This window comes from Natronobacterium haloterrestre, assembly GCF_900112205.1.
GTDB classification, from domain to species: Archaea; Halobacteriota; Halobacteria; order Halobacteriales; family Natrialbaceae; genus Natronobacterium; species Natronobacterium haloterrestre.
The window spans coordinates 169,705-225,350 of the sequence record NZ_FOKW01000004.1; the positions used below are offsets into that span (position 1 = coordinate 169,705).

Annotated in this window: 56 protein-coding genes and 5 pseudogenes (2 of these 61 only partly in view); 20 read left to right on the plus strand and 41 right to left on the minus strand. The window is 65.6% G+C overall.

Annotated features, from left to right (window positions below):
- From BM113_RS09770 to BM113_RS09785, 4 genes are all read right to left on the minus strand, one after another.
- Window positions 1-247: the 5' end (the start) of an OsmC family protein gene (locus BM113_RS09770; RefSeq protein ID WP_089787526.1), read on the minus strand. It extends 359 nt beyond the left edge of the window; the window shows 247 of its 606 coding nt (coding positions 1-247); it begins with the start codon at window positions 245-247; its stop codon lies beyond the left edge, outside the window.
- 3 nt (window positions 248-250) lie between these two features.
- Entirely contained in the window at window positions 251-424 is a 174-nt protein-coding gene (locus BM113_RS09775) for a DUF1059 domain-containing protein (RefSeq protein WP_089787528.1), read from the minus strand.
- Between the two features lie 234 nt (window positions 425-658).
- A complete protein-coding gene (locus BM113_RS09780) occupies window positions 659-1,465 on the minus strand; it encodes a helix-turn-helix transcriptional regulator (RefSeq protein WP_089787530.1) in 807 nt (268 codons plus the stop codon).
- Window positions 1,466-1,662: 197 nt separating this feature from the next.
- Window positions 1,663-2,034 (minus strand): winged helix-turn-helix transcriptional regulator, encoded by a 372-nt coding sequence (locus tag BM113_RS09785; protein ID WP_089787532.1) that lies wholly within the window; start codon window positions 2,032-2,034, stop codon window positions 1,663-1,665.
- 195 nt (window positions 2,035-2,229) lie between these two features.
- Here BM113_RS09785 and BM113_RS09790 point away from each other — a divergent pair, with 195 nt between their 5' ends.
- The 6 genes from BM113_RS09790 to BM113_RS09815 all read left to right on the plus strand — a co-directional run bounded on the left by BM113_RS09790 (window position 2,230) and on the right by BM113_RS09815 (window position 6,747).
- On the plus strand, window positions 2,230-2,604 hold the full coding sequence (locus tag BM113_RS09790) for a DUF6069 family protein (protein ID WP_394327716.1): 375 nt from the start codon (window positions 2,230-2,232) through the stop codon (window positions 2,602-2,604).
- Window positions 2,601-3,485 (plus strand): SDR family oxidoreductase, encoded by an 885-nt coding sequence (locus BM113_RS09795; protein WP_089787534.1) that lies wholly within the window; start codon window positions 2,601-2,603, stop codon window positions 3,483-3,485. Before BM113_RS09790 ends, BM113_RS09795 begins: the two co-directional genes overlap by 4 nt.
- 27 nt (window positions 3,486-3,512) lie before the next feature.
- Window positions 3,513-4,043, plus strand: a complete 531-nt coding sequence (locus BM113_RS09800; RefSeq protein ID WP_177209141.1) for a nitroreductase/quinone reductase family protein — start codon at window positions 3,513-3,515, stop codon at window positions 4,041-4,043.
- Window positions 4,044-4,586: 543 nt separating this feature from the next.
- The gene (locus BM113_RS09805; protein ID WP_089787536.1) at window positions 4,587-5,729 is read left to right on the plus strand and encodes a DUF1214 domain-containing protein; all 1,143 of its coding nucleotides are present in this window, start codon (window positions 4,587-4,589) and stop codon (window positions 5,727-5,729) included.
- A gap of 392 nt (window positions 5,730-6,121) precedes the next feature.
- Window positions 6,122-6,367 carry a hypothetical protein gene (locus BM113_RS09810; protein WP_089787538.1) on the plus strand — a complete coding sequence of 82 codons (246 nt, stop codon included), beginning with the start codon at window positions 6,122-6,124 and terminating at the stop codon, window positions 6,365-6,367.
- Window positions 6,364-6,747 (plus strand): PIN domain-containing protein, encoded by a 384-nt coding sequence (locus BM113_RS09815; protein WP_089787540.1) that lies wholly within the window; start codon window positions 6,364-6,366, stop codon window positions 6,745-6,747. Before BM113_RS09810 ends, BM113_RS09815 begins: the two co-directional genes overlap by 4 nt.
- Before the next feature lie 23 nt (window positions 6,748-6,770).
- Here the strand turns inward: BM113_RS09815 and BM113_RS09820 are convergent, their stop codons facing one another.
- Window positions 6,771-7,100, minus strand: a complete 330-nt coding sequence (locus tag BM113_RS09820) for a chorismate mutase (RefSeq protein ID WP_089787542.1) — start codon at window positions 7,098-7,100, stop codon at window positions 6,771-6,773.
- A gap of 16 nt (window positions 7,101-7,116) precedes the next feature.
- Window positions 7,117-8,004 (minus strand): shikimate kinase, encoded by an 888-nt coding sequence (locus tag BM113_RS09825; RefSeq protein ID WP_089787544.1) that lies wholly within the window; start codon window positions 8,002-8,004, stop codon window positions 7,117-7,119.
- 154 nt (window positions 8,005-8,158) lie between these two features.
- Here BM113_RS09825 and BM113_RS09830 point away from each other — a divergent pair, with 154 nt between their 5' ends.
- Together BM113_RS09830 and BM113_RS09835 are read left to right on the plus strand one after the other, a co-directional pair.
- Complete coding sequence (locus tag BM113_RS09830) at window positions 8,159-8,650, plus strand: DUF5796 family protein (RefSeq protein WP_089787547.1); 492 nt, start codon at window positions 8,159-8,161, stop codon at window positions 8,648-8,650.
- Window positions 8,651-8,652: 2 nt separating this feature from the next.
- Complete coding sequence (locus BM113_RS09835) at window positions 8,653-8,898, plus strand: DUF7508 domain-containing protein (protein ID WP_089787870.1); 246 nt, start codon at window positions 8,653-8,655, stop codon at window positions 8,896-8,898.
- A gap of 99 nt (window positions 8,899-8,997) precedes the next feature.
- Here the strand turns inward: BM113_RS09835 and BM113_RS22865 are convergent, their stop codons facing one another.
- Window positions 8,998-9,132 carry a DUF7128 family protein gene (locus tag BM113_RS22865; protein WP_281244012.1) on the minus strand — a complete coding sequence of 45 codons (135 nt, stop codon included), beginning with the start codon at window positions 9,130-9,132 and terminating at the stop codon, window positions 8,998-9,000.
- A 141-nt stretch (window positions 9,133-9,273) separates the two neighbouring features.
- On the opposite strand from BM113_RS22865, the gene BM113_RS09840 reads away from it, so the two are divergent.
- The 3 genes from BM113_RS09840 (at window position 9,274) to BM113_RS09850 (ending at window position 13,459) form a co-directional block, all read left to right on the plus strand.
- Window positions 9,274-11,574, plus strand: a complete 2,301-nt coding sequence (locus BM113_RS09840) for an AAA family ATPase (protein ID WP_089787549.1) — start codon at window positions 9,274-9,276, stop codon at window positions 11,572-11,574.
- A 192-nt stretch (window positions 11,575-11,766) separates the two neighbouring features.
- On the plus strand, window positions 11,767-12,576 hold the full coding sequence (locus tag BM113_RS09845) for an ABC transporter ATP-binding protein (protein WP_089787550.1): 810 nt from the start codon (window positions 11,767-11,769) through the stop codon (window positions 12,574-12,576).
- Window positions 12,577-12,631: 55 nt separating this feature from the next.
- A complete protein-coding gene (locus BM113_RS09850) occupies window positions 12,632-13,459 on the plus strand; it encodes a hypothetical protein (RefSeq protein WP_089787552.1) in 828 nt (275 codons plus the stop codon).
- A 38-nt stretch (window positions 13,460-13,497) separates the two neighbouring features.
- Here the strand turns inward: BM113_RS09850 and BM113_RS22635 are convergent.
- A pseudogene (locus BM113_RS22635) lies at window positions 13,498-13,608 on the minus strand (cupin domain-containing protein); the annotation flags it as partial.
- Between the two features lie 233 nt (window positions 13,609-13,841).
- On the opposite strand from BM113_RS22635, the gene BM113_RS09860 reads away from it, so the two are divergent.
- From BM113_RS09860 to BM113_RS09870, 3 genes and pseudogenes are all read left to right on the plus strand, one after another.
- A complete protein-coding gene (locus BM113_RS09860) occupies window positions 13,842-14,099 on the plus strand; it encodes a toxin-antitoxin system TumE family protein (protein WP_089787554.1) in 258 nt (85 codons plus the stop codon).
- 101 nt (window positions 14,100-14,200) lie between these two features.
- Window positions 14,201-14,599 carry an HVO_A0114 family putative DNA-binding protein gene (locus tag BM113_RS09865; protein WP_089787556.1) on the plus strand — a complete coding sequence of 133 codons (399 nt, stop codon included), beginning with the start codon at window positions 14,201-14,203 and terminating at the stop codon, window positions 14,597-14,599.
- Between the two features lie 398 nt (window positions 14,600-14,997).
- Window positions 14,998-15,523, plus strand: a pseudogene (locus BM113_RS09870) (transposase); the annotation flags it as partial.
- 354 nt (window positions 15,524-15,877) lie between these two features.
- Here BM113_RS09870 and BM113_RS21825 read toward each other — a convergent pair.
- Window positions 15,878-16,891 (minus strand): hypothetical protein, encoded by a 1,014-nt coding sequence (locus BM113_RS21825; protein WP_143095818.1) that lies wholly within the window; start codon window positions 16,889-16,891, stop codon window positions 15,878-15,880.
- A gap of 377 nt (window positions 16,892-17,268) precedes the next feature.
- Window positions 17,269-17,448 (minus strand): annotated as a pseudogene (locus BM113_RS09875) (cupin domain-containing protein); the annotation flags it as partial.
- Window positions 17,449-17,675: 227 nt separating this feature from the next.
- Between BM113_RS09875 and folP the strand changes: the two are divergent.
- Entirely contained in the window at window positions 17,676-20,204 is a 2,529-nt protein-coding gene (folP, locus tag BM113_RS09880) for a dihydropteroate synthase (RefSeq protein WP_089787558.1), read from the plus strand.
- Between the two features lie 26 nt (window positions 20,205-20,230).
- Here folP and BM113_RS09885 read toward each other — a convergent pair whose 3' ends face one another.
- From BM113_RS09885 to BM113_RS09895, 3 genes are all read right to left on the minus strand, one after another.
- Window positions 20,231-21,307, minus strand: a complete 1,077-nt coding sequence (locus BM113_RS09885; protein WP_089787560.1) for a DUF8108 domain-containing protein — start codon at window positions 21,305-21,307, stop codon at window positions 20,231-20,233.
- A gap of 181 nt (window positions 21,308-21,488) precedes the next feature.
- A complete protein-coding gene (locus BM113_RS09890; RefSeq protein ID WP_089787562.1) occupies window positions 21,489-22,424 on the minus strand; it encodes a thiamine pyrophosphate-dependent enzyme in 936 nt (311 codons plus the stop codon).
- Between the two features lie 3 nt (window positions 22,425-22,427).
- Window positions 22,428-24,332, minus strand: a complete 1,905-nt coding sequence (locus BM113_RS09895) for a 2-oxoacid:acceptor oxidoreductase subunit alpha (RefSeq protein ID WP_089787565.1) — start codon at window positions 24,330-24,332, stop codon at window positions 22,428-22,430.
- Between the two features lie 259 nt (window positions 24,333-24,591).
- Here BM113_RS09895 and BM113_RS09900 point away from each other — a divergent pair, with 259 nt between their 5' ends.
- Window positions 24,592-26,463, plus strand: a complete 1,872-nt coding sequence (locus BM113_RS09900; protein WP_089787567.1) for a 2-oxo acid dehydrogenase subunit E2 — start codon at window positions 24,592-24,594, stop codon at window positions 26,461-26,463.
- 15 nt (window positions 26,464-26,478) lie between these two features.
- Here the strand turns inward: BM113_RS09900 and BM113_RS09905 are convergent, their stop codons facing one another.
- From BM113_RS09905 to BM113_RS09950, 10 genes are all read right to left on the minus strand, one after another.
- Window positions 26,479-26,712 carry a UPF0058 family protein gene (locus BM113_RS09905; protein ID WP_089787569.1) on the minus strand — a complete coding sequence of 78 codons (234 nt, stop codon included), beginning with the start codon at window positions 26,710-26,712 and terminating at the stop codon, window positions 26,479-26,481.
- A 67-nt stretch (window positions 26,713-26,779) separates the two neighbouring features.
- Window positions 26,780-27,844 carry an NAD(+)/NADH kinase gene (locus BM113_RS09910; RefSeq protein ID WP_089787571.1) on the minus strand — a complete coding sequence of 355 codons (1,065 nt, stop codon included), beginning with the start codon at window positions 27,842-27,844 and terminating at the stop codon, window positions 26,780-26,782.
- Between the two features lies 1 nt (window position 27,845).
- Window positions 27,846-28,853 (minus strand): alpha-ketoacid dehydrogenase subunit beta, encoded by a 1,008-nt coding sequence (locus BM113_RS09915; protein WP_089787573.1) that lies wholly within the window; start codon window positions 28,851-28,853, stop codon window positions 27,846-27,848.
- Window positions 28,850-29,896, minus strand: a complete 1,047-nt coding sequence (locus tag BM113_RS09920; RefSeq protein ID WP_089787575.1) for a thiamine pyrophosphate-dependent dehydrogenase E1 component subunit alpha — start codon at window positions 29,894-29,896, stop codon at window positions 28,850-28,852. The genes BM113_RS09915 and BM113_RS09920 overlap by 4 nt, the downstream gene beginning before the upstream one ends.
- Window positions 29,897-30,137: 241 nt before the next feature.
- Entirely contained in the window at window positions 30,138-30,845 is a 708-nt protein-coding gene (locus tag BM113_RS09925; protein ID WP_089787577.1) for an HAD family hydrolase, read from the minus strand.
- A 30-nt stretch (window positions 30,846-30,875) separates the two neighbouring features.
- The gene (locus BM113_RS09930) at window positions 30,876-31,652 is read right to left on the minus strand and encodes a PHP domain-containing protein (protein ID WP_007140801.1); all 777 of its coding nucleotides are present in this window, start codon (window positions 31,650-31,652) and stop codon (window positions 30,876-30,878) included.
- A 68-nt stretch (window positions 31,653-31,720) separates the two neighbouring features.
- Complete coding sequence (locus BM113_RS09935; protein ID WP_238593315.1) at window positions 31,721-32,506, minus strand: DUF7847 domain-containing protein; 786 nt, start codon at window positions 32,504-32,506, stop codon at window positions 31,721-31,723.
- 85 nt (window positions 32,507-32,591) lie between these two features.
- Window positions 32,592-33,743, minus strand: coding sequence for a chorismate synthase (gene aroC, locus BM113_RS09940; RefSeq protein ID WP_089787579.1), 1,152 nt, complete (start codon window positions 33,741-33,743; stop codon window positions 32,592-32,594).
- 419 nt (window positions 33,744-34,162) lie between these two features.
- Complete coding sequence (locus tag BM113_RS09945; RefSeq protein WP_089787582.1) at window positions 34,163-34,654, minus strand: universal stress protein; 492 nt, start codon at window positions 34,652-34,654, stop codon at window positions 34,163-34,165.
- Between the two features lie 71 nt (window positions 34,655-34,725).
- Window positions 34,726-35,508 (minus strand): sugar phosphate isomerase/epimerase family protein, encoded by a 783-nt coding sequence (locus BM113_RS09950; RefSeq protein ID WP_089787872.1) that lies wholly within the window; start codon window positions 35,506-35,508, stop codon window positions 34,726-34,728.
- A 282-nt stretch (window positions 35,509-35,790) separates the two neighbouring features.
- Between BM113_RS09950 and BM113_RS09955 the strand changes: the two genes are divergently transcribed.
- The gene (locus tag BM113_RS09955) at window positions 35,791-36,234 is read left to right on the plus strand and encodes a pyridoxamine 5'-phosphate oxidase family protein (RefSeq protein WP_089787583.1); all 444 of its coding nucleotides are present in this window, start codon (window positions 35,791-35,793) and stop codon (window positions 36,232-36,234) included.
- 105 nt (window positions 36,235-36,339) lie between these two features.
- Window positions 36,340-36,873 carry a cupredoxin domain-containing protein gene (locus BM113_RS09960; protein ID WP_089787585.1) on the plus strand — a complete coding sequence of 178 codons (534 nt, stop codon included), beginning with the start codon at window positions 36,340-36,342 and terminating at the stop codon, window positions 36,871-36,873.
- Between the two features lie 92 nt (window positions 36,874-36,965).
- On the opposite strand, the gene BM113_RS09965 is transcribed toward BM113_RS09960, so the two are convergent.
- From BM113_RS09965 to BM113_RS09985, 5 genes are all read right to left on the minus strand, one after another.
- Window positions 36,966-37,268 (minus strand): hypothetical protein, encoded by a 303-nt coding sequence (locus BM113_RS09965; RefSeq protein WP_245758017.1) that lies wholly within the window; start codon window positions 37,266-37,268, stop codon window positions 36,966-36,968.
- 275 nt (window positions 37,269-37,543) lie between these two features.
- On the minus strand, window positions 37,544-38,584 hold the full coding sequence (locus BM113_RS09970; RefSeq protein WP_089787587.1) for an NAD(P)/FAD-dependent oxidoreductase: 1,041 nt from the start codon (window positions 38,582-38,584) through the stop codon (window positions 37,544-37,546).
- Window positions 38,581-38,940, minus strand: coding sequence for a thioredoxin (gene trxA / locus BM113_RS09975; protein ID WP_089787589.1), 360 nt, complete (start codon window positions 38,938-38,940; stop codon window positions 38,581-38,583). Before trxA ends, BM113_RS09970 begins: the two co-directional genes overlap by 4 nt.
- An 86-nt stretch (window positions 38,941-39,026) precedes the next feature.
- Window positions 39,027-39,377 carry a hypothetical protein gene (locus BM113_RS09980; RefSeq protein ID WP_089787591.1) on the minus strand — a complete coding sequence of 117 codons (351 nt, stop codon included), beginning with the start codon at window positions 39,375-39,377 and terminating at the stop codon, window positions 39,027-39,029.
- Window positions 39,378-39,573: 196 nt separating this feature from the next.
- Window positions 39,574-40,452, minus strand: a complete 879-nt coding sequence (locus BM113_RS09985) for a CPBP family intramembrane glutamic endopeptidase (RefSeq protein WP_089787593.1) — start codon at window positions 40,450-40,452, stop codon at window positions 39,574-39,576.
- A gap of 210 nt (window positions 40,453-40,662) precedes the next feature.
- Between BM113_RS09985 and BM113_RS09990 the strand changes: the two genes are divergently transcribed.
- Window positions 40,663-41,517 (plus strand): CPBP family intramembrane glutamic endopeptidase, encoded by an 855-nt coding sequence (locus BM113_RS09990; protein ID WP_089787595.1) that lies wholly within the window; start codon window positions 40,663-40,665, stop codon window positions 41,515-41,517.
- Window positions 41,518-41,558: 41 nt separating this feature from the next.
- Here BM113_RS09990 and BM113_RS09995 read toward each other — a convergent pair whose 3' ends face one another.
- The 5 genes from BM113_RS09995 to BM113_RS10015 all read right to left on the minus strand — a co-directional run bounded on the left by BM113_RS09995 (window position 41,559) and on the right by BM113_RS10015 (window position 46,135).
- A complete protein-coding gene (locus BM113_RS09995; protein ID WP_089787597.1) occupies window positions 41,559-42,368 on the minus strand; it encodes an alpha/beta fold hydrolase in 810 nt (269 codons plus the stop codon).
- A 123-nt stretch (window positions 42,369-42,491) separates the two neighbouring features.
- Window positions 42,492-43,382 (minus strand): hypothetical protein, encoded by an 891-nt coding sequence (locus BM113_RS10000; RefSeq protein ID WP_089787599.1) that lies wholly within the window; start codon window positions 43,380-43,382, stop codon window positions 42,492-42,494.
- Window positions 43,383-43,532: 150 nt separating this feature from the next.
- Window positions 43,533-43,982, minus strand: coding sequence for a DUF8147 domain-containing protein (locus BM113_RS10005; protein ID WP_089787601.1), 450 nt, complete (start codon window positions 43,980-43,982; stop codon window positions 43,533-43,535).
- A gap of 125 nt (window positions 43,983-44,107) precedes the next feature.
- Window positions 44,108-44,968, minus strand: coding sequence for a hypothetical protein (locus tag BM113_RS10010; RefSeq protein WP_089787603.1), 861 nt, complete (start codon window positions 44,966-44,968; stop codon window positions 44,108-44,110).
- 267 nt (window positions 44,969-45,235) lie between these two features.
- Complete coding sequence (locus tag BM113_RS10015) at window positions 45,236-46,135, minus strand: CPBP family intramembrane glutamic endopeptidase (RefSeq protein WP_245758018.1); 900 nt, start codon at window positions 46,133-46,135, stop codon at window positions 45,236-45,238.
- Between the two features lie 270 nt (window positions 46,136-46,405).
- Between BM113_RS10015 and BM113_RS10020 the strand changes: the two genes are divergently transcribed.
- Window positions 46,406-47,257 carry a CPBP family intramembrane glutamic endopeptidase gene (locus BM113_RS10020; protein WP_007140785.1) on the plus strand — a complete coding sequence of 284 codons (852 nt, stop codon included), beginning with the start codon at window positions 46,406-46,408 and terminating at the stop codon, window positions 47,255-47,257.
- Window positions 47,258-47,313: 56 nt separating this feature from the next.
- On the opposite strand, the gene BM113_RS10025 is transcribed toward BM113_RS10020, so the two are convergent.
- From BM113_RS10025 to BM113_RS10060, 8 genes and pseudogenes are all read right to left on the minus strand, one after another.
- A complete protein-coding gene (locus BM113_RS10025) occupies window positions 47,314-48,792 on the minus strand; it encodes a serine hydrolase domain-containing protein (protein ID WP_089787607.1) in 1,479 nt (492 codons plus the stop codon).
- 1 nt (window position 48,793) lies between these two features.
- Window positions 48,794-49,924 (minus strand): DUF8173 domain-containing protein, encoded by a 1,131-nt coding sequence (locus tag BM113_RS10030; RefSeq protein WP_089787609.1) that lies wholly within the window; start codon window positions 49,922-49,924, stop codon window positions 48,794-48,796.
- A gap of 68 nt (window positions 49,925-49,992) precedes the next feature.
- Window positions 49,993-51,531: a dihydrolipoyl dehydrogenase gene (locus BM113_RS10035; protein WP_089787611.1), complete on the minus strand. Its 1,539-nt coding sequence runs from the start codon at window positions 51,529-51,531 to the stop codon at window positions 49,993-49,995.
- Between the two features lie 56 nt (window positions 51,532-51,587).
- A complete protein-coding gene (locus BM113_RS10040) occupies window positions 51,588-52,832 on the minus strand; it encodes a M20 family metallopeptidase (protein WP_089787613.1) in 1,245 nt (414 codons plus the stop codon).
- Window positions 52,833-52,948: 116 nt separating this feature from the next.
- Window positions 52,949-53,326, minus strand: a pseudogene (locus BM113_RS10045) (helix-turn-helix domain-containing protein); the annotation flags it as partial.
- 152 nt (window positions 53,327-53,478) lie between these two features.
- A complete protein-coding gene (locus tag BM113_RS10050) occupies window positions 53,479-53,859 on the minus strand; it encodes a DUF7575 domain-containing protein (protein WP_245758019.1) in 381 nt (126 codons plus the stop codon).
- Window positions 53,860-53,936: 77 nt separating this feature from the next.
- Window positions 53,937-54,959 (minus strand): annotated as a pseudogene (locus BM113_RS10055) (formate/nitrite transporter family protein); the annotation flags it as partial.
- A 258-nt stretch (window positions 54,960-55,217) separates the two neighbouring features.
- A protein-coding gene (locus BM113_RS10060; protein ID WP_089787619.1) for a DUF2243 domain-containing protein crosses the window boundary here: on the minus strand, window positions 55,218-55,646 show its 3' portion. It continues 105 nt past the right edge of the window; the window shows 429 of its 534 coding nt (coding positions 106-534); its start codon lies beyond the right edge, outside the window — the gene reads right to left on this strand; its stop codon occupies window positions 55,218-55,220.

The following is a 55,646-nucleotide window of genomic DNA, read 5'->3' on the forward strand; positions in this document are numbered from 1 at the left end:
CGCCGGCCTCGAGCACTTCCTTCCACCCGCCGTACGGGATCGTGTACGCCCGGGTACCGCGGTCGATCGTCTCGCCGCCGAGGACGTACGAGTCTATCGTCGCCAGACTGTGGGCGCACGTCCCTTCGTAGATCGATCGGGCACTCAGTCCGAGCTGGACGTCCTCGGGGTTTTCGGCGGCGTGTTCCGCGAACGCGTCGAGTTCCTCGGTATCGACGCCATGGGAGAGGTGTCGTTCGGTTCCCATAGATCAGACGACCTGGAGGTGAGCCTCCCGGAGTTCGTCGTCCGAGTAGTCCTGCCCGTGGTCCTCCTGCATGTGGTTCTTTGCCAGTTCGATCGCTTCGGTTTCGTTCTCCGACTGGATGATGAAGCGGCAATCGGCCGACTCCGATTCACAGTCGAGTTTGTATGCGTCTGCCATCGTGGTCTCCCTTGCCTTGCGGCAATGTATGGTAAAGAGTTGCAAGGACACATAACTAACCTGTGACATTTGGGCAGGAGGTACCGCTCTCCGCAGACTCCGCCGGAGTCTGCAGCCGCTGACGATCGCTCAGGTGCTGAAAACCCGCCGCCATAGCTATGAGGCCGAAAGTACGACCGTACACCGTCCACCCGCGCCCGCTGTCGATTCCGTCACCGACACCCGCTTGCCCCTTCACAGGTCGTTCTCGAGTGGGAGCGTCGGCGTCTTTCGTCTGTGGGCAGTGAAGGTCGATTCCGCCCACTCGCGTGGGTCGGTCCCGTCGGTGTCAACCAGAACCCGAACCGCAACACCCTCCGGATCGTACCCGATTATCGCGGTTCGGTCGTCGAACAGACCGACCCCGAACGGGGGTAAGTCGTCGTGTAGTCGGAGATCGAGATTGCCGCTCTCGAGCGCCTCGGAGAAGAGATCCGGACAGTCCGAGCGGATGTAATCCGCCACTCTCGGCGGGTTGATGAGTTCTGTTTCCATCCCTTCGACGATCCGCCGGCAGAGTTCGGTCTTACACGAGTCGAGCATGGCAACGTCGAGTCCGGTCACTCGCAACCGATCCGTCCCCTCGAAAAGCGCACAGAACCTGCTAATGGGACGGCTGGGCTCCTCGGGGTCGGCGACGGTCACGGTCGCGTCCGAACACATGTCGATGGTGAAACCTGTTTCTTCGTCCGGGAGCAATCGCCAGACGTCACGCAGTTGCCGCTCGGTTTCGATCCTGTCGATCGACTCTGCTATCGCCGAGGCAACGAAGGCACCCATCTGTGTCGCCTCGTACTGATATCCGTCCCTGTACACCCAGTTGCGCGCTTCGAATTCGCTCAGAGTCCGTCTGATCGTGGACTCCGATACGCCGGTCATTTCCCAGAGCTCGGATCGGCTACGCGGACGAACGCTGAGCGCGATAAGCGCTGGCGCCCGGTGTTCGGATCGCGTAAGGTACGCGATGTCGTCGATCGGTGAATCCGTGTTAGCATTCCCCATACGTGTCGCTACAGACGACGGATTGAAAAAACCACCCTACTCTTGACGCGGTCTACCTGTAACACGCAACTTCTCTCGTCCGAAGGAGCAAACGGTTCGGATTCCTGATACGCGCCAATCGGGTGCCGAGTTCGAACGGTAGTGCGACGTAAACGGTCTTTCGGATATTCCGTCGGTTACAGCGGGGCCCTTCGAGCCTACTGCTCCTCGTTTTCGAACGCCTCGTTTGCCTCCGGCCAGTGTCGTTCAGCCCACGCGTGAAGGTCCTTGAAGATCGGATTCAGTTCCTGGGCCTTCGTCGTCGCCTCGTATTCGACCCGCGGTGGAATCTCGTCGTAAGACCGCCGCGTGAGAAGGCCCGCGTCGGTCAACTCCTCGAGCCGGTTCGACAGCGTGTTCGGCGAGATGTCGAGTTCCGCTTCCAACTCGTTGAATCGCCACGGTCGCTGTTCCCGCCGCGTCACGTAGTACAGAATCGCCAGCGCGTGGGCCCGGCCGAGGAGATCCATCAGCTCTCGAGCGGGGTGTTCGCCGTCCGATAGCGGTGGTGATCGGCTCTCGTCGGCCATACCGTCGCTTCGAAATCCGTAGTGAAAGCAGTTCTGCCGTCCCGCCACAGCTGACGAGGTACAACGCCGCCTGGCTCGCTTCGAAGCCTGGTAGTGACTCCTATACTGCGAAGTTGAGAGTATATTACTTCAAAACTCGTATTATAGGGTGTGACCGAAAACATCACCACACGAAGGCGGCGTTACGGCCGATCTCTGCCGGTTCGCGGCGGACTCGCCGTCGTACTCGCCGTGCTCGCAAACGCGGCTCTGGTCGTCGGAGCCGAAACGTTCGATATCGCCCCCGGATTTCAGGCGTTGACGCTCCCGCCGGTCGCGTTCCTGTCGGCGCTCGGAGCCGTCGGTGCGACCGTCGTCTACGGCCTGATGGCCCGGTACGGAGCGGACGTCGACCGCACCTTCGTACGCGTCGCCGGAGGTGTGTTGGTCCTCTCGTTCGTTCCAGACGTCGCCTTGCTCGCCGTCGACCCGGCAGCCACCGTACTCGGCGTCGTCCTGCTCATGATCATGCACGTGGTCGTCGCCGCCGCGGCGGTCGGTACGCTCGTCTACTGGGGGCGTGAACGTTGACGGGGACGGTTCTCGTCACGGGAGCGACCGGAACGGTCGGACGACACGTCGTTGGCGCGCTTGCGGACCGTCCCGGTGACGTCCGAGTCGGCGTTCGCGATCCGGAAGCCGCGCAGTCGACGCTGCCGGACGCCGCCGACGCTGACGTCGTGGAGTTCGATTTCGAGAAACCCGAGACGTGGGGACCAGCGGTAGCCGGCGTCGACGGCCTCTTTCTCGTCCGGCCGCCCACGGTGGGCGACGGAGATGTGGCGGCGTTCGCCGAGGCGGCGGACCGCGCTGGGGTCGCCCACATCGCGTATCTTTCCACGCTGGGCGCGGAGAAGAACGTCCTCGTCCCGCATCACCGAATCGAGAAACGGGTCGTGGCGACCGACGCTGCCCACACGCTGCTCCGGGCTTCGTTTTTCATGCAGAACCTCCTCGAGGTTCACCGGACCGACGTCGTCGAACACGACGAGATATTCGTCCCCGCCGGCGACGGCAAAACGAGTTTCGTCGACGCACGGGACCTCGGAGAAATCGCGGCGATCGTACTGACCGAATCGGGCCACGAAAATCGAGCCTACGACCTCACCGGCCCCGAAGCGTTGGACTATCACGAGGTCGCGAGCGTCTTTAGCGACGTTCTCGAGCGGTCGATTACGTATCCGCGGCCCTCCGTACTGGAGTTCGGCGCTCGCATGCGTCGACGCGGAACGGGGCTGGGCTTTATCGTGCTCATGTGTGGCATCTACACGACGGCACGCCTCGGGTTAGCCGGTCGCGTTACCGGGGACAGTCAGCGGATTCTCGGTCGGCGGCCACGCGATATGCGAGCGTTCGTCGACGCGTATGCGGACGAATTTCGGGCCGATTCCGAAACCACGACCGTCAGCTAACTGGCCACGAGTGACGCCGACTCGAGCGTGGGTGCCGGTCGGGGAAACGGTACGATCGAGGGCGACGACGAGAGTTACGTCGAAACGCGCGGCCTGCCTGTTCCGGAGGCCGCTTACACAGTCATCAATCCCCTAGTGGAACTGCTGTTGCGGTCGCCGCTTCACCCCCTGGTCAGCTATTCGGTGGCGGTGCTGACGTTCACCGGCGCAAAGACCGGCAACGAATACTCGACTCCGGTCGGGGACTGGGTGAAAGACGGTCGTATCATCATCACCACGCACAGTTCCTGGTGGCGGAATCCGAAAGGAGGGGCGGAGGTCGGGCTTCATCTCCGGGGGGAGTCCCGATCGGGCGTTGCGACGCCGTATTCGGAGCCGGACGACGTCGCGGAGTACATGAAGGAGTTCATCGACCGACACGGAACCGACGCCGCCCGGCGTTTTGGCATCCGAATCAACGGCGACGGGGAACCGACCATGGGCGAACTGGAGGAGGGTGTCACGGGAACCGTCGTCATCGAGATCAAACTGACCGACGACAATCCCCCGGTGCGCTAAGTTCGTCGGTGGAGAGTCGTCCTGAAACCTTTCGGTGCTGGCCCGAAACCACCGCTACACACCGCATAATCCGACACATCCGATACGGAAGGCCCGATACCCCCGAATTCGGTCATCTGTTTTCCCGCTGTTCAACCTTGTTCAGATGACTGAAATCCGTAACACGAACTGGTGGAACAAAGTTGTTTTGAGAGATATAAACCCCAGAAAACGAGCGATAGAGGCTCTTTTCCGATCCATTATATAAATGAGCGTGCCCTACCGGTGGTGAAGTCTCGTCAGCACTCTCGACCGGTAGGATACTGCACCGATGATGCTTAACACATGATACGAATACAACAAATTGAAGAGTGTAAGGTTGGATGTGTGATCACTTAGGTAAGCCCGGAGTAAATCGGGGATTTCTTGTTTGAAGCCAAGATAATACGGCGAGTTTGTAAATGCATAATGGTTGGTGTGGTGTCATCTTATGTGGGTCGCTGACATACTAGAGTGTGAGTCGGTTCCAACCGCTGCTGTGGGCCACTCGGGGGAACATGAGCCATGAGCAACGAGACACACGACACGACGGCTGACGCAGAATCGAACTCCGAATTGCTACGAGCGACCCGCCGCACCGCGCTTCGGGGGGCGGGTCTCGCCGGATTACTTGCAGTGGCTGGTGGTAGCGTCTCTGCCAGCCAGAACTTCTCGGAGGCGAACACCTGCCAAGATGGAACCGAGACGTCAGAAGACGACGAGCCAATCCCCGTGACGTGGGAGAACTACCCGCGCGCCAACTGTCATCTCACATGGGAGTTGACCGTTGACAATGGTGGATTCGGACAGTTCAACCACCAGAGAGATCTGGCCCCCATCGAGGATCAGTTGGCCATCCAGGCAAACCGTGACACACTCTACTCACTCGGGGTCTTCGATCTGACCGAGCCAGTCACCATCACGAAACCGGACACCGGTGACCGATACCAGTCGATGAACGTCCAGAACGAGGACCAGTACGTGAAACTGTACGCCACCGACCCCGGCGAGTACACGATAACAAAAGACCTCATAGGTACTCGGTATGCTGGCGTCGCGATCCGCACGTTCGTCGATCCTGACGACCCGGACGACCTGAGACAAGTTCGGCAACTCCAGGACGAGATCGGCGTGGAGCAATCGTCCCCTGGTTCGTTCGAGATTCCCAACTGGGATCCGCAATCGTACACACAACTCAACGACGCGCTCAAAATAGTTGAACTCACGATAGATGACTTCTCGGGCGCGTTTGGTGACGTCGACGAGGTCGACCCTGTGAAATTCTTCATCGCCAGTACCGTAGGATGGACCGGCGTTCCGCAGCCGTCACAAGCAATCGTCCTCCAACGAGTTCCCGACCAGAACGACGGCACGACGCCACACACACTCACCGTCCAGGACGTCCCTGTCGACGGGTTCTGGTCGGTCACCGTCTACAACCGTGACCAGTATCTCGAGCAAAACGAGTACGACGCCTACTCGGTCAACAATGTGACCGCAGAGCGGGACGCTGTCGGCAGCGTCACGATCCACTTCGGCGGCGACCCCGACCAGCCGAACTTCATCTACACACCAGCGGGATGGAGCTATACTGTCCGACTCTACCAACCGCGCGAGTCACTCATCAACGGGAGCTACCAGTTCCCTGAGGCCCAGCCGGTGGAGTGAGGCAAGCGCCGGGCTGTAGCCATGCTGTTCGCTGACGTCGACTCACCGCGACGCCGAACTTCGACTCGTCGTCCGACTTGTCTCAAAGAACGTACTGGATACATCCTCTATATGCAGCACGCCAGCCCTGTTGGCTGAATGCTTCAAGGATGCGGATTCTTTGTTATCGCTAATCGAACGAGAAACAGAAGAGCAGCTGTCGGAAGAAGATTTAGCCGTCCAGTCCGTAATAGAGGCTCTGAAACGCCCGAATACGGCTACCGGCTCTCGCGCTGTTCGACCTTGTTCAGATAGATAATATCCAATGTGCGAACAGATGAAACACTGGCGACTGTACCATCAAACGCCTACTGGTGGTAAGATTCTTTGTCTTTGGTACCATAGTCGTATACATGTCAGCAGAAACGGACGGGCAAGGGAGGCTGTACATCCCCAAAGACGTACGAGAAAAATACGGCGAAAAGTACCACATCGTCACGTACGAGGATAGAATCGAACTCGTTCCGGTTGCGGACGACCCGCTCGCTGCAGTTCGGGAGGCAGCAGGCGAGTTACGTGATGCGTCCATCGACGATATTCGTGCGGACATCGAAGCAGAGGGGAAAGCTGAGGCCCGTAAGAAAGGGGACGATAGATGACGGTCTACGTAGAAAGCGACTTTTTGCTTGCGCTCGCCAAAGACTCGGACTGGTTGCAGCAATCAGCAGAAGAAGCACTGGACGAGTACGACGTAGAAACGTCGGCGTTCTCCTATCTCGAACTCCTTCTCGCCCGAGAACGGTACGAGTTTGAGTACGTCCCACTCGTGGCAAATCTGCTCGAACTCGTCCCTGTCCGAGACGAGGAAGAGCGACAAATCGTTCTGAAGGCCGTCAACTACTACGACGAGGGAATGACGGCGTTCGATTCCTTCCACGCCGCGACTGCAGAAACACGTACGCTGAACGTGCTCTCATCGGAGAAAGACTACGAAGACATTGAGGTGGAACGAGTCCCGCTCGAACCTGCTGATGAATGATGTAGCAATAATAATGTGGTGCGTTACCGATTCTCTCGTTGCTCGACTTTGTTCAGTTCGATCAACAGCCGGAAGATCGCCTTCACCAGATTCGCGTCCACGTCAAACTGCTCGGCGTTTTCGCCCGCCCGGTCCATCACCTGCTGTTCCTGCTGCTCGTCGGTCGTCGGCAACCCCTTCTCGTCTTTGACCTGTGCGATCGTATCCGCGACGTAGGTCCGCTGGGCGATCAACTCGACGATCTCGCGGTCGATCGTCTCGATCTCCTCGCGGAGTTCGTCGAGGCTCATTTCGTCGGGGGTTCGCGTTTCGGTCCGTTCGTTCCGTTCGTCGTCGGTCGTGTCTCGAGTCATGGTGTACTGTCTCCGTTCAGCTACGGGGCCGCGTCCGCGTCCCGTCGGTTCGTGTCGCAAGCAACCGCGTCGTCCCGTTGCGCTCGTCCCACCTTTCCCGAACCGCCTCGAGTGCGTCCGTCTCGCCGAGGGCGACGTAACTCGGCCCCGTCCCGGACAGCGAGACGCCGGCGACGTCGGGAAGGGCGTCGACCAGCGGTCCAGCCGGGAACTCGAGCGCGCCGCAGAAGGCGAAGCCGTTGACGGTCATCGCCTCGCCGTATCGCCCGTCGAGGGCCAGTTCCTCGACCAGGGCGGCCATCGGGGCGATCCGTTCGCAGGCGTCGACGTTCGCGTCGGCGCTGAACGACTGTTCCGGCGGGGTGTAAACGAGCGCGTGCCAGCCCCCATCGAGTTCGTCGCGGGCGAGCAGTTCGTCGGTCCCGTTGTCGGTGACCGTTACGCCCCCGAGCATGCTGGCGCTCGCATCGTCGAACGCGCCGGTGACGGTGACGCCGGCGTCGCGGGCAGCCTGAACACCGAGCCGGCAGGCATCGATCCGCTCGACGGCGTCGGCGATCCCGAGCGCGTCGAGCGTCGCGAGCACCGTCGCGTTGGCCGCGGCGCTCGAGCTTTTCAGCCCCGAGGCCATCGGCACCTCGCTCTCCGTGCGGACGCGAGCGCCGACCGCGGCGTCGGCCAGTCCCGCACGATCGGCGTACTCGGCGATCGCCAGTTCGGCACAGCGCTCGATGAGGGTCGCGTCGGCGTCGGCCTGGCCGTCGATCCGGCCGTGAACGTCACCGTCGTCGGTGAGTTCGACCGTGGCTGTCGTCTCGAGGTCGATGGCAAACGCGGAGCCGACTCCGGTCGCGAGTGCGTTGAGAACCGTCCCGGCTGCGGGAGCAACGGCGCGGCCGTCCATATCCGTACACTCGTGGACGGATACTTACGGCTGACGATCCGGGTGAGCACGGCACACGGATGCGTCACGTGGTCGCGGCGTTCGGTTTCCGGTCCGGCATCGAACGCGGGTGAGAACGCACGCCTTTTCCCCCATCCGACCGAACGATGGGGCAATGACCACGCGCAGCAACGTCGCCCCGAGCACGATCGGCGTCGACCTCGTCGACGGCGGCGTCGTCGTCCAGTACCTCGACGGCCGCGAGGTGTTCTATCACGGGCCGCCGAAACCCGTCGAGGGGTCGATCACCACGCCGCCGGGGAAGGACGTCCACGTCCTCGTCACCGACCCCGACGGCGTCGAGGGCGTCATGACCTACGTCAACGACCGCGACACCCACGACGGAATCCTCGAGACGACCGGCGTCGGGCGGGTCATGCTCGAGAGCGACGACGAGGAGGTGCTGTACCCGGGCGTGACGGTCTCGACGGAAGGGTACTCGATCCGGGTCGAGGCGGACGTCTCGGCGGTCGACGGTCGGATCTTCGTCTTCGCGGAGGACGAACTGAGCGAGCACGCCTACGAACTGGTCGCGGAGACGGACGACGGGGAGGACGAGGACGGCGGGGAAGCCGCCGCCGAACCGACCGACGCCACGGAGGAGTGACCGTGCCACTGCAGAAACCCTGGACCGATCTCGACCGCGACGCGGTCGCGAAAGCGCCGGACCGGCCGGGTGTCTACGAACTCGGCGACGCGGACGGTACTGTCCGCTCTGTCGGGCACGGCGTCTTGCGCGACGAACTCAAGACGGCGCTTTCCTACGGCGACGGCGACCGCGTTCGCTGGACCGAGACGCACACCCTCGAGCGGGCCCGCGAACTCGCCGAGGAACACCGGGAACGCCTCGAGTAACGGAGGCGATCGCCGGCGGGAACGGATCGCGTCGCCTCGGTTTCCCGGCTCTTCATCTGGCCCGCATCGAAACCGGTGCAAGCGAGGCGATCACTGCGATCACTGGATGTACGACGGCTCGGTGTCGTCACAGCGCTGCTCGTGTTCGGAGGCGTCCGACTTCTCGTCGAAGAGCAACCCACAGTTTTCACACTCGTACCACGTCGCGTCGTCCCGCTCGGTCTGGACGACCATGCGGGGGGATGCGACGCGAACCCTCAAATGCGTTTCTCCGGCGGGACGGGCGACCGCCGGCCGGAGGGGCTGGCGGGACCAGTGAGACCGGCGAGACCGGCGGGGCAACCCTCAAGGCGACCCGGCCGGAACGTACGCTCCATGAGTGGGTCGGATCCGGACCCGGACCCGGGCTCGAGCGCGAACGGCGACGGCGTGGAGCTAACGGTGCGGGCCGCCGAGAAACGGGACGCCGGGCGCGGCGTGGCGCGGATCCCGGAGTTCGCGCGGCGACAGCTGGGCGTCCTGAGCGGCGATACGGTGGTCATCGAGGGCGACGCGACGACCGTCGCGAAGATGTGGCCAGCCGATCCGTCAGTGCCCGAGAACGTGGTCCAGATCGACGCCGACACGCGGGCGAACGCGGGCGTCCACGTCGGCGACACCGTCGTCGTCCGGACGAAAGACAAATCGTCGATCCAGGAGGCCCAGCGAGTGACGCTTGTCGCCCCGCCCTCGCTGTCCGACGACGAGCGCCAGGTCGCCGAGCGCAAGGCGACCAAGAAACTTCGGAACCGGCCAGTCCGGGCCGGCGAACAGATCCGCGTCGAGGGGTTCGGCCAGGAGCCGTTCAAGGTGGTCGACACCGATCCCGACGGCGACGTGCGTATCTCGAGTACGACGACGATCCGGATCGTCGACGCGCAGGGGAGGAAACCCAACCGGGCGAGTTCCGGATCCGGAAGCACGGAGCGATCCGGCTCCACCGGGTCGACCGATACGTCCGCCGGCAGCACCGATACTGACACCGACGACGCCAACCTCGAGACCGAACTCGAGGGCGGCGACCCCTCCGAGACCGGCGGCGGCTCCGGGCCGAGTTCCGGCGTCACCTACGAGGACATCGGCGGTCTCGACGAGGAACTCGAGTTGGTGCGGGAGATGATCGAACTCCCGCTGTCGGAACCGGAACTGTTCCAGCGGCTCGGCGTCGAGCCGCCGTCGGGCGTCCTGCTGTACGGTCCGCCGGGCACCGGGAAAACGTTGATCGCCCGCGCGGTGGCCAACGAGGTCGACGCCCACTTCGAGACGATCTCCGGCCCGGAGATCATGTCCAAGTACAAGGGCGAAAGCGAGGAACAACTGCGCCGAACCTTCGAGCGGGCCCGCGAGGAGGCCCCGACGATCATTTTCTTCGACGAGATCGACTCCATCGCGGGCGCTCGCGACGACGAGGGCGACGCCGAGAACCGGATCGTCGGCCAGTTGCTGACGCTGATGGACGGTCTCGACGCCCGCGGCGAAGTGATCGTCATCGGCGCGACCAACCGCGTCGACACGATCGATCCCGCCCTGCGCCGTGGCGGCCGGTTCGACCGCGAGATCCAGATCGGCGTTCCCGACGAGAAAGGTCGGAAGGAGATCCTCGAGGTCCACACCCGGGGGATGCCCCTGGCCGACAACGTAAGCGTCGACGCCGTCGCCCGCCGGACCCACGGGTTCGTCGGCGCGGACCTGGACGCGGTCGCGAGCGAGGCGGCGATGGCGGCGATCCGCGACCGGCCGACAGACGCCAGCGATCGGGTCGAGTGGAACCGGGATCCGGTCGTCGAGAAGCGCCACTTCGACGAGGCGCTGGCGTCCGTCGAACCGTCCGCGATGCGGGAGTACGTCGCCGAATCGCCCGACACCGACTTCTCGGACGTCGGCGGCCTCGAGGACGCGAAGGGGACCCTTCGTGAATCGGTCGAGTGGCCCCTGACTTACGATCGGCTGTTCGAGGAGACCAACACCGACCCGCCGTCGGGCGTCCTGCTGTACGGCCCGCCGGGAACCGGCAAGACACTGCTGGCCCGGGCGCTGGCCGGCGAGACGGACGTCAACTTCGTCCGCGTCGACGGTCCGGAGATCGTCGATCGCTACGTCGGCGAGAGCGAGAAGGCGATCCGGGAGGTGTTCGAGCGGGCCCGCCAGTCCGCGCCGTCGATCGTCTTCTTCGACGAGATCGATGCAATCACGGCCGCCCGGGGGGAGGGCCACGAGGTCACCGAACGCGTCGTCTCCCAACTGCTGACCGAACTCGACGGGATGCGGGAAAACCCCAACCTCGTCGTGCTCGCCGCCACGAACCGCAAGGAGCAGATCGATCCCGCACTCCTGCGCCCGGGACGACTCGACACCCACGTGCTGGTCGGCGAACCCGACCGCGAGGCTCGCGAGAAGATCCTCGAGGTTCACACCCGCGGGAAACCGTTAGACGAGGACGTCGACGTGCGCGAACTCGCCGCCGAACTCGAGGGGTACACCGGCGCGGACCTCGAGGCGCTGGTCAGAAACGCCTCGATGAAGGCGATCCGCGAGGTCGCGACCGAGTACGATCCCGAGGCGGCCAACGAGCGGGCCGACGAGGTCGTCATCGAGCGGCGTCACCTCGCGGAGGCGAAGGAGTCGATCGACCGCTGACTTTCGGTGTCGGCTCGACTCGGGTCCGATAGCGGTCTTCATCCCGAAGAGAGACACGAGCACCTGCGGGTCCGAGAAGCGAGCGACGGCCTCTCCTGGGGAGGGCTATGACTGCACGCCGGCGCGCGACCCCTCTCGGCGCAATTGACAACGAAGTAACGGCTTTAACCCCTGGGGGACGAAACAGGAGGTATGCCTTCCGCCCCTGCCGACGGCGACGCCTCCGCCCCCGTCATCGAGACGGCCGACCTGACGAAGCGATACGGCGAGACGACCGCCGTCGCGGACCTCGATCTGGCGGTCGACCGGGGGACCGTCTACGGCTTTCTCGGTCCGAACGGCGCGGGCAAGACGACGACGATGCGGATGCTGACGACGCTGACCCGGCCGACTGCCGGTACCGCCCGCGTCGCGGGTCATCCCATCAGCGACCGGGAACTCGTCACGCCCCACATCGGCTACCTCCCCGAGGAGCCGCCGATCTACGACGAACTCAGCGGGCGCGAGCAACTCGAGTACGTCGCCGGGTTACGTGACCTGCCCGAACACGAGGTCACGGACCGCATCGAGTCGCTGCTCGAGCGGTTCGACCTGCTTGCCGACGCCGACAAACGCATCGAGGAGTACTCGAAGGGGATGCGCCAGAAGGTCGGCGTCATTCAGGCGGTGTTACACGAACCCGCAGTGGCCTTCCTCGACGAACCCACGAGCGGGCTCGACCCCCGCGCCGCGCGGACGATGCGGGACACGATCGCCGAACTCGCCGACCGCGAGATGACGATCTTCCTCTCGACGCACATCCTGCCGGTGGTCGACGAACTGGCCGACGAGATCGGCGTCCTCCACGACGGTCGCCTCGTCGCGGAGGGCGACCCCGAGACGCTGAAATCCCGCGCGGAGACCGGCGACGCTCGCAGCCTCGAGGACGCGTTCCTCGAGGTGACCCGGGAGTCGCCCGACCGACGGGCCGACGACGTGGCGGCGAACTCCTCGCCCGAATGAGTCGTCACGAACGTGGTGGTAAATATACATGTGGTCGGCCGTGGCAGCTCCGTGCATGGTCCCTTCGCTTCCTCGTCCCTCCTCGGCGGCGATCGCGACCGGCCTCGTCGGCGGCGTCGGCAACGCCGTCGTCGCCGTCGCGCTGTACGCCCGCGCTGACTACCCCGCCCTCGAGTCGACGGGCGAAACCGCGCTCGTCGCGCTGTCCGCGTTTCCGGTCGGGTTCGTCCCGCTGTTGCTCGCGGCCTACGCCCGACTCGTCGCTCCCGCCCTCGGCTTCCTCGGACTCGTCGCCGGAACGGTCCGGCTCGAGGTGACCACTCCCGCTCCCGAGTGGGGCGAACTGGGGGAGTACGTCGTCGTCGACGGGCCGACACACGTCGGCAGCTACGTCGATGCCTGGTACCTCTGGCTCGTGCTGGCCGCACTGCTGGCCGTCGCGGAGTTCGGGCTCCGTCGGCGGTACGGGATCGGCGACGGGCGGCTCCGCAACCTGCCCGACGGGCCACTCGAGCGGTCGAGCCGCTACGCGGTCGTCGTCGGAACCGCCGTCCTCGTCGGCATCGCGACGTCGTTGCTGGTGGTCGACGCGGGGATCAGGCCGGCCGCGCTGACGTCCGCGGTCTTCGCGTTCGCGGCCGCCGTGACGGCCGTTCCGCTCGCCGCGCTGTTCGAGGACGGCGCGCTCGCGCCGCTTGCCCTCTTCCCGCTGGTCCCGTACTTCCTCGTCCTCGAGGTCTTCGTGACGACCGACAGCCCCGTTCACATCCTGCTGTTCGGGCCTTACGCCGTCGTTCTGGCCGTCGTCTGGGCGCTCGAGCGGCGGTTCCGATCCCGGCTGGGGGCAAGCGGCGATTCGCTCGGGGCGGACGAGCCGGTTTGAGACGCGAAAACGCTTACCCTCGTCCCCAGTAGCACGACTCAGGGATCGAACACGCCGCGGCGCAGGCCCTCGCGGACGGGGTCGTGTTCGGCGTCGGTCGGCGGCGGGCTCGTCACGAGCATCGCCTCGAGCCGTTCGTCCTCGTCGGCGAGTTCTAATGTGGCAGTGCGGGGGCCGATGGCGGCAACTCATCGGCCCCAAGGTCGGCCTCGAGGTCGATATCGATCTGTCGCCTGTCGATCGTCGCGGACATGACAACTCGAGATGAGCGGAGATTCCCTCTTTAAATCGACTTACAGTTCCGAATAATCTCGCTGTCGTGGACTTGTGTTAGTTCCAATCCTAATACTTATTATGTTAGGGTGCATACTAACAAACAGAGATAACAGACGACGTCGCGGTCGTTCGCGACGAGACAGAAGCCTACGCGGACGGCACTGCTGCCCGCGTTCGCGTGCTTGCGGTGCCCGAATCCGAGAAGTTCCCCGAGGGTATCAAGTACGCGTTCCACTACGGGGAAGCCGGTGCTGACGATCCGGTCATTCGGTTCGACAACCACCACGGGGTTCACGAACTGCACCTCAGCGCCGAGGTGTTCGAAATCGACTACCCCGGTCTTCAAGCGCTCTACCGCGCTTGACGGGCAGAATTCCCACCCAAGAAGCGAGACACTGGTAAGTAGAATCGCCTTCAAATTATCACCCACCTCTTGGGTGACTCTCTGACAAAAACAAAAGCGCCATGACCCGAACACTCCACGTCCGAATCGACTCGTCGTCCGATCGTAGCGACCTCGAGGATACGCTTGCCGCTCTCGACGCTGGTGAGACAGATGTGGTCAAGCCGAAACCATCAACGCTCTTAGTTGAGGACCTCGAGACGTTCGGCCGCATCTTCCGGCCGACGAACCTCGAGTTGCTCGAAGCGATCGCGGACCACGAACCAGAGAGCATTCGCGAGCTCGCACGCCTCGTCGATCGGCACCCGCCGGAGGTTACGCAGAACGTGAACGAACTCGCCGATTACGGCCTCGTCGAACTCGAACAGGACGGGCGAGCGAAGCGACCGACGATCTGGTACGATGAAATTGATGTCGATATCCCACTTGGCCAGCACTCGCCAGATGTCGCGCCAGCCTAATTCCACTTATATTTTAGCGACTTGATCGGGCTTAGGATCAATATCGGAGGTGATTTTGGTCCTCCCTTCAGAAATAACTCGATCCCATCGTTACGCTTCTGCTGTAATATCCGCTGCTAAGCTCTCAGTGTCATCTATTCGTCGATTTTCTTAAGTCCGTTGCAAGCTTTTCGGTGTTTTTCTCATTGGCTAAACCTCTAAGAGACGTGTCTTCGATATATGAACAGCTGTATCATCTTCACACCGAACGGTCTCGACCTTCTTATTAGTCAAATCCAGCGGTAGAAAGAAGACAAGAGTACCTGATTTCACTGCTTCAAGCAAATTGATTTGCTGAGCCCTCAGCGCTTGTAGCAGGTCTTTTTCAATAAATGTCTCTGTATCCTCAATCAGTGCTAGAGGAGTACTACCACGGCTACGGCTGTACGATCGTCTCGACTGGACAAAGATCCCGATTGTCGCCGAGTTCACCGAGAGTAAACAAGTGCTAGAAGAGACGGCGATGCGCGTTACATGTGACGCGCTCGCCGTCAAGAAACCGACATGGATGGTCGGTGACAGCGCCTACGACACACTCTACTGGCACGATCACCTGCTGGCTGCAGGGGTCGTACCAGCCGCCCATACAACGCACGAAACACTGACGAGCCGAAAGGCATCGAGTACAGGGTTGAAGATCGCATTGAGGAACACAGCAAAGATATTCAGCTGAAGAAATAGACCCCAAACGAGAGGTATAACCGTCGTACGGGCGTTGAACGAAGCAACGAATCAGTCAAGCACTGCGGCCTCGGGCGCACCCACGCCCGAGGCCGCGTCCATGCGCAAGCACCAGTGTTCCTCGCGCTGTGTTTGAGCCTCGTCGTTGCAATCTCCAACTACGAGCGTGGAGACAATTCAGCAAGTACCGTGATTTCGGTGTGAAAAGACTTCTATGATACCCTTTTAATCGATATAGGCCAATAACGTCATTCCTATTAGATAGGTTGTCCCTATACACAATCCCAAAACCACCGCTTCAGCCCAGAATGCCGAAACAAGTGGAAGGAACCACATCCAACCTATAAACACACCTATGGCCGCAAAAACTGGGCCACCGACATAAAGAAACCATTTATTATTCCATGCATCCTTATTAGTACTCAGCTTCCGTTTGACTTTGTCATTCATTGGAATAGGACAGGCCAGTTAGTAATTGTCTCTTGTTATTGGAACTGCTGTACGGTATTTAGAAGAAGGTGTCTCAGGATGAAGTGTTTTCTCAATAAGGTTCTCTACCTAATATATATCCTCTTCAAACTCAAAGCCAGCATCGACCGCCGCACCGTTTTCTAAGTGTATTGCAGGAGGATCAACGCTCGGAATAGTAAGTAAATCCTGTTCTTTGTCCATCCAAATACCGCTTACAAGTGGTTCCACCTTTGGATTACACAGGCCTGCTGTACAACTATCGTAATCTCGAAGCACAACTGTGGCATTACTCGTATCCTTAAGATAGTCAATAACGAACGTTGAAATTCCACCTACGATTGCACCAATTGCACCACCTACCGCACCCCCTAGCAGAGCGCCAATGATCGCACCAAGTACACCACCAAAAAGTGTGGCAGAAAGCGAATTTACGTTATCGTTATAGTCCATTGATGCACCTAACTGATGATGTGGATTACTGTTGTAACTCGCATCACAAGATGTTCCCTGTGGACTTTCGATATAGTATCCTCCGATTCTATTCAGAGCTTCTTTTGCACCATCTGATAGATCATCAATAATGTCTTCGACAATACTCCGATCTCGAGTTCCAATGTGTGTGGACTTTATATGATCCCAAAGTTTTGGTTCCGATTCCTTTTCAAATCCACTGGTGCTTTTCTCAGTTGATTGAATATCGTTACGATTCTTTTGCTTCTCACTACTTTCTTTTATGAATTCTTCAATACTTTCTAGTACTTTTGGTTTGACACCATATATCTGCTCTTCTTCATCGGGTCCTACACTTAGTGAGACTTCACTATCCTTCTGAGTTGAACCTTCGCCGTCTTTAGCTGTTGGAAGGATAAAACCGTCTGTTTCCCCAGTTGTTTTATCATGACAAACTGAAATAGTATATTGGGTGTCGTCTTCCGTCATAGTATCAATTGCAACAACTAAATCATCATTCGAACTCTCAGCATGTTCCTCATCATCACTGGCAGCACTGGTTTGTCCGGCGAGTATTGTCGAACCCAGGATAGCTGTACTGGCTGATTTCAATACCACTCTTCGATTCGTAGTGGATTTATCATCCATCATTACATTCAGCAACCTATATTCTATTGGTAATAGCTTTTCCGAAATGAGCTTAAGTTATATCTAATAATTATAATGACTAGCATTAATCAGGAAATTAATAATTAAAAGTGCAGCATAGTATCGGTCCTGGCGAATTACTTGGCGTACTCTTAGAGGAGTTCGGAGGAAAACAGTATAATGGCCAATAAGACGCTGCAGTCATGCGATTCTTTGGCGGACCAAAGAGGCATGTTTCTTAATTAACCAACAACGAGACTAAACATTGTTCGCTGTTGATTAATATATCCAACTGCAGGTGTTTCAACCGCTTCGCCGTAGAGTACTCTGCTAAAATGAGGTCACTGCAGTACTCGCGTCGGGAGATCGATTTTCGGTTCGACGTCGGATCCGTCGCGGACGCAGATGGCGACGTCGCTGCCCGGCGCGTGAACGGGGATGAACTGGCCGGGCTCGAAGTAGCCGAGGACGACCTTGATCCGGTCGTTCGCGAAGACGGGCTGTGCGGAGAACTGTTCGTCGTCGTACTGCCGTTCGGCGTCGAAGTCTGTCGCTGGCATGGTGTCGACTGTTTAGGTTGGCCTAAACGAGTGTGCGAACGTTGGTCGGTTCGTCACGTCGGCCTTCCCCCGAACATGTCGGACGTCCGCGGACCGCGGACCGCGGACCGCGGACGGCGGACCGCGATTACGACCTACGAACCGCGGGACGACCTGCTCCCGGACGGTCGACCCGACGCTGGACCCGAGTCCGACACGCTAAAGCGGCCGGACTGGCTGGTTCGGGTATGGAGTATCACGAGGCGGCGGACTTTTGTTTCGGTCTGCGGCGGTTCCGTCCGAAGCCGGGGACGGAGTCGACCGCACGGTTGCTCGCCCACCTCGAGAACCCCCACGAGGACGTCGATTTCGTGCAGATCGCCGGCTCGAACGGTAAAGGGAGCACGGCTCGGATGCTCGAGCGGACGCTCCGGGAGGCCGGACTGACCGTCGGGCTCTACACCTCGCCGCACCTCGAGGACCTGCGCGAGCGGATCCGCGTCGACGGGCGCAAGATCCCCCGCTCGGCGGTCACCGACTACGTCGAGGCGGTCCGAGAGTACGTAACCGAGCGGGCAGCGGACGGCGACTCCCCGACGTTCTTCGAGGTGATGACTGGAATGGCGCTGTGGCACTTCGGACGGGAGGACGTCGACGTGGCCGTCCTCGAGGTCGGCATCGGCGGCCGCTACGACGCGACCAGCGTCGTCGATCCGATCGCCAGCGCGGTGACAAGCGTCACCTTAGAGCACACGGGCATCATCGGCGAGACCGAGGTCGAGATCGCCGAGGACAAGGCTCACGTGGCCCCGGACGACGCGCCGCTGGTCACCGGCGTCTCGGGCGACCCGCTGGAGGCGATCCGGGAGGTCGCCGGCGAAGTGGTGACGGTCGGTCACGAAAGCGGGGACGATCCCGACGTTCGCGTCTCCTACGACGGCCGCCGGAACCACACCGAAGCCGCCGTCTCGATCACCGCCGACGACTGGGACATAGAGACCAGGATCCCGCTCCCGGGTGCCCACCAGGCCGCGAACGCGGGCATCGCCGCGACGCTCGCCCGGCAAGTCGCCGACGTTTCGACCGACGAGATCGCCCGCGGCCTCCGGAGCGCCCACTGGCCCGGCCGGTTCGAGGTGATGGACACCGATCCCTTGATCGTCCTCGACGGTGCGCACAACCCCGGCGCCTGCGAGACTCTCGCCGAGACGCTCGGCACCTACGAGTACGACGACCTCCACCTCGTCGTCGGCGCGATGCACGACAAGGACCACCGAGAGATGGCCGCCGCGCTCCCGACGCCGACGACCGTCGTCGCCGCCGAACCGCCCCTCGACCGGGCCGAGGACCGGGAGGTGCTCGCCCGCGTGTTCGACGACGCCGGTGCCGGGGACGTCCGGACCGAGGCGTCGATCCAGGACGCACTCGCCGCGGCGCTCGAGACCGCCGACGCCGACGACTGCGTGCTCGTAGCCGGATCGCTGTTCGCGGTCGCGGAGGCCCGCTCGCGCTGGACCGTCGACGGCGTCCCCAAGCGGATCCAGGACCTCGAGGACGCCCGCGAGACCCTCGAGGAGGCGAACGTCCCGGCCGACGACGCCGACCGGACCGGCGAGAACGCCGTTCACCGCGTCGTCAAGACGAACCTCGGCTACCGGGGGGCCACCCGCCTGAAGGAGGAACTGCTCCGGCTCGGCGGGGACTGTGCCCTCTCCGGACACGGCCACAGCCCCGGCAACGACGACGAGCGCGTCGACGCCGTCCTGATGGGTACCCTCGCGCAGTTCGAGGCGCTGCTCGAGTCGATCGACGACGAGTCGGGACCGGCCGGGCTCGCGGACGTCGCGCAGGAACTCCGATCGACGCTCGAAATCGAGGGCCGGGACGACGACACCGCGCCGGGAACAGAGGAGACCACGGAGCGAACCGACGACGCCGGAGTCACGGCGGCCGACCGCTGGCCCTGGGCGGACCGCACCGCCGTCATGGGCATCCTCAACGTCACGCCCGACAGCTTCCACGACGGCGGCGAGTACGACGCGCTCGAGGACGCGCTCGCCCGCGCCGAGGCGATGGTCGAGGCCGGCGTCGACGTGATCGACGTCGGCGGGGAGTCGACCCGTCCCGGCGCCGACCCCGTCCCGGTCGAGGAGGAGATCGACCGCGTCGTCCCCGTGATCGAGGGGATCCGCGACCGCGGCCTCGACGCGCACGTATCGGTGGACACGCGCAAGGCGGCCGTCGCCGACGCCGCCCTCGAGGCCGGCGCGGACATCGTCAACGACGTCTCCGGCCTCGAGGACCCCGAGATGCGGTTCGTCGCGGCCGAGCACGACGCCGGTCTGGTCGTGATGCACAGCATCGACGCGCCCGTGGTCCCGGACCGGAACGTCGAGTACGACGACGTCGTCGAGGACGTCATCGACCAGCTCTCGGAGCGGATCCTGCTCGCGGAGAAGGCCGGCCTCGACCGCGAGAACATCGTCGTCGATCCGGGTCTCGGTTTCGGCAAATCCCCCCGGGAGAGCTTCGAACTGCTCGGACGCACCGACGAGTTGCGCGCGCTGGGCTGTCCGATCCTCATCGGCCACTCCCACAAGTCGATGTTCGGCCACGTCGACCGCGAGGCGGGCGAGCGACTCGAGGCGACCGTGGCGGCGACGGCCATCGCGGCCGACCGGGGGGCCGACGTCGTCCGTGTCCACGACGTTCCCGAGAACGTCGCGGCGGTACGGACGGCCCTCGCGGCGCGGGATCCGGACCGCTTCGAGTGGTAGCGCAGGCCCGAACGCCCTCTTCGTTCTCACTCCCGTTCGTCGGTCAGCCGTTCGGACGGGTCCACAGCCGTTTCCCGATCGAGCCCGTCCGGGCTCGGCTTCGACTCGCGGTCGTCGACCACTGCCGGCCCCGCGGCGGTCCCGAAGAGTTCCGTCTCGGCACAGTCGGGACAGTAGTGGTTGTACCGCATCGCGTGTGTCCGGACGGGTACTCCCGCGACGACCGTCTCGTCCCGGCGTCGGCGGACCACGCCACCGTCGAACGGGCCGTTACAGACGACACAGCGTTCGTCGTCGGCTTCACGGGGACCGACCACCCGGTGGTCCACGGTCCGGACCCGGCCGAAGGCCGTGATCCCGTGTCGGCGCTCGAGGCGGCGCCTGAACCAGGGCGCGGCGTAGAGTCCGATGGCGGCGAACGCGAGGCCGAAGAGCCCGGCTGTCATAGAGCCGTCGGTGAGCCCCGCCACGAGGAGGACGGCACCGACCAGCAGGAACACCGCCGTCACCAGGTACGCCGAGAGCGTCGCCAGCGCGTTCCCGCCGGTCGCGTCCGATCCCTCCGCGGACCGCTCCCGCGCCGTCGGATACCGGACGGGCCGGCCGTCGACGGAGAGATGCCGGCGCTCGGCCAGTTCGGAGTAGTGGTACCAGCCGTAGACGAGGTTGCCCAGCCCGCCGGTGAGAACGAGGAGGACGATGTGGACGGGGATCGAGCCGACGTCGCGGTCGACGAGGACGACCCGGTTGCCGTAATCGTGCTCGAGTTCCCAACCGGCCTCGAGGTAGCGACGTACCCGCCGTCGAAACGCCCGGCGAGCGGCCCGATCCCGATCGACGTCGGAACTCGCGTTCGACCGGGATGTCCGCGAGGACGACGTCGACCTCCCGCTCGAGTCGACGCCGGTCCGGGGCTCCCCGCAGTTCGAACAGAACTCGTCGCCGCGGTCGAAGGGATCGCCACACGACGGACAGTACGTCGGCAGCGTCGGGTCCTCGAGTGCCGTCCCACACTGGAGACAGAAGTTCGCGTCGGGGGCCGCGTCGGCCCCGCAGTCGGGGCACTCACGGGGCGAACCGGCCGCCGGGTTCTCGGAGGGCATGCGTTTCGTTCCCGTTCGACCTATTGATCTGCTATCAATTAATACCCCCGTCGACGTCCGGGCGCGACCGGGAGCCCCTCTCGGTAACGATCTACCATCCGACGACACGCAGGACTCACGGAGAGCGACCGACGAACGAAGGACGCGAAAACGGAGAACCGACGTCTCGTCGTCGACGGCGTTACTTGTGGCGGTCGAGCAGGTCGTAGCTACGCTCCCACTCGGCGTCGTCGTCGAAGTAGCGCTCGGCCAGCGGCTCGTCGGGCATCTCGCCGACGGCGCGCTTCTCCTCGGTGTAGGACGGACGGTCCTCGTCGACGTAGTACCGGCCGGTGAGGACGGTCCCCTCGTTGAGGACGTTCTCGGTCTCGCGCATCATCTCGGCGGCTTCCTCCCGGTCCGTGACGTCGAAGTCGTAGTCGTCGGAGTCCTGGACGTCGACGTACGGGACGTACTGTCGGGCGTCCTTGTTCCAGGTCGGACACTGGGTGAGGAAGTCGACGTGGGCGAACCCGTCGTGTTCGATCGCTTCCGCGATGATCTCCTTGGCCTGGTTGGGGTTGACGGCGGCCGTGCGGGCGACGTAGCTCGCACCGGCGGTCAGCGACTGGGATAGCGGCCGGATCGGCGTCTTCGCGCTCCCCGAGGGCTGGGTCTTGGACTTGTGGCCCTTCGGGCTCGTCGGCGAGGTCTGGCCCTTCGTCAGGCCGAAGATCTCGTTGTTGAAGACGATGTACGTGATGTCGTGGTTCTCGCGGGCCGAGTGGATGAAGTGATTCCCACCGATCCCGTAGCCGTCGCCGTCCCCGCCCGCGGCGATGACCTCGAGGTCCGGATTCGCGAGCTTCGCCGCACGGGCGACCGGCAGTGCACGGCCGTGAATCGTGTGGAAGCCGTACGTGTCCAGGTAGCTGTTCAGCTTGCCCGAACAGCCGATCCCGGTGACGGTCAGAACCTCTTCGGGGTTGCGACCGACTTCCGGGAGCGCCTGCTTCAGCGACTTGAGGACGCTGAAGTCGCCACAGCCCGGACACCAGGTCGGCTGCGGTTCGACACCGGGCGTATACTCGTCCCGGTCGGTCTCTCGTTCGTCTCCGATCGCGTTGAATGCACTCATGGGTTAGTCACCTGCAGCGGGTTCGATTCGTACCTGTGCGGTCGGTTCGCGGTCCTCGTCGGCGATGTTGACCTCGAATCCCTCGACGATCTCCGCGGGCTCGAAGGGGTTGCCGTTGTACTTCAGCAGGCTCGTCATCTTCTCGCCGAATCGGCCGAGTTCCTTCTGGACGAGGCCGCGGAACTGGGCGGTGGCGTTCATCTCGACGACGATCGCCTCGTCGACGCTCTCGAGGAACTCCGTCATCTCGGCCTCGGGGAACGGCATCATGTCGGAGACGCCGATGCCCTTTACCGAGTGCCCCTGCTCGTTCAGGCGGCCGACGGCTTCCTCGACGGCACCCTGGCTCGAGCCCCAGGTGATGATACCGTAGTCGGCCTCCTCGTCGCCGAAGTAGGTCTGGGTGGACTCGCGTTCCTCGTCGAGTTCCTCCCGGATCGACTCGAGTTTCTCGAGGCGACGGTCCATCTGGTAGACGCGGTTGTCGGGGTCCTCGCTGATGTGACCGACGGGGCTGTGTTCGTTCCCCGTCGCGAGGTAGCGACCGTTCTGCTGGCCGGGCAGCGAGCGCGGCGCGACGCCGTCCTCGGCGTTCTCGTAGTCGAAGCGCTTGAACTTCCCGGAGTTGTCGTGTGCGGCCTCGCGAAGCTCTTCCTCGGTCAGCGTCGAGCCCAGGTCCGGCGACGGTTCGCGGTCGAAGAACTCGACGTCGACGTTCTTGTTCTCGCCGGAGAGCTTCTGGTCGTAGATGAGGATGACCGGGATCTGGTAGTCCCAGGCGATGTCGAAGGCCAGTCGGGTCTGCTCGTAGGCCTCCTCGATCGTCCCCGGCGCGAAGACGACGCGCTGGGAGTCGCCCTGACTCGTGTAGAGGACGTGCTCGAGGTCGCCCTGCTCGGGCTTGGTCGGCATTCCGGTCGAGGGACCGGCACGCATCGCCTCGACCAGGACGAGCGGCGTCTCGGTCATCTCGGCGAGGCCGAGCGGTTCGCTCATCAGGGCGAACCCGCCGCCGGAGGAACCGGACATCGCCTTGACGCCGGCGTGGCTCGCGCCGACCGCGAGCGCCGCCGCGGCGATCTCGTCCTCGACCTGTTCGGAGACGCCGCCCATGTCGGGGAAGTTCTGGCTGAGGATGGTGAACACGTCGGTCCACGGCGTCATCGGGTAGCCGGAGATGAACCGACACCCGGCGTCGATCGCGCCGTAGGCGATCGCGTTCGACCCCGACAGCAGCGCCTGCTCGGTCTCGTGGGAGCCCTCTGGGGCGCGGAGGTCGTGCTCGAACTCGTACTCTTCCTCGACGATCTCGTATGCCTCGTGGAGGATCTCGAGGTTGGACTCGAGGACGTCCCCGCCCATGGCGTCGGACATCAGGTCCTCGATGTGCTCGAGGTCCATGTCGAGCAACGCGGCGGTAACGCCGACCCCGGCCGTGTTCCGCATGACCTCGCGGCCGTGTTCCTTCGCCAGTCCGCGCAGGTCCATCGGGTAGACGTGCCAGCCGTTCTCCTCGGCACGTTCCTCGAGGTTCAGTTCCTCGACGTCCTCCTCGCTGATGAGGCCCTCGTCGTAGACGATGACGCCGCCCTCGCGGAGGTCGTCCAGGTTCTCCGAGAGGGGCTTGAGTTCCTCGTTGCCGTAGTAGGCGTCCTCGCTGGGGTTGCGGGCGAACGAGTCACCGAGCGCCAGCAGGAAGTTGTAGCCGTCCCCCCGCGACTGTACTTCGTGGTCTGCGGCCCGGATCTCGACGTACGTGTGGCCACCCCGGATCCGTGATGGATAGTGGCGGTGTGTAAATACGTCGAGCCCCGAACGCATCAACGCTTTCGCGAAGTTCTGGCTCGTCGAGTCGATTCCGTCTCCGGAACCGCCTGCGATTCGCCAGATGAGTTCGTCGTCGCTCATAGGTAAATCAGTGGCCGGTGGGCCAACCGTACCTCAGATTTCCCCTACTGAACCTAAAGCCTTTGCTATACATTACCAAGAATTTTTCGTGAAGAATGGGCAGTCGTTCAGAATTACGAATGAAAGATTATTACTGTACCGCTAACAGCCGACCTCGATTTCCGTTCATCGACGGACGGATCCGTAAGTTGGACGCCATCGGACCACCACATTGTGGGTCGACGATATCTTTTACCGTCCGTTCGTGGTACCGTCGCGCATGGGGTACATCGTCCGGATGCCGAAACTCGGCCTCGAGATGGAACGCGGGACCTTGCTCGAGTGGCACGTCGAATCGGGGGAACCGATCGAGGAGGGGGAACTCGTCGCGGAGGTGGAGTCCGAAAAGAGCGTCGGCGAGGTCGACGCCAGGGAAGACGGCGTCCTCCGGCGCACCTATCTCGAGGCGGGGGCGGAGGTCCCGCCGGGGACGCCGATCGGGATCGTCGCCCCGGAGTCGGAGGCGATCGACGACCTCGAGGCGGAAGCGGAGAAGGACCTCGGTCTCGAGGAGAGCGCCGAGGCCGACGCGGCCGAACCTGACAGCGGCGAGGCCGACGGTGACGCTGCGAGCGCTACCGGGGCCGGGGGGACCGAGGACACCGCTGCCAGCGACGACGAGGACGTGCGTGCATCCCCGCGTGCTCGAGAGCGTGCGAAGGAGCTGGGAGTTGCCCTGGAGACCGTCGAGGGGACGGGCTACCAGGGCGCGATCACGGAGGAAGACGTCGAGGCGGCCGCGGAAGGGGCCGACGCCGGCCAGCCGGACGCCTCCCCGCGAGCCCGAAAGCGGGCGGAGGAACTGGGCGTCGACCTCCCGTCCGTCGAGGGAACGGGCTACCAGGGTGCGATCACGGAGGAAGACGTCGAGGCCGCGGCCGAGGCCGCGGAGACGGCGGTCGGCGGCAGGACCCTCGCCGAAGAACGCGCCTTCGACGGGATGCGTCGTACGATCGCCTCGCGGCTGAGCGAGAGCTACCGCGAGGCCGTCCACGTGACCGTCCACCGCGAGGCCGACGCCGAGGCGCTGTTCGCCGCCGCCGACGCCGCCGACGACGCCCTCGAGACCGACGTCTCCCTCCAGGACCTCCTCCTGCTGGCGGTGTCGGCGACGCTCGAGGAGCATCCCGCGTTCAACGCGACCTTCGAGGACGACGCTCACCGGATCTGGGCCGAGCACAACCTCGGGGTCGCCGTCGACGTCGAGCAGGGGCTGATCGCGCCGGTCCTGCGCGACGTCGGCTCGAAGTCGCTGTCGGAGGTCGCCGAGGAACGCCGCGACCTCGTGGACGACGCCCTGAGCGGCGACTACACGATGGACGACCTGCGTGGCGGGACGTTTACGGTGACGAACCTGGGCGTCCTCGGCGTCGAGTCGTTCGATCCGATCATCAACCCGCCGCAGGTGGCGATCCTGGGCGTCGACGCGATCGAGGAGCAGCCGATTCGGGGCGAAGCCGGCGACCTCGAGTGGCGACGTCACCTCCCGCTCGACCTCTCGTTCGACCACCGGGTCGTCGACGGCGCGGACGCCGCCCGGTTCCTCGAGACACTGGTCGGCCACCTCGAGGAGCCGACGTCGCTGCTGCCGGCCGAAGTCGATCTCGAGGCCGGGGGAGCGACCGCCGCCGGAATCGCCGACGGCGCCGGTTCCGATACCGGGACGCCCGGCTCGAGCGAGGGAACGGAGATGCCCGGCCGCACCGTCACCGCGACGAACCCCGACGGCATGCGCGGCCGGATCGAAGCGGGCTCGTTCGAGTGGGGGTACGACGAACCCGAGGACAGGGGCGGCACCGAGACTGGTCCGACGCCGGTCGACGTCTTCCTCGGGGGGCTGGCCTCCTGTCTCTCCCTGAGCACGCGCTACCAGGCCGACAAGCGCGACGCCGACGTCGGGGAAATCTCCGTGACGACCGACGCCGACCCCGAACACGGGAGCGTCGAGTCGATCGAGGCGACGATCCACCTCGAGTCCGACGAGGACGACGAGACGCTGGAACGGGTCGTCGAACTCGGCGAGCGGGGCTGTCACGTCTCGCAACTGCTCCGGGAAGACCTCGAGTTGGACCTCTCGTGGGACCGCCACTGAACCCGTATCGGGGGGTCACTGCCGGGGCGCTGGCACGTCCGTTTCGACGGTGATAGAGCGGACGATCCCCCAGAGCAAGAGCCGTACCGCCCGCTTGTGATCCCGCTTGGCCCGGTGGACGTGCATCGGACGCGTTCGCTGGTGGTCGTAGGCCGCGAACGCTTCCGGGTGGACGTCGCCACGATCCGCCATCGCTCCTCGAATCTCGCGCAACAGTGCGTGCAGATTGATCAGTTCGTCGCGACGCATTGAGCCCACCAACACCGGCCCCGGCAAAACCGTTGCCCTGAAAACGAAACCCGCGGCCGGCGGCCGACTACTCGGATCCCGACGACGCTCTCGTTCCGACGTCGAACCCGCCGTTCCGGGCGCCGATCTCGAGCGTCTGCAACGGGTCGACCAGGCGCGGGCCGTCCTCGATCGGCCGCAGTTCGACCGTCGCGTCGGTGGCCTCGAGTTCGCGCTCGCCGTCCGCGCCGACGACGCCGTCCGCGAGGTCGAACGTCGCGGTCTCGCCGGGCTCGAGCCGTCGCCAGGACTCGATCCCGACCGTCGCGAGGACGCCGGGCGCGACGACCGCGCGCACGAGACGGTCGGCCCCGGACGGCTCCTCGAGGCGAACGGCGACGCCGCCGGGATCGTCCCCGGCGAGGGGTGAATCCACGAGCGCGCCGGCGACCGCCGGGAGGCCGACGTCGCCCGGATGGGCCCGGGAGACGACGCCGCCCCGCAGGTCGGCCGGGTCGAGCAGCCCGCGGGTTCCGACGAACGACCGCGACGAGAGTTCGGCCGACGCGAGCGCGGTCAGCCGACGGCCGTCGCCTGATGCGGTGCCGGATCGCACTTCGGCTTCGACCCGCCCGTGGCGCGTCGTCACCTCGTCGGCCGGCACGGCCCCGGAAGCGACGAGCGCGGCCGCAGCGCCCGCGAGCGTGCCGTCGACCGGGGCGGGAACGACGTTGTTCGTCCCCGTCGACACGGCGACGACGGGCACCGGACCGATCTCGGCGGCGACGTCGCGGGTCGTCCCGTCGCCGCCGAGGACGACCGCGGCATCGACCGTCTCGCGGAAACGCGTCGCCGCGGTCCGGGTGTCGGCCGCCGTCCCCTCGAGGTCCATCTCGAGGATGTCGGTCGCGAGCGACTCGTCGGCGGTCTCTATGGCGTCCCGTGCGATGCCGGTCCGGTCGGGCATCGCGACCACCTCGAGCGGCGGGTCGGCGAGGGTCAGCCCCTCGAGGACGCACTCGGCCACCCGGCGTTTCGCGTAGTTGTCGACGACGCTCGCGCCGCCGGTGAGCCGGCGAACGTCCCGCCCCGCGGCGGGGTTGACGAGCAGGCCGACCCGGGTGCTGGACCGGGACCGATCGGCGTCGGCCACGTTACGAGATCCGTTCGATCGCCGCCCGCACGTCGTCGCCGTCGGGCAACACCTCGTTCTCGAGCGGCGGGCTGAACGGCATGTGCGTGTCGGGCGTTCCGACCCGCTGGATCGGCGCGTCGAGGCTGAAGAACGCCTCCTCCTGGACGCGGGCGACGATCTCGGCGTGAGTACCGTACGAGAGCGGGCTCTCGTCGGCGACGATCAGCCGGCCGGTCTTGCGGACGCTCTCGACGATCGTCTCCGTGTCGAGCGGGTACAGCGAGCGGGTGTCGATCACCTCGACGTCGACGTCGTCGGCGATACTTTCGGCGGTCTCGAGCGACTCGCCGACGAGCCGCTGGGTCGCGACGACGGTGACGTCCTCGCCCTCGCGTTCGACCGCGGCCTCGCCGATCGGGACGGTGAAGTCCTCGTCGGTCGGCACCTGCCCGGTCTGCTCGTAGATCATCTTGTTCTCGAAGACGAAGACGGGATCGTTCGACCGGATCGCGGCCTTCGTCAGGCCCTTCGCGGCCGCGGCGGTCCCGGGAGCGACGGCTTTCAGCCCGGGGAAGTGGGCGATCCAGGAGTGGACCGTCCCCGAGTGCTGGCTCGCGGCACCCATGCCGCCGCCCTCGGTCGTCCGGACGGTAAGCGGCATCTCCGCTTTCCCGCCGAACATGTACCGCATCTTTGCCATCTGGTTCATGATCTGTTCCATCGCGACGCCGCTGAAGTCCGAGAACATCAGTTCGACGACGGGCCGGGTCCCGGTCGCCGCCGCGCCCGTCGCGGCCCCCGTGAAGCCGGCCTCGCTGATCGGCGTGTCCCGGACCCGTTCCTCGCCGAACTCCTCGTAGAGGTCGCCGGTCACCTCGAGGACGCCGCCGAACTTCCCGATGTCCTCGCCGATGAGGAAGACGTCCTCGTCGCGGTCGAGTTCCTCCCGCAGTGCCTGGCGGATCGCTTCCCTGACGGTCAGTTCCTCCGTTTCGGTCTCGAGTTCGCGTTCGACTTGTGCAGTCATGGTCGGTCACCCCCCGGGCGTCCGCCGTCGGTCCGAGCGGCACCGGCGAACCGCTCGATCTCGGGCGGCATCTCGGCGAACATGTCGTCGTACGCCTCGCGCGGTTCCGGCAGGTCGGCGTCCTGGGCGTACTCGATCGCGGCGTCGATCTCGGCCTCGGCCTCGGCCTGCATCTCCTCGAACTCCGATTCGGTCAGTTCGCCGCGGTCGATCAGTCGATCCTTGAACGACTCGATCGGGTCGCGGTCCTTCCAGCGCTCGATCTCCTCCTCGTCGCGGTACGGCTCCTCGTCGCCCTCGTAGTGGCCGCGGTACCGGTAGGTCTCGGCCTCTACGAGCGTCGGACCCTCGCCGGCGCGGGCCCGCGAGCGCGCCTCGGAAACGGCCTCCGCGACCGCGGTGACGTCCATCCCGTCGACGGTCAGCCCGGGGATGTCGTAGGCCCCGGCCGTGTCGCTCAGGTTGTCGACGTTGTGTTGTTTCTCGACCGGCGTCCCCTCGCCGTACTGGTTGTTCTCGACGACGAAGACCGCCGGCAGGTCCCACGTCGACGCGAGATTGATCGCCTCGTGGACCTGGCCCTGGGCGACGGCCCCGTCGCCGAGGAACCCGACCGCGACCTGATCGCGGTCCTGATAGTCGATCGACAGCGCCGCGCCCGTCGCGAGCGGCGGCCCCGCGCCGACGATGCCGTTCGCGCCGAGCATACCGGCGTCGACGTCCGCGATGTGCATCGATCCTCCTTTGCCGTTGCAGTAGCCCTCCGACTTGCCGTACAGCTCGGCCATCATGTACTTCGGATCGAGCCCCTTCGCGATGCAGTGGCCGTGCCCGCGGTGGGTGCTCGCGATGTAGTCGTCCGGCTCGAGGGCCCCGCAGGTGCCGACGCCGACCGCCTCTTCCCCGATGTAGAGGTGGACGAACCCCGGTATTTCTCCGTCCGCGAATCTATCCCCCGCCTCCTCGTCGAACGCACGGATGAGTACCATCCGGCGCAACGCCTCGACTCGTCCCTCCGCACTCTCGAGGTCGTAGTCTGCCATGGCGGCAAGTCGGAGCTACAACGGCATCCGATATATGTGCTAGCGTCTACCATACCGTGGTAAAATTCGATTATCGATCCATCAAACACGATCGATGGTGAAGAAATTCGAAGTCCCAGTTTCACTCGAGCATCGGCGGATCGCCGCGCTCGAGCGGACCTTCCGGGCACGTTACCGATCCCGTCGGTATGTCCGCATCGGTTCGCGAAAGAGGAGGTCCCGCTCGCCAACCGCCGATGTGCTATCCGTCCGGGACCCACGGCGGCGAAGACAACTCCCCGACCGAGCCGACGCGGTAAGTCGGGTCGTACCGCCGGGGATCGGTACCGTCGGAGACCCAGACCGACTCGAGTCCGGCAGCGGTCGCGCCGGCGACGTCCGTCTCGAGGGAGTCCCCGACGTGGACCGTCCTCTCCGCTGTCGCCTCGAGCGCCCGTACCGCCCGTTCGAACGGTTCCGGGTCCGGTTTCGGCGGGGCGTCGTGGCCGGCGACGACGACTGTGTCGACCCACCGCTCGAGGTCGACGGCGGCGACTTTCCGCCGCTGTGCATCCCGCGCCCCGTTGGTGACGACGCCGAGCCGGTAGTCGTCGGCGAGGTCGTCGAGTACGTCGGCCGCCGACGGCAACAGTTCGACGTTCGACTGGTCGCGTTCTTCGGCGAACGCCGCCGCGACGTCTCTCCCCAGCCGACGGTCGTACCCGTTCTCCTCGGCGAGCGCGGCGAAACACTCGTGCCGGAGTTCGTCCATCGAGTCACACTGTCGAGCGAACTCGTCGTAGCGGTCGTAGTACTCCTCGACGGCGAACAGCGGCTCGATTCCCGAGCGTTCGAACGAGGCTCGCAACACCTCGCCCGGCGACCGCTCGTACCGGAGCAGCGTGTCGTCGAGGTCGAAGAGGACGGTCTCGACTCGTGTCACGCGTTCGTTCTTTCGTTCACCCTGCAAAAAAGGAATCGACGTCGGCGGCGTCCGCGATCACTCGAGCGCCGGCGGGTCGACCGGCTCGAGCCCCCACTCGTCGAAAAACTCGGAGAGGAACTCGGCCCGGTCGCCGATCTCCCCCGGGGCGTGGGAGTCCGTCCCGACGGTGACGGCCACGTCGTGCTCGCGCAGGACCTCGAGGAACGCCTCCGCGGGATGAACGACACTCGCGTCGGTCAGGGCGCGACCGGCGTTGATCTCGGGAACCGTACGGGAGTCGGCGAGCGCGCGGGCGACCCGGCGGTAGTGGTCGCGGGTCGCACGGCCCCGCAACGGTCTCGTCCGCTCGAGCAGATCGACGTGGGCAGCGACGTCGAACAGTTCCGACTCGATCAGGGCGACGAGCCGGTCGAAGTACTCGTCGACGATCCGGTCGCGTTCGGCCTCCGGGCGGTCGGTAAACTGCGAGGCGACCTGGACGTTCGCCCCCGCGACCTCGTGGACGCTCCCGATGGCGTAGTCGAAGCCGGCTTCCTCGAGGAACTCCCGGATCGCCTCCTCGTCTCGCGGATCGTAGTCCATCTCGACGGCGTCGTAGACCTGGATCGACGCCTCCTCGCGCAGGCGCTCGAGCGCGCGGCGTCGCCGCTCGTAGGTGAGATCGAGGTTGAACCCGTAAACGCTGCGGACCCACTCCATCCGGTCCCGCGGTGCGACGTTGCAGTGGTCGGCGAACCCGACGCCGTCGAGATCGGCGGCCTCGGCGGCCCGGACCATCCCCTCGAGGAACTCGCCGTCGGAGTAGTTCGAGTGGACGTGGAAGTCCTCCATACCCCGTTCACGTCGATGCGAGAGTTAGGCGTTACGCCGGCTTCGGACGACGGCTTCCTACGTGACAGTTAGGCCGCGGCGGTCTGGCCCCGCTCGATCAGACTTCGGTAATAGGCTACGAAGTACGTGTAAGCGTAGGCCAGCCCGAGCGTTCCGAAGACGACCGTCGCTGCAGCCGAGAGCAGTAACGTCGATTCGGAGGCGACCATGGTCTCGCCGGTTTCGGTGAACTCGAGGGCCATCGTGTACAACACCATTCCCGGTCCCTGCCCGAGCAGGCTGATCACGACGAAAACGATGGAGAAGCCGACGACGCCGAGGAAGTTCCGCCGGACGAGGCTAATGCTCTGCAAGAACGAGTCGAACGCGCTGGCGTCACTGACGACGATCGCAGCATCGTAGAACTGCAGACACAGGAGGACGACGGCGAACAGGCCCAGTAGAAGAATGCCGGCGACCAGGAACCCACCTCCCCCACCACCGGCGGCGGCCGTACCGATTCCGATGAACGCCATCAGGAGGAGTCCACCGAACCCGAGACCGGTGAAAATCGCGAAAAAGAGGATCGTCGCACCGAGCAGCGACACGTAGTTCTCCTTCCCGCCACGGACGAACGACCCGAGACGGGTCGAGCCCTCGAGCCCTTCGTCGACCATCGTGATGAATCCCCCGAGGAAAAACGGCGTGACGAAGATCGATACGGGAACCGAAAGCAGTTGTGCGATCGGACCCGCGTAGGCGTCGAGAAGCACGTAGCTCTCGCTGAACAGCGTGAAGAGTAGCGCTCCCACCAGAATGACAGGGTTCTTTCGAATCGTAGCTAGCGCGGTCGACAACGCCCCAATGACGCTCATACCCGTGACCTCTCACGGGCGTCTCTTGAAGCGACGAGCAGATTCTCCGACCGAGAAAACGCCACAGCGTCGCGTTACGTTCTGGTTACTCGTTTCGCGGGTTGCTCGGGTGGTAATCGGTGTCGTACTCGCCGGGCTGGTCGTCGACGCGGTCGGGATTGATCCGGCCCGACAGCAGCATGAAGTCCACGAGCGTCAGCGCGAGCATCGCCTCGACGACGGGCACGCCCCGGGGTGGCAGAACGGGGTCGTGGCGGCCGATGACCTGCTCCTCCTTGATCTCGCCCGTCTCCCAGTCGGCGGTCTGCTGGCTCTTGGGGATCGACGTCGGTGCGTGCAGCGTCACCTCGCCGTAGATCGGCTCGCCGCTCGAGATGCCGCCCTGGATGCCGCCGTGGTCGTTCTCGACGGGGGTCGGGTTACCCTCGTCGTCGAACTCCCAGTCGTCGTTGCGTTCCTTGCCGGTCCACTCCCGAGCCTCCCGGCCGAGCCCGAACTCGAAGGCCGTCGTCGCCGGCACCGACATCATTGCCTGTCCGAGTCTCGCGGAGAGGGAGTCGAAGCGGGGTGCGCCCAGCCCGGCCGGGACGCCCTGGGCCTCGAAGTAGATCGAGCCGCCGATGGAGTCGCCCTCCTGCTGGTACTCCTCGATGCGCTCTTGCATCTCCTCGGCGGTCTCGGGATGGGCACAGCGGACGTCGTTCTGCTCGGAGTGTTCCTTGATCTCCTCGAAACTCACGTCGGGCGCTTCGATGTCGCCGATCTGGTTGACGTGGGCCTTGAGTTCGATCCCTTCCCGCTCGAGCAGTTTCTTCGCGATCGCCCCTGCGGCGACCCAGTTGACCGTCTCGCGGGCCGACGAGCGGCCGCCGCCGCCCCAGTTGCGCGTGCCGAACTTCGCCGAGTAGGTGAAGTCGCCGTGACTCGGTCGCGGCGCGGTGATGAAGGGTTCGTACTTCTCCGACCGCGCGTCCTTGTTCTGGATGACCAGTCCGATCGGCGTCCCGGTCGTGTAGCCGTCCTGGATTCCGGACTTGATCGAGACGTCGTCGGGTTCGCCGCGGCTCGTGGTGATCATCGACTGACCCGGTTTCCGGCGGTCGAGATCCGCCTGGATGTCCTCCTCCGAGAGCTCGAGGCCGGCGGGACAGCCCGAGACGGTACAGCCCATCGCCTCGCCGTGGCTCTCGCCGAACGTGGTCACCTGGAAGAGGCGACCGAAGCGGTTGCCGTTCATTACCGCCCCTTCGGGGACGGGGACACTTAGCAACCCAGGATTCCTGCAAGTGCTGGCACGGTGGGCGCTACAGCGACTCGAGTTCGACGGCCGCGAACGGCACCCGCATCTCGTCCGGATGGTGCCCGCCGTGCCTCCCGACGGGATCGAGTTTGGCCGAATCGGAACCCTACCGGACCGACAGCTCGCGGTGGGAGACAACGAGGTCGCCGAGCCGGCGGCGGAACCGCGGGCGCCGAACAGCCCCCGCTCGAGGGCTTCCTCGCGGGTGAAGACCCCGTTCCCCCTCGAGATCGGGCCGCATGCGCCCCACGACGGGGTCGGAGGAACCCCCCTCGAGGTCGGCGACGGGAATCGACCGGGAAACCGCACGAACGACGCTGTGCGCGAGCGACCGCGCCACGTCGACCCGCCGAGAGTCAGTCGGACTCCTCGTCGTAGAACTCTTCGTGGGGCTCGAGGACGTCGAGTTTCGGCGGCTTCGCGTGGCGAACGATGAACACGTCGTAGTCCTGCTCCGCCGCGACGTGGACGCCGACGCTGGTCAGCGGCGTTACCACACGGCCGACGTTGTCGCTCCCGAGGAAGACCACGCTGGGGTCGTGCTCGCGTGCCAGTCGCTCGACGTGGTCGGCGATCCGGTCTTCGGGCGGAAACTCCCGGATCCGTTCGTACTCGAACGTCGCGTCGGGGGCCAGCGAGTGGACCCGGTCCCGGAGCCGATCGATGGTCGCCTCGACGTCGTAGGGTTCGTCCGCGTCGATCCAGCCTTTCTCCCGGGCGTACCGCTTCCGTTCGGGGACGACGGTAACGGTCGTGATCTCCTGGTCGAGCGCCCGCGCGTACTCGACGGCCCTGACGAGGGCGGCCTCCGCGAGTTCCGATCCGTCGAAGGGGACGACGAACGTCATGCGCGGGCCTTCGACGGCCTCCGCATTAACACCGCAGGGCGGTTCCCGCTCACCGGGGAGGAGGCAGACGCCTACGCGTCGCTGTCCGAGTCGACCGCGAGCGCGGCCGCCACACGCTCGGCGGTGTCCCGCAACAGCGGGCGATCGTCGGTGAAGACCTCGACGGCGACGGTGCCCTCGAAGCCCGCGAGGTGGTCGGCGACGACGCCGTAATCCACCTCCCCCGCGCCGATCGGGAGGTGCGTGTCCCCCCGGCTCCGGACGTCGTGGACGTGCAGGTGCGAGACTAACGCGCCGTAGTCCGAGAGGAACCGGTCGACGCCGTCGTCGCCGTCCTCCATGTAGGCGTGGCCCACGTCGAAGCAGACGGCCGTGTCCGTCTCGCGCGCCAGATCGCCGAGCACCGACAGCGCCAGCCCCTGCCTCTGGTGGCCGACGTTCTCGACGACGAGTTCGACGCCAGCCTCGTCGGCGGCCGCTCCGATCGCCTCGAGCTGGTCCGCGAACACCGGTCGCAGATCGGTGTCGTGGGGGTTCCGGGCCGTCCCGTGGAGGACGGCCTTCCGCGCGCCGACGGTCCCGGCCCACGAGAGCAGTCGCGAGAGGGAATCGACGATCGCGTCGTTGATCTCCGGGACCGGGGTCGCGACGACCTGTTCGAACGGCAGGTGAACGCAGAGGTCGGCGTCCGCATCTGCCAGGAGCCTCTCGAGCCGGCCCGCGTCGAGGTCGTCGGTCCGGGTCCCTTCGCCGAGCGACAACTCGGCGAAGTCGAAGCCCGAAATCGTGTCCGCCAGCCGCTCGAGCGAGTCGCCGACGGTGAGTCCGATTTCGGCGTTCGCAGGCAGGTCCATCTGGGGGTCAGCGTCGGAGTTCGGGTCCGGGTCCCGGTCCGGGTCCGGGTCCGGGCCCGAGTCCGAGTCCGAGTCAGAGTCCTGATCCGTATCCGCGCCCATATCGACGCACGGACCGGAAGCCCCATAGCTGTGGTGACGGTTCTCGCCGGCTCGAGCGTCGGGTCAACGACTCTCACGCGCAACCGACTCGTCCGCTCGAGGTCGAACAGCGCCGCGATACTGCCAGCGCACGTGACTGTGGGTGAACCCTTTTTCCCGTCGCCGTGGTAGCGAACCCGGATGGAGGGACTTCGCTGGGTCACCCTGTCCGAGGAGGAGCGCAACGAGTTCCTGGGAACCGGCGGCACCGGCGTCCTCTCGTTCGGGACGGACGCCGGGGAGTCACCGGCATCGCTCCCGGTGTCGTACGGTTACTACGCCGACGCCGGGAACTTCTACTTCAGGCTCTCGTTCCCGCCCGGAACCCGAAAGAAGGAGGCCGTCGACGACCCCGTCTCGTTCGTCACCTACGGCGAGGTCGACGACGGCTGGCGAAGCGTGATCGCGACCGGCGAACTCGAGGAACTGACCGACGTCGATGGGGAGTCGGCGGCGGTCCAGGGGATGTGGGCGGTCCACATCCCCACGGTCGACGTCTTCGATCGGCCGCGGGACGAGATCGACTTCGTCGACTTCCGGCTGGTGCCGGAGGAACTGACCGGACGGAAGAGCGTACCCGAGTGAGTGTTCGCCGACCGCCTCGAATAGCGATATCGGTCGCGTAGCTGTGGTACGCGCGTCGAAATCGGCCGAACGATTATCGTCGCTTAGTCGCTAGATCGACCCACGATGTGGAACCGCCGCAGATTCGTCGCAACCGCCGGGATGACGGCGGCGCTTGGCGGCTGTCTCGGAGACGGGAATGGGAACGGGGACGGGAACGCGAACGAGAACGACGACGGCCAGAACGGATCGAATACCGACGGGACGAGCGCCGACGAAGACGACAACGGCCCCGGATACGACACCGGGCTCGACGAACTCGAGGCGTACGACCCGGTCGACCGGACCGGCGAGGACGAAGTGAATATCCGGGTCGATCCCGATGGAGAAGGGCGGTTCGAGCCGGATCCGGTCGCGGTCGAACGGCTGGCGACGGTCAAGTGGACGTGGGGTGAGCCCGGCTACGAGATTTACCCGATCGACATCCCCGACCCATGCCGGTGGAGCGGCAACGACACCGGAGCCGCCCACGCCTGGCAGTTCCCGTTCGTCGGCAAGTACGAGATCGGCTGCTCGAGGCCTGACGGAGACGACTTTACCGGCGTCATGTTCGTCGTCGAGCCCGGGTTCGATCTCGAGTCCGAGTCCGAGTCCGACTAACCACCCGCCACCGCATCGGGGCGATTCGAGAGCGCCGTCTCGGCGCCGTAAGGTGGCCGGAACGGAAACCGGCTGTCGACCGAACCCGTGTTCTACTCCTCTCGAGTCTCTGCCCAGGCGAACGCCTCCGTCCGCTCCTCCGTTGTACAGACGTCGAGGTCACCGACGTCGATCTGTCCCCGCAGCGAGAGGGCCTTGGCTCCGTCGGCGACGAGCGCCCACCGGTCGACGCCCGCATCGCTCGCCTTCAGGGCGGCACGCTCCCAGACCTCGAAGGCCTCCCTGGTGAACGGTTCCTCGAGTTCGACGACCGTAACGAGCGTTTCGACGTCGCGCTCGGCGAGCAGGTCCTCGTAGACCGGGTACGCTTCGGTTTCGAACGCCTCGAGGTCCATCCCCGGACGGAATACCTAGGTCATCACGCCCTCTTCGACCTCGACCGTCCAGCCGCTTCCGGATCGTGCCCTTTTCGAACGAAAGTCGCTCATCGTACGTCGAAATAGAACGAACACGGATATAGTATTTTGTGATTTTCCCATTACTATGTAATAGAGGAAAGTGCCGCCAGAAAACGATCCGCCCGGAGTCACCGCTAGCGATCGAAGCAACGAGCAGGAAAACGGCAGTAAGCGACGGTTACCGATCGAGTATCGGGTCGGGGGCTACCCCGTCAATCGTCCGCCTGCGCCTCGGCGACGGCAGGGGCATCGCCGCGTGCCTCGCGCTCGTCGAGCCACTCTTCCGCGTCGAGCGCGGCCATGCTCCCCGTCCCGGCCGACGTGATCGCCTGCCGGTAGTCGGGATCCATCACGTCACCCGCGGCGAAGACGCCGTCGACGGTCGTCTCGGTCGTCATCCCCTCGAGCGTCTCGAGGTGGCCCGACTCGGCCAGGTCGATCGGCGTGTCCGCGAGGAACTCGGTGTTGGGCTCGTGGCCGACGGCGTAGAAGATCCCGCCGACGTCGACCTCCTCGCGGTCGACGTCCGCGCCGTCTCCGAGTTTCTCCGTCGGATAGCCGTCCGGGTGATGGACCAGCGTCGCCCCCGTAACGCCTTCCTCCTGGGAGCCGTGGATCTCGAGCAGTTCCGTGTTCCAGCGGAACTCGACGTCCTCGTGTTCGCGGGCGCGAGTTGCCATCAGTTCGGACGCGCGCAGTTCCTCGCGGCGGTGGACGACGGTGACGCTGTCGGCGAACTTCGCGAGGAACAGCGCCTCTTCCATCGCCGAGTCGCCACCCCCGATCACGAGCACGTCGTCGCCGCGGTGGAACGCGCCGTCGCAGGTCGCACAGGTCGACAGGCCATAGCCCATCAACTCCTCCTCGTTCTCCGCGCCGACCCAGCGGGCGCTCGCGCCCGTCGCGACGATCAGCGCTCGCGTTCGAACCACGTCGCCGTTCGAGAGCGCGAGTTCGAACGGCCGCTCAGCGAGGGTCGCCTCTTCGACCGTCCCGTGAGCGAACTCCGCGCCGAACCGCTCGGCCTGTTCTTTCCCGCGCTGGATCAGTTCCATCCCGCCGACCCCCTCGGGGAAGCCGAGGAAGTTCTCGACGTCGGTCGTCAGCGTCAGCTGGCCGCCCGGCTCGGGCCCCTCGAGTACGAGCGGCTCGAGGTCGGCCCGCGCGGCGTAGACGGCCGCCGAGAGACCCGCGACGCCGGAACCGACGATCACTACGTCCCGAACCTCGGTGGTGTCGCTTGCCTCGTTCATTCGGTGTACTCGTCGATCATGTTCCGCAGTCGGTCCGCCGGCAGTGCGCCGACGTGCTGTTCGACCTGATCCCCTCCCGCGAACAGCAGGAGGGTCGGAACTCCCCGGACGCCGTACTCGCCGGCGAGGGGCTGGTTCTCGTCGACGTCGACCTTCGCGATCACGGCGTCGGTCTCGCCCGCCAGCCGCTCGAGGACGGGCTCGAGCATCTGACAGGGGCCACACCAGTCGGCGTAGAAGTCGACGAGAACGACGTCGTGTTCGTCGACGACGTCGTCGAGGTGTGCCCCGCCGTCGACGTGGACGGGGTCGTCCGGAGACGTACCGCTCGGTCCGCTGTGTGCATCAGTTGCCATCAGTTCCGGATAGGGGGCGGTAGTGTTTAAAGGTTTTGTGTGTATTGTGCAATACCGTGTGGTAAAGGGTGGTCCATCGCCAGCGGTCACTCGCCTTCGCGGTCGGCCATCGCTACCGGGTCCGGGTACGCCTCGAGGTCCCGGACCTCGACCGTCGTTTCCTCGCCCCCGATCTCCTGGTAGTGGCGTCGTTGAATCCACTCCCTGCGCCTGTCGTACCGGATCGCTACGCGTTCCCAGATCTCCTCGTTCCGGTCGGAGTCGATCCGGATCGAGATCGTCTCGTAGGCCTCGATCCGGTAGTCGCCGTCGGCGTAGCCCGTCACCTCGAGGGTCGTCCGCTCGGGATCGAGTTGCTCGGCGGCGTGCTCGAGGATCCGGTCCGCCAGTTCGTCGAGGGTCTCGAGCGAGGGGATTCCGGTGTCGTCGCTCGTCATCGGTTGGAAGTCGTCAGGCGTACCGAGCCGACGGCGGTGAGGATCGGGACGTCAGTCGGTGACGGCGGCCGTGAACGACCGCCGGGCGGTTCGAGACGGTCGCTGGGGGGCGCGGTCCGAGCAGTCACGGAGCCAGGTACCACCGCGCTCGGGTTAATCGTTGGCCCGATCGAACCGGGTGAAAGTGCGCTCGAGGTCATTCGGCGGGTGTCGCGTCCTCGATGGACGGCTGGCGTCTGGCACCCCGATCGTATCCCAGGCGGCCGCCGGAAAGCGCGACGAGGCCGAGCACTGTGACGAACAGCACGCCGACCTGTACTGTCAGGAGCGTCACGTAGGCCGGCCCGAAGACGACCGCGTCCGCGAAGGGGATCAGGTGGACCGTACTCGTATTGAAGCCACCGTGCAATACCATCAGCAGGAGGATGCTCCCCGTGCGGTTGTAGATCCAGGTGTAAAAGAACGCGTAGAGGACGATCCCGAGGGCCGTGAGAGCAACCATTCCACCGAGGACGATCGGGTCGGTGATCCCATGGGAGGAGCGCGGATCGACGAAGTACACCGGCAGGTGCCAGCCCGCCCAGACGACCCCGAGCAGAACCGTCGCACCGAGCGGGCCGTATCGTTCCTGCAGTCGCGGGAGTGCGACGCCACGCCAGCCAGGCTCTTCTCCGAGTCCGGCGAGCAGCGAGAGGCCGACCAGAGTCGGGAGAAACGTCAGCAGGGGATCCGGCAGTCTCGAGAGTTCCGGTTCGTATCCGAGCAGCGCGAACGCGATGCTGGTCGCCCCGAAGACGCCGACCGGGATCGCGAGCGTCGCGATCCACCACCGGAGTGGAACGCGCCAGCGGACGATGCGCTCGATCAATTCTCGAATGGAGCCACCGGTGTACCGGAGGACCAGCACGCCGGCGATCGCAGGGCCGAACTGCGCGAGCAACAGGTTCAGCCCGCCGAATCCCCCGTCAGCATCAACTACCGTCGGCAGGAACCCGAGCCACGAGATGACGTAGGCCAGAACGAAGAACGCGGCGACCGGGTGGGCGTCGACTCGAGCACGAACGGCGGCTTGCATGCGGGTCTAAAGGGGGTGAGAGGCGATGTACCCGTCGACTGGGGGACGATCGAGACGAGGTCCGCTTCCGTGGAATGTTGGCGGACAGACGCACTGTCGAGTCGGCCCGCTACGGAGCGATATCTCGATACGTGAAGGCGACGAACCGTCGACCATGGCGGACCGAACGTGTCGGCGTGGGATCGTGGCCGGACGTGACGGGGCGGATCGATGACTGCACGGTCCAGGCTCGCGGATCGGCAGGGATTCGACGTCTGGGGGTTCCTGCTGTTTTCACACGGCTGGACCTGGCTCTGGTGGAGCGTGCCGATCCTCGCCGGCTGGCACGTCTTCGAACTTCCGGGGCTCGTCTTCCTGATCGTCGGCGGCCTCGGCGTCACGATCGGTGGCGTCGTCACGGCCTGGCTGGTGGGCGGTCGAACCGGTCTATCGGATCTGGGTCGACGACTCGTCGAGATTCGACGGATTCCGATCCGCTGGGCCGTGGTGATGGTCGCGCTCTGGCCGACGCTCACACTGGTCGGCGCCGCTACTGCGGTCGTCGTCGACGGTGCGAACCAGCCGGTGAGTGCGGCACCGCTGCTCGACTTGCTCGGGGATCCAGTCGCGCTCGCGGGGACGCTGCTGGTTATCTTCGTGCTCGGCCCCTTCCACGAGGAGATCGGCTGGCGCGGCTACTGGCTCGATCGCCTCCAGCGTCGCTGGAGCGCGTTGACTGCCAGCCTCGTCGTCGGCGTCGCGTGGGCGGCCTGGCACGCGCCGCTTTTCCTGATGGTCGGTTACTTCAGTAGCTGGGACTTCTCGCCGGATCCGTCACTTTTCGCCTTCAACGTCCTCGTCGGCGCGATCCTGTACACCTGGCTGTACAACAACGCGAACCGGAGCGTCCTCGCAGCGATCCTCTTTCACTTCGTCGGCAACGCCACCGGCCAACTCCTCGAGCTCTCGCAGACGGCGGACTTCTATCAAACGATGGCTACGACCGGGCTCGTCCTCGTCGTCGTGGTCCTGTGGGGAGCGACCGACCTCCGCCGGGACGGTGAACGGCCGCTGGCACCGTACTGATCTCGCGGGTTGGCCGTTCCGGTTCGATCTACCCTCCCCGGTCACTCCGCGCCGGCTGTGGCGGGCCAGACGACGTCGGCGGCGAACTCGAGGACCGCCGACGTGTACGCGGTCGGCTGGTCGAGCGGGCAGGTATGTCCGGCATCGTCGACGACTCGCGTTCGCGCGTTCGGAAGCGTCGGCGCGAGCGTCTCCGCCGCAGGGCCGTTGAGTCGGTCTGATTCCCCGTTTATCAGCAGCACTGGACCGTCGTAGGCCCGCAGTTTCGTGGGGAAGTCGATCCCGGCGATCGCCGTCGCACCCCGGCCGTAGCCGTCAGCCGAGATTCCGCCCTCGAGAATTGCGTCGACGATCTCGTCCGAAATCGGCTTCGAACGCAGTCCCGAACGGACGCGTCGCTGGAACCGACGCTCGAGCGGCGACACCGAACTCCGGACGCGAGTCGCCAGACCGGCGAGACACGTCTTGACCGCGAGCCAGCCGCGGTAGTCCGCGCTCGCCCCCGAGAGCGCGAGCGCGGCGACGCGGTCGGGATGGCGCGCCGCGAGTTCGATGCCGACGTAACCGCCCAGCGACTGTCCGACGACGAGCGCCGGTACGGTCACCTCGGCGTCCTCGAGCGCGTCGCCCGCGACGGCCACCGCGGCCTCGAGCGAAAGCGAGTCGCCGTCGCGTCGCCCGTGTGCCGGGAGGTCGGGCGCGGTGACGCGGTAGTCGTCCTCGAGGGCGTGGATCTGTGGGAGCCACATCCGCCACGATAGCCCCGCGCCGTGAAGCAAGAGGATCGGCCGACTCGAGTCGGAGCCGCCAACGTAGGTCGCGCTCTCGAGAGCGTCGTCGGGTGGCGTCATCGGCTCGTCACCTTCGACTCGAGGTCGAGAAGCGAACCGAGAAACACGATCGGTGCGCTATCACCGGATTCGTGAGCGTTCATCACCGTTACCGACGACTACGTCGCTGTTAGTGACACCGATCTATCTCGAATCTCGTTCCGCGGACCGATCCGAAGCCGCCACCGCGACATCGTCGCGGGCCGCGGTGATCGACGAGTCGTCTCCGGGACCGATCACGGACAGGAACCGTCCGAGAAGTACGAGGCTCGCGGCCGTCAGCAGACCGAAGATGGCGAGGACGGGGACGGGAACCACCTGCCCGTCCCGAAGCTGGAAGACGGCCATCGCCAGTACGGCCAACCCCAGGGTCGCCGCCTTCACGAGGAGCACGGCGGTAAACGCGTAGCCCCACGCGCGGCGCTGCCGAAGCCAGTACGCCGAGAGCACGAACCCCGGGAGGACGATGCCCAGATCCAGCGAATAGATGACCGAGGTCGTGAGTTCCGCATCGGCGACGGTCGCGGGGACAGTCCCGGAGACGATCGCCGGAACGATCTCTGCCAGCCACAGGAATGCGACCAAGACCGCGAGCAGCGCCTGAAACGCGACGTACGGGCGAACGGACAGACCCTCTGCGGTCCGTTTGACGCGGGTCACGTCGAGTCGAACCAGTCCACCGACGAACGTGTACAGGGTGAGCCACAGCAACGTCGTGTAGACCAGGTACAGTTCGTTGAATGCGGTCATGAACGCGTACGACGCGTAGGTGTACAGCAGGTAGCCGTCGACCCCGAGCCAGACGACGTACCCCCGCAGTGACCCTCGAGCGGCGACGTACAGCGCGACGGTACCGACCGGAAGCGCCACGACCAGCGTCAGCAAGTCCTGACCGTAGAGTTGCGGCAGCAGTACCGGCGCGTCGCGATAGAGACCAGGAACGGTAAGCCCGACCACCGTCGCGATTCCCGCGAGAACGATCGTCGCGAGGGAGGCGAGCACGTACGCCCTCGAGAGCGATCCGGGACGGCTCACGCCTTCCCTCGCGTCTTGCTGTCCGACGGTCGTGACTGCAGCCCCGGATCGACCTCGAGAGTGGACGAACGACCCATACGGCTCTAGAGGTCACTGCGCGAGATAAAGAGCGATCCCGGTTCCCGGGCCTCGAGAGCCGTGCGGGAACGGTTACGGCGAATTCGCCGGCGGCGATCCGGTCGAACGGGGACCAGACCAGTCGCGGCGGGCGACGAGGTACGCGGCCAACGCCGCGGTGACGATTCCGACGGGAAGCCCGCCGAAGAGCATCGCCGTCGCGAGGCCGACGGCACCCGTCGAAAGTACCCCCATCGCGAGCCCGCCGCCGGCGACGAACCCGAAGATTCCCGCGAGGGTCGCCCAGAACCGACGGGCCGTCCGTTCGGACGGCTGTCCGGTGGCGACGACCTCCTCCCGGTACGTGAGACCCAGGTAGGTGAGGGGAGTCAGGGCCGCCCCGGCGACGAGTCCGGCGGGGAGTCCCAGCATCAGGGACGGCCAGACGTAGGGGTCGAGCGCTTCGGTCACGCCGATCCCGACCACGAGAAAGGCGAGGACGCCGACGAGCAGGCTGCCGACGAGTTTGAGTACGGTGTTCATGCTCTATATACGACGATCCGGACTATATCTCTACCTGCTAATTCCCGACTGCGGAGAACGTCCGGCCGCTACACGCCCTGCGAGCAGCGTGAAACGCCGCTCGCAGTCACGCTCGAGTGGCGGGATCAGCCGTCGGCCGTGCTCGGCTGGCTCCCCTCGTCGCTCGAGGCGACCCGTTCGGCCCCCGACAGCAGGGAGACGTATCGTCCCGCGAGGACGGCGGCGAGGAGAATCGGGATCGTCGTGAAGACGACCGCGACGAGTGGAACGGTGACGTCGTCCTCGAGGACGAGCACGACGGTCATGCCCGCGATCGTCGGGGCGAGCAACGCGCCGAACACTAGCCCGACGCCGGCGAAGGCGTAGCCCCAGGAACGGCCTCGCCAGAGCCAGCCGCCGGCGATCAGCAGGGCCGGCACGACGACGGCGAGGTCGACGAAGTGCGAGACGAGCGCCTGCGACCCTATCTCGTCGACGAGCAGCGGCGGCGTCCCGGTGAGGGTCGCGGGCACGAGTTCGGCCAGCCACAGGGTCGCGAGGCCGAGGGCGATCACGACCAGGACGGCCCCGTAGACGCGCTCGGAGACGCGTCCGGCGAGCGATCGACGGACCGCTTCGGCGTCGACGGTCACCGCTCCGCCGACGAAGGTGAACATCGAGAGCGAAAAGAGGGCGACGTACCCGAGGAAGAACCGGTTGAACGGGACCTGGAGGGCGATCGAGGCCCACATGTAGGTCATGTACGCGAGCGCGCCGAGCCAGACGATCCGGGCCCGCAGCGAACCGGCCATCGCGTACCTGAGCGCGACGGTCAGGACCGGCACGGCGAGTACGAGCAGCAGGAGATCCTGCACGTAGAACGCGGGGAGCAGCGCCGACGGATAGTGTCCCGGTCGGAACAGGCCGAGAAGGCTCGAGACGGCCGACAGGATCGCGATCCCGATCGTCGCGGCGACCTGCCAGCGCTGAAGCGAAGCGGGCGTCATCGGTCTTCGGTCGTACGGACGCCTCGAGCGTCGATAAAGGGTATGTATGCTCCGAATTTCCGGTCGTCCTCGAGTCGGTGATCAGTGTGTCGATCCGTGCGTCGGCTACCGGTCGTCACGAGAACGCCTGACGCTGGTAGCCCCGTCTCGAGCGTCGCCATTCCTGTAGTGTGCTTGTCCCGCTCCGGCCAGCGCGAGGTAACGGCGTCTGGTATACCAACCGTGCATTACGGCTTTCGGATCGGAGGGCCGTCAGCGTTCGACGGATTACCGGTGCCCGCTCGAGATCGGCTCGTCGTTGTCCTCCGGTCGAGGGAGCGGCGTCTCCCACCCGCGGAACGAGTAGGGGCCGAACGCGAGGACGACGATCAGGGCCGCTCCGCCGTAGCCCACGAGAACGAACGGGTACATCTCCGGGGCGAAGCCCATCACCTCGCCTGTCATGTTCCCGAACGCGTGGAAACAGAGCACCGCGAGGATGCTTCGCCTCGTGTTGTTGTACACCCAGACGGTAACGAGCGTTCCCAGAACGATGCTCGGGATCCACCACGACAGGTCGGGGTCGAACGTCGTGTTCGCGTAGTAGCCGGGGAAGAGCACGAACGGCGCGTGCCATATCCCCCACGTCGTCCCGTTTATCACGCCCGCGGTGAGAGCGCTGAACCGCTCCTGCAGCCGGTCGAGCCAGTACCCGCGCAGCCCGATCTCCTCGACCAGGGGGAAGACGAACGCGAAGGCGACGATCGCGGCCGTCGCCGCCGGATCGAACAGCCGATCCGTCGAGATGAACTCGAGCGGATCGGACGTGACGCCGACCAGGAGCGCAGCGCCCGCGACGAGAAGGTTGAAGATCGGCCAGTACAGCAGGACGAGCAGCGCCCAGCGCGCGTCGATCCGCCCGAGATCGATCAGCCGGTGACCGAGGTCCCTGATCCCGGCCCCGCCCTCGGTGAGCCACGAAAGCAGGAGGGCGGCCAGCAGCGGACTCAGTCCGCCGACGACGAACAGCGCGACGTTGGGGAACGTCCACACCGACTGGTCGGAGCCGACGATCGGTGCCCACCAGACGTACGCCCAGCCCAGGTAGACGAGCGGGAACCCCCACGGCGTCATCCTGCGTGCGAGCCTGCCGAACCGCCCCCTTGGGAGTGACTCGCTCGAGGTCATGTGATTTCGTCACCTCCGCGCTGGAGGAACGGTCCGGTCGGTCCCGTACGTACCCGGCACGGAGAGAAGTCGGGACATCGACGGCTGCTCTCGCGCATAAGAGAGGTTTCGTGGACCGACAAAAATTCCCACGCTACGATTCTCACGCCGTAAGAACGTCGAACACGTTCTCTCGGGGGGGGATCGTGCAACCCGAACGAGCCCGAAGCGTGGATGCCCCCCGCCGGGGTTTCAGGAGGCCGCCCGAAGAACCCATACGTGAGGTGAACGATGAGCCCTGGAACACGACTCTCGGCGATCGTCCCGCGCACGACGAACCCATATTTTTTCGTCATCATCTACCTCGGCTGGGCGTGGTTCTTCTGGGCGTTCATCGTGCTGTCGGGGGAGGTCGTCTGGACGGTTCCGTACTCGCTGCTGTTCTACGTCGGGGCGCTCAGCCCGTTGCTGGGCGGCATCCTCCTGACGTACCGGTTGGGAGCGTGGTCGGGACTGCGAGACCTCTGGGATCGGACCGTCAACGTCCGTCGGATCAGCCGCCGGTGGTACGCCATCTGCATCTTCCTCCAGCCGGCGATGACGCTCCTCGCCGCCGGAATCGCGCTGCTCGCCGGCACGTCGGGGCAACCGCTGAACCCCTCGATTTCCGGGTTGCTTTCCCCGAACGCGCTGGCGTTTTTCCTGACGTTTACGCTACTGGCCGGAACGGTCGAGGAGATCGGGTTGACCGGCTACTTCGTCCACCGACTCCTCGAGGTCCGCGGCGTCGTCGCGGTCGGCCTGATCACGGGAGTCGTCTGGGCCGTCTGGCACGTCCCTCTGTTCCTGATGGAGGGCTACTACGGCCCAGCCACGGCCGATCCGGATCCGGCATTCTTTTTTCCCGGGTTGCTGTTCACCCAGATCATCTACGCCTGGATCTACGACAACACGGCCGAAAGCGTCCTCGCGGCGATCATCTACCACACGGCCATCAACGTCACCGGAGAGACGCTCGGTCCGTCGGAGGTGGTCGGTCGGTACACGTTCTACCTTACGGTCGTTCTCTGCCTATTGATACTGCTACACGAGGAATGGGTGACACCCTCGGGTTTGGGGAACCGGTTGGTCAACCGAGACTAGGGGCCAGCGGCAACGGTCCGACGCGTGCTCACCTCTCAACCTCCTCACTCCCCAGGTCACGACGTCTCGGCACCGTCCGTACGCGGGAACAGCGCCGTCAGGACCGCCAGGGCGGCGATCGCGGCCAGCACCAGCCCGAGCCAGTCGGCGATCACGGGCAGGAAGTAGCCCAAGAACTCCCGGCCGACCGCCCACCACAGGCCGGCCGCCGCGACCGCGAGGCCGGCTAACGCGGCTCGAGCGATCCGGTCACGTTCCGACAGCGGGGCGAACGAACGCGCCCCGGAAAACAGGCCGTAGCCGAGTCGCAGGGCCAGCCCGAGGGCGATCCCGCCGAGGATCCAGACCGGGAACCGGATCCAGCGTGCGGCCCCGGCGAGAGCGGGCGTCGACAGCCCGCTCCGATCGGCCCACGCATCGACTATGTCGGCGATAAGCTGGACGCTGCGCTCGCTGTTGGTGAGGATCACGATTCCATCGCCCGTCGACGGGACCGCGTGAAACCAGTTCCAGGAGCCGGGACCCTGCCCACCGTTCATGACCGCTCGCTCGCCGCCCGAAAGCGTCTCGGCGAAGTGGCCGAGTCCCGCGCCGTCGGTCGCGAGGTCGTAGAACCCGGTCGTCTCGACCGACGGCTCGTGCATCTCCGCGACGGATTCGGGCTCGAGCACGTCCCGGCCCGGTTGCTCCCCGTCGGGGCCTGCCGTACTCGCCGCGACGAACCGGGCGACGTCTTCCGCGGTCGCGTACAGCCCCCCGTGGGCCCTGACCGGGCCCGGCGTCGCCTCCACCGGCGTTCCGTCGACGTAGTGTTCGACCGCCAGGTCAGCCTCGAGGTCGTCCCGGTCGAACGTAGCGTCGTCCAGCCCGAGCGGCGTCAGAATCTCGTCGTCCACGTACGCCGCGAAGTCACGACCCGTGACGTCCTCGACCAGAAGCTCGAGCAGCGCGTAGCCGGGGTTCGAGTACCGGAACGTTCCGGGCTCCTCGACGGGTCGAGCGGCCGGCGTGCCGGCCTCGCCGGAGAGTACCTCCTGGATCGTCGGCGGCTCTTCGCCGGATTCGACTTCGCCGCCGCCTCCCGGCGGAAGGCCGGCGCTGTGGGAAAGCAGCCGCCGGACGGTCACCTCGTCCCACGGGTAAGGGGCGTCCGGCAGCTCCCAGCTCGTGACGTGGCGCTCGATCGGATCCCCGAGATCGATCTCGCCTTCCTCGACGAGCTTCAGCACGGTCCACGCAGTGACCGACTTCGTGATCGACTGGACCCGGAACGGCGTGTCCTCGGTCGTCGGCCGGTCGGCCGCGGGATCCGCCTCGCCGTAGGCTCCGGTCCAGGTCACCGCCCCGTCTTCGACGAGAGCGACGCTCGCGCCGGGGACGTCGTAGCGCTCGAGCAGCGTCGGGATCCGCTCCTCGAGGAGAGTGGGCAGCGACTCCGGACCGTCACCGCCGGGGCCGAGACAGCCCGCGAGGGACGCGGTCAGGCCGAGCGCGGAGGCTCCGAGGAACCGTCGTCGGGACGGGGCGTTTGCCACGTCAGGAACTCACCTCGGAGCCGGCACTCTCGTCTCCGACCTCGTCGAGCGTCGACTGGCGACCGCCGGCGGGTCCGCCGCGGCGCGCCCGGTAGGCGTCCCGCAGGCCGAACGCGAGCGCACCCAGCCCGAGCAGCAAGGCGACGAACTCGAGGAGACCCCCGAGGATCGGGACCAGGCCGAGGAGGGCGAAGGCGACGAGGCCGACCACGAGCGCGAGCCACCGGTTGTCCGCGCCGGCGAGGCCCAGCGCCCACGAGGCGACCGCGAACTGGCCGTAGACCGCGGCGACCCAGATCGCGAGCCCGAAGGCGAACGCACCGAGGATGGCCAGCGGGATCCCGACGATCGTGATGGCGGCGGCGGCCAGGGTGATCGGCACGGCGATCAGCGTCAGGAACCCGACGCCGCCGGACGCGACCGGTCCGTCCGCGACGCGGCCGGCGACGCCCGAAGAGAAAACCGGGAAGACCGCGAGCAGGATCGCCCCGAGCAGCAGGTTTGCGAGGAGCCCGTACACCGTTCCGACCCAGTCGGGGACGGTGAAACCCCCGCCGATCCCGCCGACGTCGTCGCCGATCCCGGGGTCCTGTACGACGCCGTTCGCAACGGTCGCGTCCGGATCCTCGGTGAAGCTGTCGGCGTCGTAGCGGAACTCACCGCCGACGTCGGCGTTCGGCCCCAGCACGATCGTCTCGGCGCCGGCACGCACGTCGCCGTCGATCGTCCCGTCGACCGAGAGGTAACCGCTCCCGGCCTCGAGGTCGCCGCCGATCCGGCCCGTTTCGCTGACGTCGACGTGACCGCCGCCGACGGCGACGTCACCGCCGACATCACCGTCGATGCGGAGGCTCCCTGCGGCGGCTTCGATCGATCCCTCGACGGTTCCTCCCTCGACGACGTGGATGCTTCCGGCGGCGCCCGAGATATCGCCCGTGACCGTGCCACGAACGACGACCGATCCGGCGACGCCGTCGATACCGTCGACGGTTTCGCCGTCCTCGACGACGACCGTTCCGGAGACACCCTCGAACGACTGGGCGGCGACGACACCCGTGCCGAGCGAGAGCGACAGTGCGGCGACGAGGACGAGGACGGCGCTCCGACGGCGAAGGGAACGACTGCGGTTCATACAGATGGGTTCGATCGCATCGCATATGTATCTGTGTTGACGTTCCCGAGCCGCGGGAACCGTTCCGCTCACTCGTGGTCGTGCTCGTGGTTGTGGCCGTGTTCGTGGTCGTGGTGGCTATGATTGTGATCGTGCTCGTGATCGTGGTGGCTGTGGTCGTGGTCGTGCTCGTGATCGTGAGCACCCGGACCGCGACGCGTGAACTGACCTGCGAACCCCCGATCGACCACCTCCGACAGCGCGGGATGGATGTGGACCGACTCCCGGATGTCCCAGACCGTCCCCGTACCGGCCGTCATCGACACGACGACCTCCTCGATGAGGTTCGACGCCTCGGGACCGACGATGTGACAGCCCAGGATCTCGCCCTCCGGCTCGATGATCGCCTTGACGAACCCCTCGGCGTTCATCGCCTGGCCGCGTGCGGTGTCCTCGTACCGGTACGTCCGCGTCGCGTACTCCCGGCCCGCCTCCCGGAGCTCCCCCTCTCGAGCGCCGACGCCGGCCACCTCGGGCGAGCCGAACACGGCAAAGGGCATCGCCGAGTAGTCGACCGGCTCGAGGTCCTCGCCGAAGAGGTTCCGGGCGACGGCCCGGGCTTCGTGGTTGGCGTTGTGTTTCAGCAGGTACTCGCCGACGATGTCGCCCAGCGCCCAGACGCCGTCGGCGCTCGTCCGCAGGTACTCGTCGGTCTCGACGAACCCGCGCTCGTCGGTGTCGACGCCCGTGGCCTCGAGGTCGAGCAGGTCCGAATTGGGCCGACGGCCGGCCGCGATCAGGAGGGTGTCGCCGGTCACCGTCACCGGGTCGTGTGCGTCGGGATCGTCCCACGCCGGCGGATAGGGGTCCGCGTCGACGGTGACCTCGCCGCCGGACTCGCTCGCGGCGACCGCCTCGTATCCCGTGTGAACCTCGAACCGGTCGGCGTACCGCTCGGTGAACGCGGCGCCGACCTCCGCGTCCGCCTCGGGGAGCAGGTGCGGCCGGCGGCCGACGATCGACCCCTCGCTGCCGAAGGTGCCGAAGAAGTGCGCGAGTTCGGCCGCGATGTAGCCGCCCCCGACGATCACCAGCCGGTCGGGCGGCGACTCGAGTTCCAGCGCCTCGCGACTCGTGAGGTAGTCGACGTCCTCGATCCCCTCGATCGGCGGGATCGCCGGCCGGGTGCCGGCCGCGACGAGGACCGTCTCCGCGCCAACGCGCCGGCCCGCGTCGGGTCCGTCGACGACCTCGAGGGTTCGATCGTCGACGAAGCGGCCCTCGCCGCGCAGCAGGTCGTGTCGGTCGGAGGAGCGCAAGCCACGCTCGATCGACTCGGCACTGTCGGCGACGTCGTCGTTGACCTCGCGGACGATCTCGGCGAACTCGACGTCCGCCACTTCGGCGTGGATGCCGAACTCCTCGGCTCGCTCGACGGTCTCGAGCATCTCCGCGTGGTACAGCAGTTGCTTCGAGGGGATACAGCCGCGGTTGAGACAGGTCCCGCCGAGCGGTCCCTTCTCGACGACGGCGACCGACTGGCCGCGGTTCGCCGCCGCGTTCGCGACGTCGAGCCCTGAGCCCGAGCCGACGACCAGGAAGTCGACTTCCGTGCCGTGGGTTTCCATGTCCCTACCAGCGCCGCCGACCGCCGTTAAAGCGAGGGGTGAGAGCGCCGCCGGCGTTACGAACGGGACGCGAACGCGTCGGGGAGCCGGGCGTACGCCTCGGCCGTCGCGACGAGGGCGTCGACGGTCGTGTACTCGTCGCAGGCGTGGGCCGTATCGGTTGCGATGGCGAACTCGACGGTCGGAATCCCGGCGTTTCGCAGTTGCTTGGCGTCGCCACCGCCGGTCGCACTGCGTCGGAAGACGTCCTCCTCGAGGACGTCCGTCGCGACGCTCCGGGTCGCCGCGACGACCGGCGCGTCGGGGTCCTCGTAGGTGCCGACGCTCCAGCCGACGTCCGCGATCGAGACGCCCTCGTGGTCCACGAGCCACTCGCGAACGTCGGCGAGGACGGCCGGGGTCTCGACGCCGGGTGCCAGCCGGACGTCGAGTTGGGCCGTCGCTTCCCGCGGCACGCTGTTTACCGCCTCGCCGCCCTCGAGCGTCCCCAGGTTGACCGTCGGTCGCTCGAACAGCCGGCGTGCGGTCCCCTCGCCCATCGCCGGGGCGTAGTAGTCGACCGACTCCTCGAGGACGGGTTCGACGGCCCCGGGGACGGATAGCCGGCGGGACTCGAGTCGACCACGGACGTCCTCGAGGGCCGCCCAGAGGCGATCGATCGCGTTCTCGCCCAGCATCGGCCGCGAGCCGTGGGCGGCTTCCCCGGTGGCCTCGAGGGTGAGCCAGATGCTCCCGCGGTCGGCGACCGTGATCGACGCCCGCTCCGCGTCGCAGGTCGGTTCGCCGATGACGCAGGCGTCGGCCGCGAGCCGACCGCGCTCGAGGAGGGCCCTGACGCCCGCCTCGCCCGCGATTTCCTCGTCGCTGACGAACGCGAACGAAAGCGTCACGGGCGGCGTCGTCCCGGTCTCGACGTACGCGTAGGCGACTTCGACCATCGCGGCGACCGCGCCCTTCATGTCGGTCGTGCCGCGACCGTAGAGTCGATCGCCGACGCGCTCCCCGAGCGGGTCGTACGACCAGCCGTCGGGATCGTAGGGGACCGTGTCGAGGTGCCCGAGGAAAAGCAGCGTTCGCTCGCCGTCGCCCGGCAGGGTCGCGAGCAGGTTCGGCTTTTCAGGGTCGGTCGCCACCCGGTCGGTCTCGAGGCCGAGGTCGTCGAACCACGACTCGAGGAGTGCGACGCTCTCGCGGGTGTCACCGGGCGGGTTCGTCGTCTCGAGGCCGACGAGCTCGAGCGTGCGGTCGGCGATTGCATCGCGTCGGTCCTGGACGAGAGGGATGGTCGAGGGGGACGTCATGGGTCGCGGTCCATGTCCATGTCCGTGTCCGTGTCTGTGTCCGCGTTCGCGTTCACGTCGGTCCCCGCTTCCGTTCCCGTTCCTGTTTCCGTTCGTTTCCCGGTCGCTTCCCTCCCGTCCGCCTCCCCGTACTTGTCCTCGAACTCCTGGACGAGCTGGGCCATCTTCGCGTACCAGTCGTTGAGTTTGCGCTGCATGTCCGCGGCGACCTGGGAGGGATCGGCCGGCGAGTAGACGTGATAGTAGCCGCCCTGGTCGTAGTTGACCTGCGTCTTCCGGACGATTCCGCTCTGGAGCAGTCGCTGGACCGAGCGGTACGCGGTGGATCGTTCCCGTCCGACCCGGTCGGCCACCTCGTCGATCGTCAGCGGATCGTCCGCCTCGACGAGGGCCCGAAAGCAGTCCCTGTCGAGTCCCTTGAGGCCGTGGACGCACTCCAGTAGCCCCTCACACGCCATCTCCCCCTGGAGCTGGTCGGCCATCGAGTTTGCCATGATCGTACGATACGGTACGTTCCCGTCCCCCATAATAGTTGTGTGCGGTCATCACAATTCAATGCAATTCGGATAGGAGCCGACGTGGTTCATGCGGACTTCCCCCGATGCAGGGGCCCAGCGAATCGATCCCAGGCGAGGGGCCCCGAGAGTCAGTCCGGATCGTCGCCGGTCGTCGCTTCGATCCCACACCACGGGCAAAACGCCAGGTCCGCCTCGAGTTCGCGATAGCAGTTCGAGCACCGGACCGCACGTTCGGCCTCGAGACGGAGGTTGTGTCTGGTAGCGAGCGCGTAGGCGTCGATGGCGCTTGCGAGACCGACGGCGGCAACCGGAGCGATGTCCCGTAATCCGGCCGTACCGGGGTTCACGAGCGCGGATTCGGGGACGAAAGCCACTCCGACCAGCAGCGACAGGGCGACCCATCCCACCGCACGCAACCATCGCCGGACGTACACCTGGCCGAGTCCCGTTGCCAGCAGCGTGAGTATGGCGGCGAGCCACGGCCGCTTCGCGGACGAGCGTCCATCCATGTCCTGACTGAATGATTAGTCAGTAGTAAGCCTTCCGCCCTCCGGCCGGACCCTCCCGACTACTCTACATTCTTCCGGTCGGCCGTCTCGAGCAGCGGAACGTATGTTCGCCCGACGAAGCCGCCGAACGCCCACTCGCGGAGCGAGAGGCGACGCGTAATCCCCTCGAAGCGGGCCGACTCGAGCCGGCGTTCGCTCGTCTGGTTGTAGTTGACGACCGCCACGAGGAGAACGCCGCCGAGCGTGTTCCCGAGCAACACCGGCACCACGAACTGGACCAGTCCGGTCGAAAGGGCGACCTCACCGGCGAGTGCCGCGTACGATAGCTCGGTGAAGGAAGTCACCACGTGAAACAGGTTCCCCACTGGAATCGCCAGAAACGCCACGTACGCGACGACGATCCGGGACAGGGTATCCCGGACGGCGAACGAGACCCAGACGACGCCCGCGACGATCAGCCCGGCGAACGCGGCCTTGGAAAACAGGCTCCACCAGCCGACCTCGAGCCCGTGGGTTCCGAGGTGGACTCCGGCCTCGGCTGCTCCCTCGGAGAGGACACCGCCCCACGCGAGCACCGCCGCACCGAGGAACGCGCCGAGGAAGTTACTCCCCAGAACGACCAGCCAGTGGTGGAGAAGTGCCGGGACGCTCACGAACCGCTCGAGCGTCAGCGCGACCGGCGGGAGCGTGGTCTCGGTGTATAGCTGGTAGTCGCCGACGATGATGTAGATGAAGCCAAGCGGATACAACAGCGCGCTCAGTATCGGGTGGCCGTCGGTCGTCCCGTACAGGGACGCAGAGAGGAGGAAGGTGAGCGTGATCGCAAACCCTGCCGCGAGTCCGCTGAAGAACAACTCACGAGTCCCGGACGTGATCTCTTCGTCTGCAGCGGCGACGATCCGCTGGAACACCTCGTCCGACGAGAACCGATCGTGAACGACCGAACCGGCCGCTGGAGCACCGCTTCTGGATCGTTCGACGGCGTTTCGAACGGTTTCCTCCCGATCGGTCGTACTTCCCGTCGCTTTCCCGTTCGTCGTGTCGGTATCGGTCCGCCAGTCCGGCGGTGAACCGGTGTGATCGTCTTCAGTGGAACCCATGATAGATCCGAATCCGAGGATTTCTCCGGCTCGATCCTCCGGAACCGGGCCGGCGGATCGAATGCACTAACTAAACGGTCAGTTAGTCCATAAGTGGTTCGATCGACTCCGCGATGTAAGGCAGGCGAACGAAAGAGGAACACACGATTCGATGGATCGGTCCCACATCACCGTGGCGACGTGAACCCCGATACACGAGCGATTCCGCTCCGTACAATTCACCCCGACCGGGGCGGACACACCGGAATATCGAACGGGTCAATCGCTTGCTGCAGGATCCTCCCGCGGTCCGGCGACGGTCCGGTCGTCGAGTCGGATCACGGCGTACCCGCCGGCGATGAAGAGGGCCCCGGACAGCAGGAAACCGACGTCCCAGAGGAAGACACCGCCCGGCCCGTCCGGCCGGACGTGGTGGATCCCGAGCAGGTGATGGTTGACGATCCCTTCCACGAGGTTGAATACACCCCAGCCGGCGATCGTCGATCCCAGGAGCGCCCGGCCGGAGGGCGGGACGTCCGACCCCCGCCACGCGCGCACCAGGAGGACGACCCCGCCGATCGTAAAGAAGAACGTGGCGGCGTGAAAGAACCCGTCAGCGACGACGTTCAGCCGCAGATCGGCGAGGACGGTTGGATCCGTCCGTGCCGAGAGCATGTGATGCCACTGCAAAATCTGGTGCAGCACGAT

What these genes read in the sequence shown, in the direction of transcription:
- BM113_RS10030 (WP_089787609.1), bottom strand. Translation starts at nt 49,924, where the DNA reads ATGAACCGCAGTCGTTCCCTTCGCCGTCGGAGCGCCGTCCTCGTCCTC.
- BM113_RS09980 (WP_089787591.1), bottom strand. Translation starts at nt 39,377, where the DNA reads ATGACGAGCGACGACACCGGAATCCCCTCGCTCGAGACCCTCGACGAA.
- BM113_RS22865 (WP_281244012.1), bottom strand. Translation starts at nt 9,132, where the DNA reads ATGGTCGTCCAGACCGAGCGGGACGACGCGACGTGGTACGAGTGTGAA.
- trxA (WP_089787589.1), bottom strand. Translation starts at nt 38,940, where the DNA reads ATGGCAACTGATGCACACAGCGGACCGAGCGGTACGTCTCCGGACGAC.
- BM113_RS10035 (WP_089787611.1), bottom strand. Translation starts at nt 51,531, where the DNA reads ATGGAAACCCACGGCACGGAAGTCGACTTCCTGGTCGTCGGCTCGGGC.
- BM113_RS09945 (WP_089787582.1), bottom strand. Translation starts at nt 34,654, where the DNA reads ATGACGTTCGTCGTCCCCTTCGACGGATCGGAACTCGCGGAGGCCGCC.
- BM113_RS09810 (WP_089787538.1), top strand. Translation starts at nt 6,122, where the DNA reads ATGTCAGCAGAAACGGACGGGCAAGGGAGGCTGTACATCCCCAAAGAC.
- BM113_RS09920 (WP_089787575.1), bottom strand. Translation starts at nt 29,896, where the DNA reads ATGGCAGACTACGACCTCGAGAGTGCGGAGGGACGAGTCGAGGCGTTG.
- BM113_RS10040 (WP_089787613.1), bottom strand. Translation starts at nt 52,832, where the DNA reads ATGACGTCCCCCTCGACCATCCCTCTCGTCCAGGACCGACGCGATGCA.
- BM113_RS09850 (WP_089787552.1), top strand. Translation starts at nt 12,632, where the DNA reads ATGGTCCCTTCGCTTCCTCGTCCCTCCTCGGCGGCGATCGCGACCGGC.
- BM113_RS10015 (WP_245758018.1), bottom strand. Translation starts at nt 46,135, where the DNA reads ATGACCTCGAGCGAGTCACTCCCAAGGGGGCGGTTCGGCAGGCTCGCA.
- BM113_RS09935 (WP_238593315.1), bottom strand. Translation starts at nt 32,506, where the DNA reads ATGAGCGTCATTGGGGCGTTGTCGACCGCGCTAGCTACGATTCGAAAG.
- BM113_RS09845 (WP_089787550.1), top strand. Translation starts at nt 11,767, where the DNA reads ATGCCTTCCGCCCCTGCCGACGGCGACGCCTCCGCCCCCGTCATCGAG.
- BM113_RS09865 (WP_089787556.1), top strand. Translation starts at nt 14,201, where the DNA reads ATGACCCGAACACTCCACGTCCGAATCGACTCGTCGTCCGATCGTAGC.
- BM113_RS09785 (WP_089787532.1), bottom strand. Translation starts at nt 2,034, where the DNA reads ATGGCCGACGAGAGCCGATCACCACCGCTATCGGACGGCGAACACCCC.
- BM113_RS09805 (WP_089787536.1), top strand. Translation starts at nt 4,587, where the DNA reads ATGAGCAACGAGACACACGACACGACGGCTGACGCAGAATCGAACTCC.
- BM113_RS09915 (WP_089787573.1), bottom strand. Translation starts at nt 28,853, where the DNA reads ATGACTGCACAAGTCGAACGCGAACTCGAGACCGAAACGGAGGAACTG.
- BM113_RS21825 (WP_143095818.1), bottom strand. Translation starts at nt 16,891, where the DNA reads ATGATGGATGATAAATCCACTACGAATCGAAGAGTGGTATTGAAATCA.
- BM113_RS09990 (WP_089787595.1), top strand. Translation starts at nt 40,663, where the DNA reads ATGACTGCACGGTCCAGGCTCGCGGATCGGCAGGGATTCGACGTCTGG.
- BM113_RS09995 (WP_089787597.1), bottom strand. Translation starts at nt 42,368, where the DNA reads ATGACGCCACCCGACGACGCTCTCGAGAGCGCGACCTACGTTGGCGGC.
- BM113_RS09960 (WP_089787585.1), top strand. Translation starts at nt 36,340, where the DNA reads ATGTGGAACCGCCGCAGATTCGTCGCAACCGCCGGGATGACGGCGGCG.
- BM113_RS09780 (WP_089787530.1), bottom strand. Translation starts at nt 1,465, where the DNA reads ATGGGGAATGCTAACACGGATTCACCGATCGACGACATCGCGTACCTT.
- BM113_RS10020 (WP_007140785.1), top strand. Translation starts at nt 46,406, where the DNA reads ATGAGCCCTGGAACACGACTCTCGGCGATCGTCCCGCGCACGACGAAC.
- BM113_RS09830 (WP_089787547.1), top strand. Translation starts at nt 8,159, where the DNA reads ATGACCACGCGCAGCAACGTCGCCCCGAGCACGATCGGCGTCGACCTC.
- BM113_RS09890 (WP_089787562.1), bottom strand. Translation starts at nt 22,424, where the DNA reads ATGAGTGCATTCAACGCGATCGGAGACGAACGAGAGACCGACCGGGAC.
- BM113_RS09930 (WP_007140801.1), bottom strand. Translation starts at nt 31,652, where the DNA reads ATGGAGGACTTCCACGTCCACTCGAACTACTCCGACGGCGAGTTCCTC.
- BM113_RS10010 (WP_089787603.1), bottom strand. Translation starts at nt 44,968, where the DNA reads ATGACGCCCGCTTCGCTTCAGCGCTGGCAGGTCGCCGCGACGATCGGG.
- BM113_RS09895 (WP_089787565.1), bottom strand. Translation starts at nt 24,332, where the DNA reads ATGAGCGACGACGAACTCATCTGGCGAATCGCAGGCGGTTCCGGAGAC.
- BM113_RS09885 (WP_089787560.1), bottom strand. Translation starts at nt 21,307, where the DNA reads ATGCCCTCCGAGAACCCGGCGGCCGGTTCGCCCCGTGAGTGCCCCGAC.
- BM113_RS09815 (WP_089787540.1), top strand. Translation starts at nt 6,364, where the DNA reads ATGACGGTCTACGTAGAAAGCGACTTTTTGCTTGCGCTCGCCAAAGAC.
- BM113_RS09775 (WP_089787528.1), bottom strand. Translation starts at nt 424, where the DNA reads ATGGCAGACGCATACAAACTCGACTGTGAATCGGAGTCGGCCGATTGC.
- BM113_RS09900 (WP_089787567.1), top strand. Translation starts at nt 24,592, where the DNA reads ATGGGGTACATCGTCCGGATGCCGAAACTCGGCCTCGAGATGGAACGC.
- folP (WP_089787558.1), top strand. Translation starts at nt 17,676, where the DNA reads ATGGAGTATCACGAGGCGGCGGACTTTTGTTTCGGTCTGCGGCGGTTC.
- BM113_RS09955 (WP_089787583.1), top strand. Translation starts at nt 35,791, where the DNA reads ATGGAGGGACTTCGCTGGGTCACCCTGTCCGAGGAGGAGCGCAACGAG.
- BM113_RS09970 (WP_089787587.1), bottom strand. Translation starts at nt 38,584, where the DNA reads ATGAACGAGGCAAGCGACACCACCGAGGTTCGGGACGTAGTGATCGTC.
- BM113_RS10050 (WP_245758019.1), bottom strand. Translation starts at nt 53,859, where the DNA reads ATGGATGGACGCTCGTCCGCGAAGCGGCCGTGGCTCGCCGCCATACTC.
- BM113_RS09950 (WP_089787872.1), bottom strand. Translation starts at nt 35,508, where the DNA reads ATGGACCTGCCTGCGAACGCCGAAATCGGACTCACCGTCGGCGACTCG.
- BM113_RS09985 (WP_089787593.1), bottom strand. Translation starts at nt 40,452, where the DNA reads ATGCAAGCCGCCGTTCGTGCTCGAGTCGACGCCCACCCGGTCGCCGCG.
- BM113_RS10005 (WP_089787601.1), bottom strand. Translation starts at nt 43,982, where the DNA reads ATGAACACCGTACTCAAACTCGTCGGCAGCCTGCTCGTCGGCGTCCTC.
- BM113_RS09965 (WP_245758017.1), bottom strand. Translation starts at nt 37,268, where the DNA reads ATGGACCTCGAGGCGTTCGAAACCGAAGCGTACCCGGTCTACGAGGAC.
- aroC (WP_089787579.1), bottom strand. Translation starts at nt 33,743, where the DNA reads ATGAACGGCAACCGCTTCGGTCGCCTCTTCCAGGTGACCACGTTCGGC.
- BM113_RS09825 (WP_089787544.1), bottom strand. Translation starts at nt 8,004, where the DNA reads ATGGACGGCCGCGCCGTTGCTCCCGCAGCCGGGACGGTTCTCAACGCA.
- BM113_RS09820 (WP_089787542.1), bottom strand. Translation starts at nt 7,100, where the DNA reads ATGACTCGAGACACGACCGACGACGAACGGAACGAACGGACCGAAACG.
- BM113_RS09840 (WP_089787549.1), top strand. Translation starts at nt 9,274, where the DNA reads ATGAGTGGGTCGGATCCGGACCCGGACCCGGGCTCGAGCGCGAACGGC.
- BM113_RS09905 (WP_089787569.1), bottom strand. Translation starts at nt 26,712, where the DNA reads ATGCGTCGCGACGAACTGATCAATCTGCACGCACTGTTGCGCGAGATT.